General features: G+C 67.7%; 33 protein-coding genes and 1 pseudogene. 26 read left to right on the forward strand and 8 right to left on the reverse strand.

Going from position 1 to position 51,738, the window contains the following annotated elements; genetic code table 11:
• On the forward strand, positions 1-670 hold a 670-nt coding region (locus ABD352_RS21150; protein ID WP_344614156.1), incomplete at its 5' end, for an IS701 family transposase.
• Positions 671-1,613: 943 nt separating this feature from the next.
• On the opposite strand, the gene ABD352_RS21155 is transcribed toward ABD352_RS21150, so the two are convergent.
• Positions 1,614-8,204: an RHS repeat-associated core domain-containing protein gene (locus ABD352_RS21155; RefSeq protein WP_344614157.1), complete on the reverse strand. Its 6,591-nt coding sequence runs from the start codon at positions 8,202-8,204 to the stop codon at positions 1,614-1,616.
• 501 nt (positions 8,205-8,705) lie between these two features.
• On the opposite strand from ABD352_RS21155, the gene ABD352_RS21160 reads away from it, so the two are divergent.
• Positions 8,706-9,509 (forward strand): glycosyltransferase family protein, encoded by an 804-nt coding sequence (locus tag ABD352_RS21160; protein WP_344614158.1) that lies wholly within the window; start codon positions 8,706-8,708, stop codon positions 9,507-9,509.
• A gap of 64 nt (positions 9,510-9,573) precedes the next feature.
• Here ABD352_RS21160 and ABD352_RS21165 read toward each other — a convergent pair whose 3' ends face one another.
• The 3 genes from ABD352_RS21165 to ABD352_RS21175 form a co-directional block, all read right to left on the reverse strand.
• The gene (locus tag ABD352_RS21165; RefSeq protein ID WP_344614159.1) at positions 9,574-10,701 is read right to left on the reverse strand and encodes a hypothetical protein; all 1,128 of its coding nucleotides are present in this window, start codon (positions 10,699-10,701) and stop codon (positions 9,574-9,576) included.
• Positions 10,698-11,585, reverse strand: a complete 888-nt coding sequence (locus tag ABD352_RS21170) for a hypothetical protein (protein ID WP_344614160.1) — start codon at positions 11,583-11,585, stop codon at positions 10,698-10,700. Before ABD352_RS21170 ends, ABD352_RS21165 begins: the two co-directional genes overlap by 4 nt.
• A gap of 345 nt (positions 11,586-11,930) precedes the next feature.
• Positions 11,931-12,236 carry a hypothetical protein gene (locus tag ABD352_RS21175; protein WP_344614161.1) on the reverse strand — a complete coding sequence of 102 codons (306 nt, stop codon included), beginning with the start codon at positions 12,234-12,236 and terminating at the stop codon, positions 11,931-11,933.
• Between the two features lie 78 nt (positions 12,237-12,314).
• Here ABD352_RS21175 and ABD352_RS21180 point away from each other — a divergent pair, with 78 nt between their 5' ends.
• From ABD352_RS21180 to ABD352_RS21205, 6 genes are all read left to right on the forward strand, one after another.
• On the forward strand, positions 12,315-12,713 hold the full coding sequence (locus ABD352_RS21180; protein ID WP_344614162.1) for a hypothetical protein: 399 nt from the start codon (positions 12,315-12,317) through the stop codon (positions 12,711-12,713).
• Between the two features lie 14 nt (positions 12,714-12,727).
• On the forward strand, positions 12,728-14,407 hold the full coding sequence (locus ABD352_RS21185; protein WP_344614163.1) for an LA2681 family HEPN domain-containing protein: 1,680 nt from the start codon (positions 12,728-12,730) through the stop codon (positions 14,405-14,407).
• A 277-nt stretch (positions 14,408-14,684) separates the two neighbouring features.
• A complete protein-coding gene (locus ABD352_RS21190) occupies positions 14,685-17,303 on the forward strand; it encodes a TrlF family AAA-like ATPase (protein WP_344614192.1) in 2,619 nt (872 codons plus the stop codon).
• A gap of 123 nt (positions 17,304-17,426) precedes the next feature.
• Positions 17,427-18,098, forward strand: coding sequence for a hypothetical protein (locus tag ABD352_RS21195; protein WP_344614164.1), 672 nt, complete (start codon positions 17,427-17,429; stop codon positions 18,096-18,098).
• 411 nt (positions 18,099-18,509) lie between these two features.
• Positions 18,510-18,974 carry an AbrB/MazE/SpoVT family DNA-binding domain-containing protein gene (locus ABD352_RS21200; protein ID WP_344614165.1) on the forward strand — a complete coding sequence of 155 codons (465 nt, stop codon included), beginning with the start codon at positions 18,510-18,512 and terminating at the stop codon, positions 18,972-18,974.
• Positions 18,964-19,992: a tyrosine-type recombinase/integrase gene (locus ABD352_RS21205; RefSeq protein WP_344614166.1), complete on the forward strand. Its 1,029-nt coding sequence runs from the start codon at positions 18,964-18,966 to the stop codon at positions 19,990-19,992. Before ABD352_RS21200 ends, ABD352_RS21205 begins: the two co-directional genes overlap by 11 nt.
• 279 nt (positions 19,993-20,271) lie before the next feature.
• Here ABD352_RS21205 and ABD352_RS21210 read toward each other — a convergent pair whose 3' ends face one another.
• A complete protein-coding gene (locus tag ABD352_RS21210) occupies positions 20,272-21,213 on the reverse strand; it encodes a hypothetical protein (RefSeq protein ID WP_344614167.1) in 942 nt (313 codons plus the stop codon).
• A 152-nt stretch (positions 21,214-21,365) separates the two neighbouring features.
• Between ABD352_RS21210 and ABD352_RS21215 the strand changes: the two genes are divergently transcribed.
• From ABD352_RS21215 to ABD352_RS21250, 8 genes are all read left to right on the forward strand, one after another.
• A complete protein-coding gene (locus ABD352_RS21215) occupies positions 21,366-22,364 on the forward strand; it encodes an effector-associated domain EAD1-containing protein (RefSeq protein ID WP_344614168.1) in 999 nt (332 codons plus the stop codon).
• 11 nt (positions 22,365-22,375) lie between these two features.
• Positions 22,376-23,341, forward strand: a complete 966-nt coding sequence (locus ABD352_RS21220) for an effector-associated domain EAD1-containing protein (RefSeq protein WP_344614169.1) — start codon at positions 22,376-22,378, stop codon at positions 23,339-23,341.
• Between the two features lies 1 nt (position 23,342).
• Positions 23,343-24,302, forward strand: a complete 960-nt coding sequence (locus ABD352_RS21225) for an AAA family ATPase (protein ID WP_344614170.1) — start codon at positions 23,343-23,345, stop codon at positions 24,300-24,302.
• Positions 24,299-25,471, forward strand: coding sequence for a hypothetical protein (locus ABD352_RS21230; RefSeq protein ID WP_344614171.1), 1,173 nt, complete (start codon positions 24,299-24,301; stop codon positions 25,469-25,471). Before ABD352_RS21225 ends, ABD352_RS21230 begins: the two co-directional genes overlap by 4 nt.
• Positions 25,468-31,380: a NaeI family type II restriction endonuclease gene (locus ABD352_RS21235; protein WP_344614172.1), complete on the forward strand. Its 5,913-nt coding sequence runs from the start codon at positions 25,468-25,470 to the stop codon at positions 31,378-31,380. Before ABD352_RS21230 ends, ABD352_RS21235 begins: the two co-directional genes overlap by 4 nt.
• A gap of 741 nt (positions 31,381-32,121) precedes the next feature.
• Positions 32,122-35,394 (forward strand): AAA domain-containing protein, encoded by a 3,273-nt coding sequence (locus ABD352_RS21240; protein WP_344614173.1) that lies wholly within the window; start codon positions 32,122-32,124, stop codon positions 35,392-35,394.
• Positions 35,391-38,537, forward strand: coding sequence for a hypothetical protein (locus ABD352_RS21245; protein WP_344614174.1), 3,147 nt, complete (start codon positions 35,391-35,393; stop codon positions 38,535-38,537). The genes ABD352_RS21240 and ABD352_RS21245 overlap by 4 nt, the downstream gene beginning before the upstream one ends.
• Positions 38,534-40,876 carry a sensor histidine kinase gene (locus ABD352_RS21250; RefSeq protein WP_344614175.1) on the forward strand — a complete coding sequence of 781 codons (2,343 nt, stop codon included), beginning with the start codon at positions 38,534-38,536 and terminating at the stop codon, positions 40,874-40,876. The genes ABD352_RS21245 and ABD352_RS21250 overlap by 4 nt, the downstream gene beginning before the upstream one ends.
• Here the strand turns inward: ABD352_RS21250 and ABD352_RS21255 are convergent, their stop codons facing one another.
• The gene (locus tag ABD352_RS21255; RefSeq protein ID WP_344614176.1) at positions 40,877-42,079 is read right to left on the reverse strand and encodes an AfsR/SARP family transcriptional regulator; all 1,203 of its coding nucleotides are present in this window, start codon (positions 42,077-42,079) and stop codon (positions 40,877-40,879) included.
• Between the two features lie 170 nt (positions 42,080-42,249).
• On the opposite strand from ABD352_RS21255, the gene ABD352_RS21260 reads away from it, so the two are divergent.
• A complete protein-coding gene (locus tag ABD352_RS21260; protein WP_344614177.1) occupies positions 42,250-42,678 on the forward strand; it encodes a hypothetical protein in 429 nt (142 codons plus the stop codon).
• A 448-nt stretch (positions 42,679-43,126) separates the two neighbouring features.
• Positions 43,127-43,408: a hypothetical protein gene (locus tag ABD352_RS21265; protein ID WP_344614178.1), complete on the forward strand. Its 282-nt coding sequence runs from the start codon at positions 43,127-43,129 to the stop codon at positions 43,406-43,408.
• A 210-nt stretch (positions 43,409-43,618) separates the two neighbouring features.
• On the opposite strand, the pseudogene ABD352_RS57685 reads toward ABD352_RS21265, so the two are convergent.
• Positions 43,619-43,966 (reverse strand): annotated as a pseudogene (locus ABD352_RS57685) (protein kinase domain-containing protein); the annotation flags it as partial.
• A gap of 5 nt (positions 43,967-43,971) precedes the next feature.
• Positions 43,972-44,670 carry a protein kinase family protein gene (locus ABD352_RS21275; protein WP_344614180.1) on the reverse strand — a complete coding sequence of 233 codons (699 nt, stop codon included), beginning with the start codon at positions 44,668-44,670 and terminating at the stop codon, positions 43,972-43,974.
• Positions 44,671-45,306: 636 nt separating this feature from the next.
• Between ABD352_RS21275 and ABD352_RS21280 the strand changes: the two genes are divergently transcribed.
• From ABD352_RS21280 to ABD352_RS21315, 8 genes are all read left to right on the forward strand, one after another.
• A complete protein-coding gene (locus ABD352_RS21280; RefSeq protein WP_344614181.1) occupies positions 45,307-45,645 on the forward strand; it encodes an AbrB/MazE/SpoVT family DNA-binding domain-containing protein in 339 nt (112 codons plus the stop codon).
• Positions 45,642-46,505 carry a tyrosine-type recombinase/integrase gene (locus ABD352_RS21285; RefSeq protein WP_344614182.1) on the forward strand — a complete coding sequence of 288 codons (864 nt, stop codon included), beginning with the start codon at positions 45,642-45,644 and terminating at the stop codon, positions 46,503-46,505. The genes ABD352_RS21280 and ABD352_RS21285 overlap by 4 nt, the downstream gene beginning before the upstream one ends.
• Entirely contained in the window at positions 46,487-46,669 is a 183-nt protein-coding gene (locus ABD352_RS21290) for a hypothetical protein (protein WP_344614183.1), read from the forward strand. Before ABD352_RS21285 ends, ABD352_RS21290 begins: the two co-directional genes overlap by 19 nt.
• An 8-nt stretch (positions 46,670-46,677) precedes the next feature.
• On the forward strand, positions 46,678-47,361 hold the full coding sequence (locus ABD352_RS21295; RefSeq protein ID WP_344614184.1) for an AbrB/MazE/SpoVT family DNA-binding domain-containing protein: 684 nt from the start codon (positions 46,678-46,680) through the stop codon (positions 47,359-47,361).
• Positions 47,358-48,389, forward strand: coding sequence for a tyrosine-type recombinase/integrase (locus ABD352_RS21300; RefSeq protein ID WP_344614185.1), 1,032 nt, complete (start codon positions 47,358-47,360; stop codon positions 48,387-48,389). Before ABD352_RS21295 ends, ABD352_RS21300 begins: the two co-directional genes overlap by 4 nt.
• Positions 48,390-48,853: 464 nt before the next feature.
• Positions 48,854-49,609 (forward strand): hypothetical protein, encoded by a 756-nt coding sequence (locus tag ABD352_RS21305; protein ID WP_344614186.1) that lies wholly within the window; start codon positions 48,854-48,856, stop codon positions 49,607-49,609.
• A 448-nt stretch (positions 49,610-50,057) separates the two neighbouring features.
• On the forward strand, positions 50,058-50,516 hold the full coding sequence (locus ABD352_RS21310; RefSeq protein WP_344614187.1) for a MarR family winged helix-turn-helix transcriptional regulator: 459 nt from the start codon (positions 50,058-50,060) through the stop codon (positions 50,514-50,516).
• A gap of 146 nt (positions 50,517-50,662) precedes the next feature.
• Positions 50,663-51,676, forward strand: coding sequence for a pyridoxal-dependent decarboxylase (locus ABD352_RS21315; protein ID WP_344614188.1), 1,014 nt, complete (start codon positions 50,663-50,665; stop codon positions 51,674-51,676).
• Positions 51,677-51,738 lie beyond the last annotated feature (62 nt).

Here is a 51,738-nt window from a genome sequence, read left to right on the forward strand (position 1 = left end):
GCAGCGGTGTCGGGAGGCTGGAGTGCCGGACGCGGTGCGGTTCGCGACGAAACCGTTGCTGGCGCAGGAGATGGTGGAGCGGGCGATCGAGGCGGATGTGCCGTTCGGTTGGTTGACGGGTGATGAGGCTTACGGGCAGGACACCAAACTGCGGATGTGGTTGGAACTCAACGACATTGCGCACGTTCTCGCTGTGCCGTGCAACACGATGGTGGTGTCGCAGCGGTTGTTGAAGGAGCGGGTCGATCGCCTCGTTGCCGCCGTTGACGCTGCCGGGTGGGCGCGGTTGAGCTGTGGTGCGGGCGCGCACGGTGAGCGGGTCTATGACTGGACGGCGGTGGAGATCCGGCCGTTGCGTCGGCCGGGGTGGGGACATTGGCTGCTGGCCCGGCGCAGTGTCAGCGACCCGAGCAAGCTCGCCTACTACGTGTGTTTCGGGCCGGCCGACACCGACCTCGACGAGCTGATCCGGGTGGCGGGCTCGAGATGGGCGATCGAGGAGTGCTTCCAGACCGCGAAGAACGAGACCGGCCTCGATCACTACCAGGTTCGCGGGTATGAGGCGTGGTATCGACATGTCACGTTGTCCATGCTTGCGGCGGCGTTCCTCGTGATCACCCGAGACGCTGTCAAAAAAGGGGATCCGCTGCCGGCGGCCGCGGATCGCTGATTCCCTTGTCCGTCAACGAGATCCGGCGACTGTTCAATCGGATCACGGCCCCGTTGACGCGCGTCATCGAACACGTCGTGCACTGGTCGACCTGGCGACGAACAAGCCAAACCCGCGCCCGCATCAGCCATTACAAGAGACGCGGACATCATCACAACCTGTCGTTGCAGTACTAAGACGCAAGGCGTTGACCTGCGCTGATACTAAACACGCTGATCACGGCATGCAATGAGCTTCATCGGATGCCAGCTAGTGTCACATTCGACCACCGCCGTGATCCCACGGGATCACAGACGATCATGACAGAAGTGACCTAAGTCACGTTACTTTCGGTCACGCGAACGGGTGAAGACGAAGTCCGCCTCACGCGGGAGCTGTTCATGCGGAGGTGCGTCAGTATCGAAGGGGATGACTTCGGCCGGAGTATGCCCGCACCACAAAAGGCAGGTTGGGAAGTTCGCTACCAGCACGCCACCAATCACGATGCCGGGTTCCTCGAGGGCCGCAGACGCCACACTCCAACCCAACAGCTCAACATTATGATCACTGCGATGACTGCAGCAGGCCAGGGCGGTCCAGCGATTGTTTCGCGCACCTTCCCGCAGGGGTCCGAAGCAGAATACTGGAGGCGCGAGTGCCCACCGACGTGGATATCCCGCGGCAACGGTTTCGAGCCGGAATCCACATGGGACTCACAGATCCGTCCCGCCACAGCAAATCTGACGTCATACACTCGCCGACCTGGGTAGTTTGACGTGATGGCAACTACCTCAGCATCAACCACTCCCCCACGCGCTTCATCCAAGGTAAACCAGCTGAACAATGGTCCGAAGACCGTGAACAATGCGGCTACGACAAGCAGCAAGGCGCGCCTCTTACGCCTACTTCTAGGGCCCCGCATTCACCACCCCCGGGTATTGTCCCTTCGAAAGGGTCCCCTGATTTACCAATTATAGAAGCGCCAAACCCACCAAGTATTACTGTCGCCGCTTGCAACGCCAGCGAAGTTACCCTTAAGGCCCACGCCAGCGCTTTCGGTGTAGACGGTGACGCCGCCTGAAGTCGCCTCAGATTCGCTAACTGAGATAGGACCGATACCACCTTCGATCGTGTCAGCACGTCCCCGCTGATCGTCGATATTTCCACTCGATAGGACGCCGACGACGGACGCACCAGTTCCGAACTGTGGCCCCTGATTAGTTCCATACGAAGACCACATGCCCAATCCCTGGCCATCAGCACCAACACACAGTGCGAAGCTACCACCGAACAAGGCACCAGCCCCACCCGTGAAGCATACGCCAACCATATGCAAGCCGGGATATGCATTAGGGCAGGAGTACGCTCCAAGACCAGGAATTACGTCGCACCCCTGCATCTTGACAACGGTTAGGCCTCCCGGCCCGGTGGGCGTTCCCGGCGTAGGGCGACTGCCGGTGTCGGGAACGCCCGGCATGACCAGCGGACCGGTAGCCCACGGACGGCTGCCGGGATCGGTAACGCCCGGCATGACCAGCGGACCGGTAGCCCACGGACGGCTGCCGGGATCGGGAACGCCGTTCTCCACGTTGCGGCAGAGCGGCCCGCCCCAGCACCGCTGCTCCCACTCCTTCGGGGTCGGTTTGACCTTGAGCGGCTTGCCGCGGTAGCAGCTGCCGCCGCCGCGCGCGCCGCAGATCTTCTTGTTGATGGCGGAACTCTTACGGCTGCTTCCGCTGCCCCAAGCGCTGTTGCCGTGCGACTCATCACTCCCGCAGTCCGCTGGGCCGCTGCAGGTTCGAAGGCCATTGGGGTCACTGTTCGTCACCGGATTGGCTGCGGCGTAGACGTAGCCGTTGAGTTGTTGCGGATCGCTCGGGTCGGTGATCGGGTCATCGGAGATGAACCGGCCTGTGTTGGGGTCGTATTCGCGGGCGCCGAGATGCGTCAGTCCGGTGTTGTCGCGGATGCCGCCGACGAACCCGTGGGGGTTCGGCCAGGAGGGGTCAGCGCCGCGGGGATTGCCGAATGGGTCGGCCTTGCGGCGGGTAGTAGACAGGGTTGCCGCGTCGATAGCGAGCTGGCCGGTGCTGTGCGCGTCGCTGGCGACCCAGGTCGTTGCGGTGGCGGTGCGGGTAGCCTCGCCGACGTATCGGGTGCAGGTGGTGATGGCGCCGGTTTTGCGCAGTTCAAAGCCGGCCAGATAGACGGTGACGCCGGCGGTGTCCTTGACGACGAGGCGGTTGCCGTCGGCGTCGTAGACGTAGCTGGTGGTGCCTGAGGTGTCGGCGACGATAGCGAGGTGGCCTTCGTTGTCCCAGGTGAGGGTCTGACCGGGCTTGCCGCTGATATTGCGGGTCGTGGTGTTCCCGGCTGTGTCGTATTGGAAGGTGTCGGTTCCGGTGGTGGCGCCGCTGGTGGTGACGGTGCTGAGGGTGTGGCGCTGGCCGGTTGCCGGGTAGGTGTAGTCGCGGGTGGTGTCGGTGCCGGTCAGGGCGTGGCGGACTTCGCGGGTGCGGTTGCCGGTCGGGTTGTTGTAGCTGTAGCTGGTCCAGTAGGGGTCGGGACCACCGACCGCGGTGAGGGTCGGTGTCGTCTGGCAGGTGGTGGCGGTGGTGGTCCAAGCCTCGGTCAGCTGGCGCAGATTGTCGTAGCTGAAGCACTGGTTGGACACCGTGGCACCGGCGCTCGTCTCGTTGATGCCGGTGACGTTCCCGGCCGGGTCGTAGCCATAGTTCTCGGTGAGCTGTTCGACCCAGGTGTTCGGGGTGGTCTGGTTCTCGGTGTCCGTGGCCGCGGTGACGAGCCGGCCGGTGGCCTGATCGACGGTCGTGGTCTGCCGGACGCGCTTGCCGTTGGCGCCGATGATCTGCTGATAGAGGCCACCGAGGTTGTAGTAGCTGGTGCCGGCGACGTAGGTGTTGGCCGGGCTGGTCAGAGTCAGCGGCAAGCCAGTGTTGTCGTACGTGCTGGTAACGGTCTCGGCGGGCAGGTCCCCGGCGGCCGGGTAGCTGACCGTGGCGACGGACCCGTTGAGGTTGTAGGTGGTGTTCGTGGTGTAGCTGCCCGACGGCAGACCGGTGATGCTCAGGCTGGACGGGATGACGGTCGTGGTGCCGAGCGGCCGGTAGGCGTCGTCGTAGCCGGTGACCGTGGTGGTGAAGGCGTCCTGGCCGATGTAGCGGGTGGATGAGGTGGGCTGGCCCTTGGCGACGGTGTCGTAGATCCACTGGGTGCGCTTGAACCCGGTCGTGTTCGTGCCGTCGTAGGCGGCGGTGCGGCGGCCGAGGTCGTCGTAGGTGTAGGTGAGGCTGATGCCGCGGGCGTCGGTGGCCGTGGTGAGCCGGTCGGCGTTGTCGTAGACGGCGGTGGCGGAGCCCTTGTCGGGGTCGCTGCTCGAGTCGAGTCGGCCGCGCAGGTCGTAGTGGCTGGTCCAGCTGTTCCCGGCCGGGTCGGTGGCGGCGGTGAGCCGTCCGAGCCGGTCGTAGGTGTAGGTGGTCTTGGTGAACGAGCCGTTCAGGTTCGAGGTGGCGTACTGGCGCAGTTCGGTGGTCTTGCCCCGTACGTCGAACACCGTCTGGGTGGTGATGCCGCCAGCGGGTGGGGTGGTCGCGACCCGGTCACCCTGGTAGACGGTCGTGGTCTGCCACTTCAGCACGTTGGCCGACCACAGCGCGTCGACCGTCTTCCGGCCCACGTTGTCGTAGGTGAAGCGGTGCTGGGTGACCACGTCGGCGTCGGCGAACCCGGCGACGCTGTCGGTGGGTGCGGCGCTGTTCCAGAACGTTGACGTCTTGGTGACCAGGTTGCGGCTGTCGTAGGCGGTGTCGGTGATGATCCGTCCGCCGTTGGCCTGCGGGCCAGGGGCCTGGGTCTGGCGCAGCCGCATCAGCCCGTCGTAGAGCTGGTAGCTGACGATCTGATTGCCGTTGGGGCCGAGCGTCTTGGTGACCACGGTGTTCGGGCCGCCGGTGGAGCGCAGGGTGTAGGTGTACTCGATGTCGGGCAGGTTGGTGGTGGGGCCATTCGCCGCGGAGTGCTGGCGGACGACCTTCGTCAGCCGGCCCAGCGCGTCGTACTCCACCGTCGTGGTCTTGCTGTTGGGGTCCACCACCTTGACCGCCATGGCGCGCAGCGGGTTCAGCGTCGTCACGGTGACATGGCCGAGCGGGTTGGTGACCGTGGTCGACGTGACCGCGCTGCCCGACGCCGGGCTGTAGACGGTGGTCGAGTGCTTGTCCAGCTGGTCGTAGCCGTCGGTCAGCCGGCCGTAGCTGTCGTAGCCGGCGCGGCTGGCTTGGACCCAGGTCAGCGTCGAGCCGTTGACTGCGCTGAGCTTCTTGGTCATCGTCGTGAGGCCCTTGGTGGGCGTGGCCCCGACCGTGGTGGCCGAGTCGTAGAACGTCTGCGTGCCGGCCAGATAGTCAGCGGCGGCCGGCGCGGCGGCGCAGGTGGTGCTCACCGCCTGCACCGGGTAGTCGATCATCCACTTGGTTTTGTCGGGCGTGGCGTACGTGTTGGTGGTGCATACGTCGTCGGTCGTGACATTCGGGTCGCCGTCGTCCTTGACCGCGGTTTCCAGCGCGTACTTGGTGTCGTACGTGTGGGTGGTCCGGCTCCACCGCCAGGTGCTGCTCGCCGGCAGCCAGGTGCCGGTATCGGTCTGCGCTTCGCGGTTGTACCGGGCCGAAATGGTGCCAATGTTGCTGTTGGTGGCCCGGGAGGCGGTGGTGAACTGCCATGGCAGGTGGATGGTTCTGCTGAGCACGGTGGCGTTGAGGCCGGAGCCGTCGAGGGCTTGTTCCTCGACGAGGGTGCCGCGCAGGCCCTCGGCGTCAATCACCACGCGCGTGGACGGGGTCCCGTTCGGGCCCATTTCCGTGCCCAAGCTGGTGATGGTGACTTGGCGGGTGCCGACGCCGGCGGAGGTGAAGTCGCCGTTCAGGCCGCGGTAGTACAGCTTCTTCGACACCGACTGCAGGCCGCCGGCGGCGCCGACGGTGGTGGTCACGGTGCTGTACCCGGCGAAGTCGGTGAACGAGCGGTGCGTGGCAGTGGCCGCCTCATCGCCGCCGAAGTGCCACAGCGTGTTCGTGCTCGAACCTTCCGTGCTGTAGACGTAGCTGGTCTCCACGTTCGGCGAACCGGTCAACGCGTCGATGTCGGTGACCTTCGTGACAACGTACTTGTGGAAGTAGTTCCAGCCGACGCCGTTCCACTGTGGAAAACACCGCAGCGGGAACTGGTCCCACGGCACACCGTTGATGTTGCTGAACGTGCACTCCGGCGGCGAGTACGCCGCCGTGGTGATGTGCCCGGTGCCAGTGTCGACGACCGTCATCCGGTAGTGCTGATAGTACGGGCCAGCGGCGGCCACCAGATTCTGCAACCGGTCCCCACCGAAGTGCATCGGATTCGCCGGCAGGACAGTCCTGGTGTACACGCCGTTCTGGTACAGGTAGTCCACACCGTTGTGGTACAGGTAGTTGAACCACAGCGACGGCGACACACCGGCCTCACCAGAGTCCGGGAAAATGTGCTGCAGGCTCCACACATCCGCGTCCTGGTAGCCACCCTGCGACGGCAACGACACCTTGGTCGTCACCGTCGTCAGCCGGAACGGCGTCCAGTACGTCGGGCTCTGATGGGCCGCGCAGGCCGTCACCGTCGTGGCGCAGAACTGGTCCCACGGCGTGTCCGGCCAGTTCTCAGGATGATCAGCACACGGCTCGGTCGAACACCGCACCCCCGTGTCGAACACCACCTGCATCGGCGCGTTCGAGGCCCCCTCCGTACCCGCCCGGGTGCCGTACTCGATCCGGGTCAGGGTATCGGTGAGGTCGTAGACGTGGGTGTCGGTACCGTTCCAGTTGCCGTACTTCCCCCGATACTTCTCGTAGAAGTACGTCATCGTGTTGCCCCGCGGATCCACGACATAGTCGAGGTTCCACCGGTATGTCATGTCACAACCCGACCACCAGTCATGCACGTTGCTGTGGCACGGCTCCCACGAGTGGTTGCCGTACACCAGGACGTTCTGGGTGCTGTTCGTCGACTGGGGGTCGTCGGCGTAGCGTTTGTTCATGCCGAAGAAGTACTGCGTGCCGTCCTGGGTGGTCAGCTTCCAGTACCGGTTCCGGTAGTCACCGTTCGCTTTGCTTGCGTCGTCAACGACCAATTCGATCCGCGAGCCGTCGTCGGACTCCAAGTGCCAGTATCTGTCGTTCGGGTCTTCGGCGACGGCGTCCCACACCAGGCGACCGGAGTGCCCGCCGAACGACATCGTCATCGGCGGCTCGGACAGATAGCACAGGTCGTTATTGGTCCACCCGTCGTCCTTACACGGACGGTACGTCTGCTCGATGTACCCCGGGTTGTAGTCCCAGCCCTCGCCAGCCCAGGACGACTGGGCGTTCTTCGCCACGGTCCGCCCGTCCACACTCGCCGATGAGTACTGCAACGTCACATCCGGCACCGGACCACCCAGGCCGGGCGGCATCGTCAACGGCACCGAGTAGCCGAACTCGCCGCCCTGGCTGCCTGCGGCCCAGCTAGAGGTCTCGTTCAGCGAGGTGTGCGTATAGTCGCCGCCCGAACTCGACGGAGAGGCGCTGAGCGCATACACGGTCTGACCGCTGGGCGCCGCCGCCAGCGGCGTCGAACCCGCCGTCGACGTCGACGCCGACTGCCCCGTCGACGACAACGGCGTCGAACCCGCAGCACCACCAGCAGCCACCACCGCGTCCGCTCCCCCGCCAGCGGCAAAGACCATCCCGGCGCCGTCGGCGACACTGACCGCGTCGAACGACACCACCTGCGACGCAGCCGAGTTGACCGCCCCATCGACCGGCGTCTGCACCTGACACTCAGCCCGCTCCGGCGTCGTCAACACACACTCAGGCAACCGCACCAGCCGAAGCCGGCCACCGTAGTTCCCGCCATACGCACCCGCGAACGACGAATAGTCCACATCGAGCGCGACCTTGCCGGCACCGGCCTCGCCGTCGTCACGGACCAGCGTGAACAGCACACCCTGCACCTGCGCCTTGTCCGCAACCGTCCGATCCGCCACCGACAACCGCACCACCGACGGACCCGAAGCCGTCAGCAGCCGCGTCTCCGCCTTCGGATCCGACTGCGCATCCGCCGGATCAAGACCCTGCTTCCGCACCCGCACCGCAAGACCACCAGCACGACCAGCACCACCACCAGCGGTCTTCGCCGACACCGCGGAACCGGCCGCACCGAGACTGGCCGTATCCACCGCAATCGACGCCGTACCACCAGCCGGCCACACCGGCGCACCAGCCGACGCCTGCCCCACCCGATCCGACTCCGCCAACGGCACCGTCTTGCCCGCCACGCTCGTCACCGGCACCGACGCCTCCGTCGGCCGATCCGGCTGCAATGCGCCCGGCACCGGCACAGCCGCGGCGTACGGCGGAGCTGTCAACACCCCCGCCGACACCGCCAGCACCAGCCCGACGGCCAGCCCAACCCGGCCACGACCCTGCCGAACCAGACGAACACCGAACCAGCCGCGCCGATGCAGCATGCAAGCCTCCCCGTGCTGATCATGTGGGGAGGCACGCTATCGATCACCGCCGTTGCTGGGAAGAAGCTGACAGCGACATCACGCTCAGCAACATCGCGTCACGGGCCAACTACAGCGTGAAACAGGCAGCTTCAGTGGCAATTATCACATCCAAGATCACCTAGCGTAGGGTCTGGATTCGGTTGACGCTTTCGGCCGCTAGATCCCCGCCTCTATGCCGATGGGCGAAATGACCGGATGGCGTTGAGCATCCGCCCGTGGGCGCCTGCTGTGCTATCGCCCGTTAGCCGGACAACTGCGTCGGCAACACTCCCATGTTTGAACGCGCCGGAATGCCTCACACAAAACGCTGAGGCGCGCCCATGGCGTCCCAGCGAGAATGAGCGTCGTGCGCGTGCTGTTCACCGCGGTACCGATCTACGGCCATCTGCTGCCACTGCTGCCCTCGCCGAAGCCGTAGCCGCGGCCGGTGACGAGGCCGCCGTCGCCGTCCCGCCATCGATGGCGCACCTGGTCGGCGAGCTGCCGGTGTGGCCGGGCGGGCCCGAGCCGGCCGAACTGCTGGCCGAGAACGACCAGCGCACCGGCGGCGCCGACATGGCCGACCTACGCGACATCTCCCCCGTCGCATCGTTCTTCGCCGGTACCCGAGTGGGCCTGTCCTTCGACGCAATCCTTCGCACGGCACGGGCGTTCGAAGCCGACGTGATCGTCGCAGACGAGTACGACGCGGCCGGACCGATGGTCGCCGCCGCGCTGGGACTGCCCCTGGTCCAGCACGCGATCGGGCTCCCGATCGCGCCGCCGCCGCTGGCGCCAGCCATGGGCACCCTCCTCGCCACCCGCTACACGCAGCGGGGCCTGACCCGGCCCGGGCGGGCGGCGCTCATCGACCCATGGCCCGCGCCTCTGCACAGCCCGGCATGGTCGCCGCCGGCCGACCGGCTGGCCATCCGGGCCTACCCCTACGCCGGACGAGCCCCGAGCCAGGCACCCAACCTGCCGCCGCCCACGCCGGGGCGGCCACGGGTGCTGGTCACCCTGGGCACCGTCCTGCTCGACCTTGGGATGCCCGACGCCCTCGTGGACGCCGTCGCCGCCCCCGGCGACATCGACGTCCTGGCACTCATCCCGCCCGGCTGCACCCGCCCACTCGACGACCCCCGCAACAACGTCCGCTTCGCGGGCTTCGTACCGATGGCTGATGTTCATCATGTCCTCAACGAGGACGCTGGCCGGGAAGGCGCAACAGCGGTCGCGGTGGTGGGGAAACGAGCGGCAGTGGGCGGAATTGTAGCCAAGTGACGTCTGGCCACGATGCAGGTCTCGGCCGGTGTCGACCGGGACCTGCGGGCACAAGGAAAAGCCGCTACACGACGATGCGGCTGCGCGAGCTGACTTCGTCGCGGATCGCTTCCAGGGCCTCGACGGCGTGCGCCTGCACAGTCCGCCACGCCGCCGAGAAGTCGGTGACCGGGTACGTCAGACCGAACGCGGGCAGGGCTTTGGCAGCGCTCGTCGCCGCGCCCGCATGTTGGGCGGCATTGCGGATGCGGGTGACGAGCTGGAGCTTCTTGAGCCCCACACGGACTCGGGCTATCCCCTCCGAGGACAGGTGCCCGGTGAGAAAGGCGTCGAGCCGCACCAGCACGCCGTCGTCCGGGTTGCCGGGTACGCGGAGCCCTTTGAGCATCTCGCCGAGCCCGCTGAGGCGGCTGTCGAACTCCTCGGCGGTATTCGCGTCGAACGCGAGCTTCGTGAGGCGCTCTGCGCTGGGCAGGGTGACCAGCCGCTCCTTGAACTCGAGCCGCCATACGACGTCGAGGAAGTCGAAGGCGGCCGCCAGGCTCAACGGCGAGGCGACGAAGGGCTCCATGGCAGGCAGGTCCGGCATGACGAATGCGCGGATCCTCGCCAGGTAGTCGTCGACCCCGGCGACGTTGGCGAACCGCCGCAACCAGGTGCTCGGCTGATGCTCCCAGCTGTTGCCGTCGCTGTGGCCGGCGCCGTGCCAGGTCGAGGGTTCCCCTTGCAGGATGCTGGGGAGCAGGCTGGCGTGCGGATGATCGGCCAAGCCGAGCTCTGACACGAGCTGCGGGCCTGACACGACGACCTCGATTACCCGCAGAGGGTCGTAGCCAGCAGTAACTCTGCGGCTCCGGAGTTCGGCGAGGACTGCGAGGAACATTTCGACGGTCGGGCCGAGCATCGGCGCGTGGGCCATGCCTGCGACGGTCAGCTCGATCCTCGTGTCGGGCGACAACATGCTCGTCCGGCGGATCAAGGAGTACGCGAGCTGCCCACGGGAGATCACGGGCATGGAGCTCATGACCGCGTTCGCGTCAAACCCGGCGTCGTCCATCTTCGCCTCGACATACTGGAAGACCGGCCAGGCGCGGGTCGCGATGACGGCGTCGGCGACGATGTCGATGAGGTACTGCTGCGGCTCGGGCAGGGGCGCGAGGAGCGGGTCGGATACGGTGGCTGCGGTGGTCATGCGGCGATCTCCTCGGTCGTGGCAGCTGTGGGCGCAATCGGCTCCGTGAGGCGCCGGAGGATGTTGGCGAGCAGGATGACGGCGTCGGCGGCGACGCCTGCGTCGCGTCGGTTCCCGGTCGGAGTGTGTTTGACCTGCTGCGCGAACTCGATCGACGCACGGGCGAGTTTGCGCAGGTGAGCGTTGGACGCTCCGGGTAGCGCGTCCTCGATCACGCGGTCGAGTCGGAGCTTGGTCTGCGCCACCGGTGGTTCGATCTCGCCAGCACGGAGGTGTACGGCAGGGTCGTATGCGGTGGCGCTGAGGGTCTCCAGCACGGTGACGGCGTCGTTGCCGATGTTGCGGTAGTCCTGCACTGTCTGCGCGTTCTGGAAGTGCCGGCGAAGTTCGCCGATCTCGGCGTCCACCCGCGCCCAGCCCGTCACCCGGCGCGGACTGACCGCGTCCGCCAGCGTCGAGGTCTCGCCCTGCGCCTGCAACTCGACCAGTTGGTCGAGCAGCGGGTTGAACAGCTCGTTGAGGATGTCGCGGCGGGCCTGATACTTGCCCCCGGCACCGTTTCGCTTCCAGTACGCCCGAAAGGTCGCGAAGTCGCGGAACGGCATGTCGAAGCTGACCGTGAGGCGTTTGAGGACCGCGTGCAGCGTCAGGATCGCCATCCGGATCTGCAGCTCGGTCAGTTCCGGGTCCACACCGGTGCCGACCCGCTCAAGGTCATCGTGGACGAGCCGAACGAGACCAACCGCGACATCGACATCGACGCGGTCTGCGACCGGCGCTCGCCGGAGTTCCTCAACCAGATCGACGTTGAATGTTCGGGTCGGACCGCTGGGCCAGATGCCGCCGGTGTTCGGCTGGTCATCGAAGAAGTCGTCGGGGCGCATCATCAGCTCCTCAGCCAGGACGGCACCGCACCGGACTCGCGATGTACCGCCGCTGCGAAAGCTGGGCGCTGCGCAGCCTTGTAGGCTATCCGCCGCGGCCGGGCACCGCAGACAATTTACGGGCGCCGCATCGAGGACGCCCCACTCGAGTGACAGCCTCACCGACCGACTCAGTGGCGCTGCAGGTGCTGCAGAACCTCCGAGTTGGCCATCCAGCCATCGACCCGGAGTTTCGGCGCCCGATGATCACCAGAGCTGTGTCGACGCCGTCGAACATGAACTGCCCTTGAAGCCTTGAACACGGCTTCGTCGCAGAAACTGCGAGTGCTGTGGGCGTGGTGCGGTTCACCGATGTGCGGGCTCCGGCGTCTGAAGGTAGAAGGCGGTGCGGGAATCGCCGTCGATGGTGAGTTCGAACCATCGGTCGTCGATCCAGGCCAGCTCGGCAGCCAGCGCCGGCGGCTCCTTGCCCTGCTGGCGGGTGCTCGATCGGATGAGCCGGAGCTGGGCGAGTGCCTGGCGCCATCGCACCAGCAGCTCGCGGGGCCAGTCGGCGTAGCTGCCGGGCACGCCGTGCTCGGCCTCGGACTCGCGGCGCTCGCTGTCGACGGCCAGGAAGTCGTGCAGCGAGTTCTCGTGCAGGTCGGGCATCGGTCTCCCTCTTCTGTTGCCGCCGCACTCGGCGGCGCTCAGCAGGCTCCAGTGTTCTCGCGACGAGAAACATTCCCGATGACCGCGAATATCATCAATTCGAGTGAAGGGCGGTCCGGGTCCGCGGGTGTGGCCGCGGCCGTCGATCCGGGCGTACGATCGCGGGCGCGTCACCTGGCCAACGTTGCCTGCGCGCCGGTGGACCCAGTGCTGCGTGGACCGGGCGAGGCCGAGGATCGGGCGCGGGCGTTCGCCAATGACGGGTTACAGGCGCCGCTGGGCGGGTTGGTCGGCAAGCCCGTGGCGTGGCCCACGTCGGCGAGGACGGCGGTGTCGTTGTCGTTGTCGCCGGTGCGCAGGATCGAGGTGAAGCCGAGCCGCCGCAGTTCGGCGACCGCCCGGCGGCTGATGGCGCTGTTCCTTCGTCCGAGGGGTCGTGCGCAAATCCGGTCGCGTCGGCAAGCCGGGCCGTTCTAGCTTGGCTTGTGGAAATGTCGGCGGACTATCATCGTCTGTACCAGGCGATCCTGCATCACGGTGGCCGTCGTGCGAGCGCTGCCGCTGACGCCGCAGCCGAGGTGCTGTTGATCGCGGCAGAGGTGGACGCTGCGCGGCTCACCTCAACCGAGACCACGGCACTTCGTTTCATGTGCTCGTCCGCAGTCTTGAACTGCGCGTTCGATCTGCGGGACACAGCATTGCTCGGACAGGGACGGGACCTCGCGGAGCAGGCACTGGCCGAGACCGCCCCGGACGAGCCGCTGCGCTTCCAGTGCCTGTACAACGTGGCAAACGCCCTTGCGTCCGAGTGTGACTTCGGGCTGCCGGGCGAGGGTCGCCGCGCCACCTGGGTGCCCCAGCTGGTCGCCAATCGCCTGGCGCATCGCGTGCAGCTGCGCAAGGCCCGGAAGCTGTTCTTCGAGATCGGCACCGCCCAGGGAGCGGACCCGCACACTCGGTCGGCGGCGTACTGCAACCTCGCGAACAGCCTCGACCACTCAGGCCGCTGGGCCGAGGCGTACGACTTCTACCTTCGGGCGCTGGATGAGAACCCGGACAACGGCAACGCCGCCGGCAATCTGGCCCAGCTACTGCAGGGGCGCATTGGCAACGGCACCGGGCAGTTGGGGCACCTGGCCGCCGTGTACGACAAGTACGTCACCATGGCCCAGTCGCTTCGTGCGGGCACCGTGTCGTTCGCCGGCGAGGCAACCGCCGACAGGTGGGACGCACTCGAACTCACCGAGAGCGAGGGTCATCTCTCTCATGGGCTCGACGACGACACCGACGAGTACCGGATCTGGGTCGCGGCGCATCGGCTGGCCCTGTCACCTGCCGTCGAAGGCCTCGGCACGGAGGAGCCGCACTGGGACGGTGCGGTCATCGAACAGCTCTACGGCACCACCGCAGCCGACGTCACACCGCCCATCCTGGCCGAGATGAACGTCTTGAAGTCCGACTTCCTGGTGTCGCGGCGCCTGGCGTTCGACGGGGTCGTCCAGATCGCCGAAGGTCTCGAGCAGAAGGCGGACGACTCGGGGTACTACGTCGAGACCCTGGACCATTCCCTCTACGGCACGCAGTACTCGAGGCTGTTGCTGTCGCAGCGATCGGCGCTCGACGTCCTGGACAAGACCGCCGTGGTCGTCAACGAGTACCTCAACGTCGGCGACCGCCCGGACCGCGTGTCGTTCCGCAAGTTCTGGTCGGAGTCCGACGGATCGGTCCGCGCGAACCTCGTGCAGAGCCCGGCCAGGGCGATCCCCGCCTTCGCCCTGTCGGAGCTGGGGTCTCTACGCGCCCTCGCAGGCGCTCCGAAACGCCGGGACCCACCGGATCGTGCATGCGGCACTGCTGGACGCCACGGGTGTCACCGTCGACTCCCGCAGCAGGATCAACCTGTTCGACCTCGTCGACTCCACCGTCCTCGCACTCCAGGTAACCCGTTCCGCGTTCCTGTACGTCATCGACCTGGTGGCCACCTGGAACCACCCGGACGATCATGTCGGCGAGTACGTGCCGATCCCGTCGTACGAATACATGCAGTTCCCGGGTCCCGACACGCACGCCGCCGAGCAGTGACCTCCCGACGCCTCCAGACACGTCGTCGGGCAGTGCACTGGCGGCCCTGGCCCACCGACGGCTCGGGCACTTGGCACCGTACAACCTGAGGCCCACCGACGAGGGCCACCGGCCCCACGGCGTCGCGATGCTGGACAGCCGATGTGGCACCAGGTACGGCGTGACCAGAGCACCATACAAGAGAAGACCGGCGACGAGCACGCAGGACTCTCATCCCCTGCAAGCATCCGACCGCGCCCGCGCGTAACTCTAAGGAGTGATCATCGCGACGCGATGTACGGTTTGTCATATTTCGTGCTGGCAATCGTGGCGACAGGCCGGGAACCTGATCGCTCGAACCGGCTCGCGCACCTATCGTCGCTCCGCGTGGGCTACTCGCGTTGGACACTGGCGGACCTTCAGGTCCACACGCCGGCGGACTTCAATCACAAGTACGGCGCCGTCGGTGGACCGGTGCCGAACGCCGGCTTCGCCAACATCCTGATCAAGGCACACGCCGACGCCGGCGTGCGGGTCATCGCCGTGACGGACCACAACACGCTGGCGTGGTACCCGGAGCTCGCCGCGGCCGGGGCGCGCCATGGCGTCACCGTGTTCCCCGGCATCGAGTTCAATGTCAACAAGTGCCACCTCATGGCGATCTGGGACTGCACCGACGACGGATATCGGCGCGGCGAGCAGTTCCTGGCGCGACTGTTCCCTCCGGACGGGCCACCGGGGCTGACCGACAAGCGCTTCCCGAACCCGACCTTGTCCGGCTCGCCGCTGGAACTGGCGAAGAAGGCCACCGAGCGCTACGGCGCGCTGGTGCTGGCGCCGCACGCCACCGCGAAAGACATCGGACTGTTCGGCAAGAACGTGTGCAACACCAGCGCGCAGGTCGCCCAGAGCGGCTACGTGCTCGGCTTCGACGTATACGGCAACGACCACGCCGACGTGCTCACGAACCCCAAATCGCAGTTCGACGGCCACCGACCGGCCTGGTTCATCTCCGGCGACGTCCGCAGCCTCGACACCGTCGGCGAACGCGCCGTGTACTTGAAGCTGGGCGAGCCACCGACGCTGGAAAGCCTGCGGCAGGCGTTCCTCATGCCAGAGAACCGCATCCGCTTCCCGGAGAAGCTCCGGGACAAGTACGGGCACGTCACCGGCATCCGCTTCCTGCCCAGCGCCGACGCGACCTGGCCACACATCACCCGCATCGCCATCAGCGGCGGATTCCACGACGGTGTCACCGTCGACCTCGGCCCCGGACTCAACGCGATCATCGGCGGCAAGGGCACCGGCAAGTCCACCACGATCGAGATCGCGCGACACGTCTGCGGCGGCGCCGAATCAACCGTCAGTGACAACCGGGCCAACCGCCGTACCAACTTCCCGGCGAACGCCACCGCCACGTTCGGCGTCGTCGCCGAGGATTTGCAGCGGTACGACATCGTCCGCTCCGGCGACAGCACACCCGCCCGCCTGACCCGCAACGGCCGCGACATCGGCGTAGACCCGGGCCGCCGATTCGCCATCAACGTGTTCGGCCAGCGTGAACTCGCCCAACTGGCCGAACACCAGGACGCGCTGCGCGACTTCGTCGCCATCTCCGCCGGCCCGGAGATGGGCGACGCCAAGACCGACGCCAGCAACTGCCTCGCCGAACTGAACCGGATCGACGGTGACCTCCGATTCCTCGAAGCCGAGGTCAGCCGAGCCGAGGAGCACGAAGCGCAACTCGCCGACCTCAACGACCAGCTGAAGGTCGCCGGCCAGCGTGGCGCAGCGGAGCAGGTCACCGCCTCGCAACAGCTCACTACGGTCGAGGAGGAGGTCGCCGCCGTCCAAAACTGGCTGACGGACGCCGAAAGCCTCATCGCCCAGATCCGTCAACGATCCGTCCGTCCGGCAGTCCAGGAGCATGACTGCGTTCCGGAACAGCTCAATCGCACCGCCGACCGGGTTGCAGCCGCCCTGGTCGCCGCCGCCGACGGCATCGAGGCCGCGACCCGCGAAGCGAACGACGTGATCGAGACGCTCATCGCCGAGCATCGCTCCCGGGTCGACGCGCGGCGCCACGAGATCAACGTCGCGCTCGCCGACGCCGGTCTGAAAGACCCTGAAGAACTCGCCCACAAGCAGCGGACCGCCGCCGAGTTGGCCCGCGCCGTCGCCGCCGTGCCGGGCCAACGCGAGCAGATCGTGAGCCACCTGGCCTATCGAGCCAAGCTCCTCGACGACCTGCGCACCTTCCGCACTCTGGTGTCCCAGCAGTTCCAGGACGCCGCAGCGGAACTCAACACCAGGCTCGGCAACCGCGTCCGCGTCGTCGTGCAGCCACTGGCCGACACGACCGACCTCGACAACCTGCTGGAACGGCTCCTCGCCAGCCAGCACGTCCGAGCCGACCAACGGGCGAAACTCGCCGGGGCCGGACCGGCGACCCTCGTCGCGGCGCTGACCGCCACCGACGACAGTCTGCTGAAGCTCGGCGTCACGGACCTCACCGCCAACAAGGCTCGTCAGCTCGGACCCTCCGAGGTCCGGCAGATCGAGCAATGCGATATGCAGGACCTCGTGACGGTCGAGATCAACGTACTCGACACCGGCGACCCACGTTGGCTGGACGTGCGGAAGGTCAGCCCCGGGCAGAAGGCGACCGCGATGCTCGCCCTGGCGCTCGCGACCGGCACCGACCCGCTCATCATCGACCAGCCCGAAGACGACCTCGACAACCGGTTCATCTACGACCAGGTCGTCCGGCAACTCGCCGAGGTCGCAGACCGACGCCAGGTCATCGTCGCCACGCACAACCCGAACATCCCAATCCTCGGCGACGCCGAGATGATCCTCGCCCTCGACGCCACCGTCGACCAGAGCCGCGTGGTCGCCTGCGGCGCCATCGACGAACCGGACGTCGCAGACGCCGCACGACACATCCTTGAGGGAGGCGACGAGGCCTTCAAAGCACGGGCCCGGCGGTACCGAGCCGCTCGATAGCCCAACCTCCGGCACCGAGCCCGATCCGCCGACGCTCCGCAAACCCACGCGCAATGCCGCCGCCGGCCGTCCAAGTCGATCCTACGGATCGCCGGTCGGCGACCCCGACCACATGCTGAGGCGATGACGACGACCGAACACCCACTCGACGGCCCAGGCAGCGACGGGCAGTTAACCTTCAGCCTGGAAGTTGAGCCAGTGTCCTTGCAGGCGAAGAAGACCGCACGCGCGGCGTTCGACGCCGCACTCGCGGCGACCCTTGCCGCCTTCGACTTTGTGATCGACTCCCAGGTTGCGCTGAGCGTTCGACAGTGGGCGGTGCCACGGCGACGGTGGGAGTCCGACGTTGAGCCGGATCTCGACAACTGGCTCAAACCGTTAATCGACAGCTTCGTCGGAGCGGATCGACTGCTCGTGGACGACTCACTCATTCGTTCAGTGGAGGTTTCCTGGGGAGAAGGAAGCGTCAGCAAATCTGTTCTACGGGTGCGCCTGGACTACGACGCCGATCACCGCCTGATGAAAGACGGTCTGCGATACATTCAGTTTCCAGGCGGCCTCTGCTTTCCGCTACCTGGCGAACTGGCCGACGAGGCGGTTGCGAAATGGCTGAACGCCGCAGAATACACGCTCGAAACCGTCGGGAACCTGAATGCCGTGGACGGGTCCGGCTGGCTTCTGTTGACCAACGGTTGGATTCATCGGGCCAGACTGGGCACGTCGTTCACTGTGATGAGTGCGTCCGACTTGAAAGCCGAGCTTGGATTGCCAGCACATGCAGCAGAATCCCGGTAGCCAGCTCCCAGGACGGAGAGCATCGGACCGCTGGAGGTCGAAGCGCCCCGGAGACACGACCCTTGCATCCGTCGTCGATGGACGCGACCTACACCCTGCAACCATCCGCACGTACGAGCGCCCCATATCGACTCACACGCTCTCGTGCGCCAGATCACAACCGTGCGGGCGGTCAAAGCTCAACTTTGACAGTTGAAATACTGGCGCGTCGTCGATAGGTTAGTACGCATGCATACCCGTTTCGTGCGGGGATGCTATGGGTGGGGGTTAATCCCCCCTTCGACACTGGTCTTGGTGAATGTTTACCAAGATCGTGGATCTCGTAGCATCCGAGCAGCAGACCCGAGCGGGTGACTACCCGGTCGGGTTTCAGCATGTGCGGACTGCGTCCCGGCGGCGACGATGACCCGCGTGCCGCACAGCAACCCGGCCCCAGCCGAGCAGATGATCGCGGCGCTCATCCCCGCGCCACTCCCCCGAGCCCGCCCGCCACGGCCACCGCTGTCCCGGCTACCCGCACCTCGCACCGGGCCTGACCGGGCCGAGGCGCACCTGGACGTCGGGCGGCTCGACCCGTCCGGCCGGATCTCGGCCCGTCCGCTGCTGCACAAGCTTGGCTGGCCACCGGGGCACCGAATCCAGTTCGACATCGCGCATGGCGCCATTACAGCGACATCCAGCCCGGCCGCGCGCCACACAATCGGCGCCACCGGCCTCCTGGCCATTCCGGCGCCGGTCCGCCAGCTGTGCCACCTCGCCGCCGGCGACGTCGTCGTCCTGCTCGCCGACCCCGCCCACGACCTTCTGCTGGTCTATCCAGCCCGGACCGTCGCACGCCTGCTAGCCAGCCAGATCGCAGCGGGCGATGGCGGCTGACCGCGAGCGGCTTAACGCCGCCTGGACAGCCCTTGCCGAGCTCGGCGTCACCCTCGCCGACCTGCAACGCGACGCCCGACCCACGCTGCCGACCTTCGACGAGTACCTTCCGCAGGTGCTCGCCGCGGCCGGTCCGGGCGCGCTGCGCGCCTACCGCAGCTACTGGCAGCGCATGACCACAGCCTGGGGCGACTTCGCCATCGACGCCGTCACCGCGAGCGACATCCAGGCGCTCCAGCGGCGCGTCGTCGGCAGCGCTCGAGCCCGGCGCAACAGCCGAGGCGGCCGCCACGCCGGCGAACTGCTCATCGCCGCCGCCCGCGCCTTCTACAACGTGGCCATCGCCGACGGTCTCATCGACGCCGCGGACAGCCCGGCCCACCGAGTCCGTAAACCCCGGCGGCTCCCGACCACCCGACGGGCGCTCACCCCGGCCGAACTGACCGACATCAACGTCGTCGCCCGCACGACCGGCAACGACACCATCCTCGACGCACTGCTATTGCGACTGCACACCGAGACCGCATGCCGGCGTGCCGGTGCGCTCGGGTTGCGCCTACAGGACCTGGACGCTAAACGCGGCCTGCTGCAGTTGCGGGAGAAGGGCGGCACGGTGCGCTGGCAGCCGATCAGCCTCGACCTCGCCGCCAGCCTCGCTCAACACGCCGCCGTCCGCGGCGCAGTCCTGCCCACCGATCCGCTGCCGCGGTACCGCAACGGCAACGGTCTGACCGGCCGTCGCTACGACGAACTCTGGCGCCGCATCGGCCGGCACCTGCCGTGGGTCGCCGCCCAGGGCATCACCGCCCACTGGCTACGCCACACCACCCTCACCTGGGTCGAACGGCACTTCGGCTACGGCACCGCCCGCGCCTACGCCGGCCACACCGACACCACCGGACCAGCCACCACCACCTACATCCGCGCCGACCTCCAGGCCGTCGCCGCGGCTTTGGCCGCGATGACCGGCCAGCCGCACCCGCTCGCGCAGCCCATCGACGGTCATCATGTGGTCTAGTGAAGCCTTGAACACGTTTGCGTCGCAGCAGTGCGGCACAGTATGGGGGCCAAGCCAAGATCATCATGTGGCACAACGCAGAGAGCCCTGCAATTACCTAGGCTCCCTAAGCGCGGCCCCCTCGACGAGCTGACCGGGGCGCTGAGAACGCCGTGCCCGTCGCTGAGCGCGCCGCCGAAGTGAAGGTCCGGGCCGCCAGCGAGGCACGCACCACCGCCCGCCGGGCCTTGGCCGAGGGCATCGTACCAGCGTGCCAGGAGGGCGCCTCGCAGGCCTAGATCAGCACACCTTTACCGGTTTGAGACGGACAAGGTCGGACGGACGGAGGATCTCGATGTCGCCGCTGTCGGCACGACGGATCCGCAGCGTGTTGTCGGCCGTGGAAGGCAGCAGAACACCGCATACGGTGGCCCCGTCCGGACGGGTGACCTGGACCGGGGTCGACTCCGGCGAGGCGGTCGGAGCGAATGTCGTCACGCCCACCGCTGCAGCCAGGGTGGCAATAGTGACAGCCGCGGCGACGATCGCCCGGCGCAGGCGGTCGGCGGCGGTCGATGCGCGTGAGCGGTGGGCGATGTACCACTCGCGGAGCCCTTCGTCGTCTGCGACCGGACGGGTGACCGGCAGCCCGTGGGCGGCCGAGTACCCGTTGACGACGGCGACCGCAGCGGCGGCGAGGGCGGCCAGCAGCGACCCGCCGACGAGGATCCGGGCCCACGGCTCGAGCGAGCGGATGTCGTCGCGGCCCAGGGCCGGCACGACGATGCCGACCAGCCCGATGAGGGTGACGACGGCGGCTGTCCATCGGTCCGCGGCGGTGCGCACCGACTGCAGCCGGCCGGCGGTTTCCGCCCGCAGTGCCTCGGCCGCCTCGGTGAGGTGGGGGTCGTTCGCGGCGCCAACTTTGACCTGGGTGTCGGAAACGAACGTCGCGGTGATCGTCCACGTGCGACCGCAGCCTTCCGCGACGCCCTCCGGCCTGCCCGGGTGCTCGCCGTGGCAGGCGCACGGCACGGAGGCCGTCAGCGTCGTCGGGGCGGGCAGGCCGGGTGCGCTCTCTAGCGAGGTGCTGGTCAGCGGTAGGTTCATGAACGTCGGGTCATGGCAGGCGGGGCAGGCGCCGGACAACTGCAGCTCCGTACGTGACCTGGTGCCGGTCCAGCCGGCCAGCTGCTGATCGGTGACCGTGATCCGTTCCCGCGCGTGCCGCATCGATGTCATCGCGACATTATCGCCACGGTGTCACCCCGCCAACTTGGCCGTTCGACCGAACCTCCGGGTGGGCGGAGCGGAGGAGTTGCGGCACCGTGCGTTGTCGTACAGTGACAGACGTTGCGGTGCTCGATCGAAGGTGGTGTGGCATTTCTCGTGCGTTGAGCGGCCGGCAGCTGCGGCAGCTCGCCGAGGCGCTGCTGCACGCGTATCCCGCTCGGACTGGGTTGGAGCAGGTGCTGCGGTTCGACCTGGACCGGCGGCTGTCCGACCTGGTCGGCAACGTCGGCATGAGCGAGGTCGTCTTCGCCGTGATCACCGCTGGCGAGGCCGAGGGCTGGTTGCCGGACCTCATCGACGCGGTCCTGGCCGACCGCGCCGGCAATCCGCTCGTGCGGGCCTGGACCGTGGACACCGGGTGGCGGGAGGCCGCCCCGTTACCAGAGGCTGCCGACGTCTTCGAGCGGACCGTCCGCCCACGCGCGCCGGAGCTCGACCCTGACACCTGGCGCGCCCGGCTCACGGCAGCGCAGGGCCTGGTGTGCCGGGTCTCGGTCGCTACGTCCGCCGGTCTGCGACCGCTCGGCACCGGGTTCCTCATCGGCCCGGATCTGTGCCTGACTGCCCACCACGTGCTGGACGACGTCAAGCCGTCGGCGATTCGGTTGCAGTTCAACCATCGCCGCGACGACGCGGGCGCGACGTTCCCGCTGCACGACGACTGGCTCGCGGCCGCCGCACCGCCGAGCCCAGTGGACACGCTGGAGGATCCCGGCGACCGCCTGCCCGCCGCCGACGAACTGGACTTCGCCGTCCTGCGCACCGCCGGGACACCGGGCGGCTGGCTGCGGGCGGCGCGGCAGGACGCGCTCGCCGCCTACGACGACCTGGTGATGCTGCAGCACCTCGACGGCGAGCCGCTCAGCATGGCGTTCGGGCACACCATCGACTACAACGGCAACGGTACCCGGCTGCGGCACATGGTCAACACCGCGCACGGCTCGTCAGGTGCCCCCGTATTCGACATCTCCCTCGCGGTGGTCGCGATGCACCAGGGCGGCGACCCGGACAAGCGCCGCGGGCACCTGCCGACGCACAACCGCGCCGTCCCGATCACCGCGATCCGGCGAGCGCTGCCGCCGGACCTCGCGGTCTTCTAAGGGCGGACACCGTGGACGGCACCCGCATGCGCCTGCTGATCAACGCCCTCACGAGCGCCTACCCGAGCAACCAGAAGCTCGCCGTCTTCGTCCGCATCGACCTCGACCGGAACCTGGCCGACATCACCGGCGACGGACCGCTCCACCACACCGCGTTCCAGCTGGTCGAGCAGGCCGTGGCCGAGGGGTGGGACGACCTGCTGACCCGCCGGCTGATCGACTGCCGACCGGCGAACCGGCAGGTCGCCGCCTACGCTGAGGCGTACGGGCTCGGGCTTGCGGCGGCGCGGGCCGTGCCGGCGAAGGTCCGCCACCAGAACGACGCCTACTTCGACCTCGACCATGCCAAGAATGTGATCCACGACCTGCTCGACGACCAGCAGGCCGGGCTGCTCGGCATGTGGGTGACGGCCGAGGAGACCGCCGCGGCGAAGCGGCTATGCGCATGGCTGCCGCACTGCCTCGGCGATCTCGAGGAGAAGGACGACGTCAGCCTCGGCGCCGTCATCGCCGACCCGGACCACAAGGTGAAGCAGATCCTGCAGCACCTACCGGAGCTGGACGAGACCAGCATCGTCTGCCAGGTCCTCGTCAACGACGCGACGCCCGCCGCCGTCGACGGCTTCTGGCAGGGTGTCCGGGACGGCTGCGGACCGATCGAAGGCTGGTTCGTGCTGCTGTTCGTCACCGCGACCGATGCTCCCCCGCCGTGCGGGGTCCACGATCTGGGCCGGCCCGTGTTCACCCGGCTCGACGTGGCGAAGTGGGCCCGTGACGTGCTCGCCGGCCTCGGCTGGCCGGCCGATCTGGCCCGTCCCTGGAGCGGCTACGTGCAGAAGCGCGCCGAGCTGCGCGACGGGTTCAGTATCCCGCTCACGTATGGGGCGCTGCGCAGCAGCATCACCGCGGCCCGCAGATGTGAGGACCCGGCACAGTTCAGCGCATGGTTGCAGGGCGAATTGGTGAAGGAGGCCTGACGTGAACGTCAGCCGGGGCGTCGACACGTCGATGCGACTGGACCTGGACGGTGACGTGCCGGCGCAGCGGCCGATCGAGGACGTCGAGGCGGCGCTCGGCGCGCTGGGCAGGCCGCAGCTGCGGACCGTGCCGGCCGAGCCGTATCTGCTCACCGCCGACCTGTGCGACGCGGTCAATGTCGCGATCACCCTCGGCCGGCCGCTGCTCGTCCAGGGCGACCCCGGCGTCGGCAAGACCCGTCTCGCGCACGCCGTCGCGTACCGGCTCGGGCTGCCGCTGGAACAGGCGCACATCAAGTCCACCAGCCGCGGCCGGGATCTGCTGTACACGTTCGACGCGGTGCGCCGCCTGTCCGATGCCCAGCTGCACCGGCCGTGGACCAAGACGCTGCCCGACGACCGCAGCTACGTCCGGCTCGGCCCGCTCGGCAGGGCAATCGCCCGGGCCCGTCACGGCCGCCGGTCGGTGGTCCTCATCGACGAGATCGACAAGGCCGACCTCGACTTCCCCAACGACCTCCTGCGGGAGCTCGACGAGCTGCGCTTCGACATCGACGAGGTCCCCGGCCTGCGGTACGAGGTGCCGCAGGACCGCCCCGACCTGCGGCCGATCATCATCGTGACGAACAACGAGGAGAAGCAGCTACCGGGCGCGTTCCTGCGCCGCTGCGCGTTTCACTACGTCGAATTCCCGGAGCACCCCGACGACCTCGACGCGATCCTCAACATGCACGGCATCGCCGACGCCGCCCTGCGCGGCGGCGCCATCGGCGTCCTGCAGCGCCTGCGCGGGGTCGAACTGGCCCGCAAACCGGGCCTCAGCGAGCTGCTGGACTGGGCCCGCTGCCTGCAGAGCGACGACGTCGATCCGCAGAGCCTCACCACGCTGCCGAAGATCGGCGCGCTGGTGAAGCAGCGCGCCGACCAGGACCGGGCCCGCAAACGGCTGAGCACACCATGAGCACGCCGGTCCCGGCGTTCATCCACGACCTCGTCGTCCGGTTGCGCCGCCGTGGGCTGCCGATCGGCGTGGACGACTGTGCGGCGCTGCGCACCGTGCTCAGCACCGGCCACGGTCTCGGCTCCCCCGACGAGCTGCGCGCGCTGTGCGTCACGCTGTGGGCAAAGTCCCGCCGCGACGCCGAACTCATCGTGTCGACCCTGCACCTCGTGGACGTGCCTGACTGGCCGGTGGCGAATGCCACCGCACCGCTACCGGACCGGACGCCCGGCGCCTCCCCGGCGCCCGACCCGGCAACCGGGATGCCCGCGCCCACCGCCGACGCCGAGGTGCCGGAAGCGCTGACCATCGCCGCCCCCGCCCGCCTCGGCGACGGACTCGGCCCGCCACGCTCCGGCCGGTCCGCGCCGTTCCTGATGCTGCAGCCGCAGTACCCGCTGTCGCAGCGGGAAGTCGCCCAGGTGTGGCGCCGGCTGCGCCTGCCGGTCCGGCAGGGCCCGCCGACGGAGCTCGACGTCGACGCCACCGTCGTGCGCTACGCGTCGACCGGCGTGGCCATGCCGCCGGTGCTCGCCCCGCGCCGCGTCAACGCCGCCCGGCTGCTGCTGCTCGTCGACCTCAACGGGTCCATGACCCCGTTCCACGGGCTCGTCGAGCACGTCCTGCAGGCGATCGTGCGCGCCGCCCGCCTCGACGAGATCACCGTCGCCTACTTCCACAACTCCCCCGGCCGCAGCCCCGACCGCAGCCCGCTGGCCGACCTGCCCGATCCGCTCGGCGCCGAGCTCGACCCGGTGCTGGACCGCATCGCGCCGCTGCCGGGCGGCCGCGTGTACCGCAACCCCGACCTCACCGGTCCGCGGCCGGTGCCGGCGCTCCTGGCCGACACGACCCCCGGATCGGCCGTCGTCGTCATCAGCGACGCCGGTGCGATGCGCGGCTCGTTCGCCATCACCCGCCTGTACGACGCGGTCGCCTTCGCGCTCGCCGTCGCCGCACGCCGGGCCCACCTCGCGTGGCTGAACCCGCTCGCCCGCGGACGGTGGGCCGGCACGACGGCCGGTCAGCTGGCCCGGCACGTGCCCATGTTCCCGCTCGACCGGGAGGGCATGTACGCCGCCGTCGACGTCCTCCGCGGCCGGCCGGCGACATTGGAACGCCCGCTGTGACCGCGCTCGCCGCCGCGTCGGCCGCGGCCGCCCGCCTGGCCGAGGCCCGCTCGGCCCTGCCGCCCGGCGCGCTCGACCTCGCCTGCCACGCCGCGGTGCCGGTCGCCGTCGACCCGACGCTGCTCAACCTCCTGCGCACCAACTTCTTCCTCGACCCGCCGGACGAGCTGCCGTGGACGGTCGAGGCGGACCTTCTGAGCTCACCGCTGTTCCGTGAGCTCGGCGGCGACCTGTACGAGATCGAGCCGGACTTGCGCCGCCACCTGCTGGTGAGCCTGAGCACCCGGTACGGGGTGGACCGCGCCGTCCAGGTGGCGCTGCTGCTGGAGCGGTACTGCGACCGCCCCGGCGTGTGGGGTGGGCAGCCGCTGCTCCTGCACGCCCAGCAGCTGACCGCGCTGAGCATCATCGACCCGCCCGCGGCGTCCCGGTGGCTCGACGAAGCCGGCGACGGGGCGTCGGCCCCCGTGCAACTGTCGCCGGACTGGTTCGTGGCGATGCGCGGCCGCCTGGCCGCACAGCCGGACCCCGCGCTGCGGGTCGCCGACGAGATCGAGGCCGCCCTCACCCGCCTGCGCGCCGGCGACACCGACGTGCTGCCGCTGCTCGGCGAGCTGGCACTGCTGCCCGGCGCGGACGTCGCACCGATCCGGACGACGCTGCTCGGCCTCACGGACGACGCCGCGGCACCGCTACTGCGGTTGCTGGCCCGGGTCGATCCGGTGGCCGCTTCGACGGCAGAGACGGACCGGCCGGTTCCGCTGCACCTCTTGCTGGACCAGACCCTTGCGCAACCCGACCGGATGAGCGCGCCGGCCGGCACCTTCGCAGGCGAGCCCGTGTACCTACCGCTGGACACGGACCTGCTCGTGGTGACGGCCGTGTTCACCGCCAAGGGCGACCGGGCAGACGTACTCCGCAGCATCGCGCTCGCGTTCGCCTGCACATACCGCCCCAGCGAGGTCAACCTGGTCCTGCTCGACACCACAGGTGACCGGGTATTCGACGATCTCCATGTGCTGCCCCACGTCGTCGCGGCCGTCACGGACCTGAGCCGGCAGGAGGACCGGCGCCGCCTACACCGGGCCATCCGGAGTCGCGCAGGCGGGCCTACACCGAAGCCCAGATGCATCATGCTCACTGTCGGCAGCGACGCCGAAAAGGCGGCGGGCCTGCATGCCCAAGCCAGCGACGTTCGGAACGGAGCAGTCTCCACGCTCACGGTGGTGGTCGACAAGCCGCACGCACCGTTGGTCTTGGTTCTCATCCAGACGCACGACAGCCCAGTCCTAACGCAGATGCTGCCCGCGACGACGTCGGTGGCGTACGACGAACGCCGGACGGTCGCCGAGATGCTGATCGATCGGGTGGTCGCACGCGATCCGGACCGGCAGGCGCCGATCTGGGTGCCGGCAGGTGCCAATCGACCGACCCTGGACGAGCTCCTCGCCCGGCTGCCGGCCGACGGCCGGGCACTCGGCGTCGCCGGCGGCATCGACGAGGCGAGCCACAGAGACCACGAGCCGTTCGCGGTCGACCTCGACGCCGGCAATGTCGCGGTCGTCGGCCGGACCTACTCGGGCAAGAGCACCATCCTGTTGTCGCTGGTCCTGTCGCTCGCCCAACGCCGGAGCCCCGACCAGCTCGAGTTCTTCGTCGTCGGCCCGGCCAACCCGCTGGCCGACCTCGCCGGGCTGCCGCACGTCGCGCAGTACGCTCCCCGGCCCGACGCCGACCTGATTGCCCGGGTGCGGCGGGCCATGCAGGCCCGGCGGCTGGCGAGCGGGCCGAGCACGGTGCTGGTCGTGAACGATGTCCCGGATCTCCTCCCGCTCGTGGAGGAGATCCGCCGGTCAGGACCGACGTCGAGCATCCGGGTGCTGGTGTCGGGGACATCCTGGGACTCGCTCGGCCGGTTCGAGATCGAGCTCGAAACGACCTTCGACGATCCTCCCAATTCACGCATCGACCCCGAACAGTACGTCGACCCGGTGCGCTCCATGAGCCACGGCCTGGCCCCGGGCGGGGTGCCGTTCGTCATCCCGCTCATCGACCACGTCGAACAGCTGGTGTCGCGGATCGCCGCCTCCTGGACCGGGCCGACCGCCCGTGACCGGTGGGCCGGCGTCGGCGCCGGACAGGAACCCCCGCCGCGGCCGGTCTCCACCGGCCGCCGGGTCGCCGTCGTCATCGGCACGTCCACGTACGCGGACTCGGAGCTGCCGCCACTGCCCGGCGCGGCCGCCGATGTCGCCGCGATCGCCGAGGTGCTGCGAAGCCCGTCCATCGGCAACTACGACGTCACCGTCCTCCTCGACCGCGACGAACGGACGATCAGGCAGACCCTCGACGACGTCCTCACCGGCAGCGGGCCCGACGACCAGGTCCTGGTGTATGTCACCGGTCACGGGATGCTGGAGCCGCGGGGGCACCTGTACCTAGCAACGACCGACACCCGTCGCAGTAGGTTGCTGGCGACCGCCATCGACTCGCAATGGATCATGGACCTGCTCGACCACTCCCGGGCACGGCAGCAGGTGGTGCTCATCGACACCTGCTTCAGCGGCGCGATGGTCGACAGGCGCAACCCCGTCCCGGACGTCCGCGACCCCCTTGCGCCGGATGTCAGACGAGCCGTCCTCACCGCGACGCAGGGCACGCAGTACGCGTGGCAGACGACCGGCGAGGACGGCAGACCAGGGATGTCAGCCTTCACCGCAGCGGTCGTCAAGGGCCTCTCCACGGGCGATGCGGACGCCGACGGCGACGGCGTCATCACCATCAACGACGTCTACGACTACGTCTACCACGAGATGGCCCGGGCCGGCGTCCAGTCGACACCGGCGCTGCGGTCGTCCGGAACCGGATCGATGACCATCGTACGGTCGCGAACGCCGCATGCCGCCTCCACACCTGGCGACGAACGGCCCGGCCCGGACGAGCTCGACGCCGGTGCCGCCCGCCTCGTGGTGATGGACCTGCAAATCGCGCAGGCTGGCGATCGGCGTAAGCAGCTGGAAGCACGCCTTCAACGCGTCTTCGTCGAGCGGATCATGAATGAATACGACGTCGAACGGATCGGCGGCGACCCCCGGCGCGACCTGACGCTTCGCACGTCTGCTGACGGCGCCGCAGAGCTGCTCGCCGCGCTCGCCAATGGAATCGTCACCGCCAACCAGGACATCGAACTGCAGGATCGGCTGCAGGTTCGCGCAGCGATGTATCTGGCGAACGAAGCCGCCTTCAATTCGGAAGTGCTCAACGCACCCGAGCTGCGCCTCCCAACCGACGCCAACCTCGCAGTCGTTTTCTCAGATTCCTTGCGTACGGCAGTCGCCCATACGGTTACTGGCGCATCATGGACCGCCTTGCGGCCACTGACGCTACATGTTGGCGCGGACCGCTCACCGGTGCACGCCTGGATTGCAGCGGTGCGCACCGAACCGGCTGTGGCTGGCGAGATCCTTGGCAAAAGGCACGAGATCCTTAACAACAGGTACCGGCTTATCGCCCCCATCGGCACCGGCGGCATGGCCGTAGTGTGGCGGGCCCAGGATCTTGCGCTGGACCGCAATGTCGCGGTCAAGTTACTCGCCGACAAGCCCGGCAACTCGGAGCCCTTCCGGGCCGTGGCGCAGGTCCTCGCCCGCCTCCATCATCCCAACATCACCGCCGTGCACGACTACGGCGAGGCCGGTGACCCCACCGCGAACAGGTACGGCCGGCGCCCGTACATCGTGATGGAGCTCCTCGAGGGCGAGCTGCTGTCCAATAGGCTGCGCAGCGGCCCTATGTCGTGGCGCCGCGCCACCCAGATCTGCGCCCAGGTCGCCGCCGGGCTCGCCGCAGCGCACGAGCGCAACCTGGTGCACCGCGACATTAAGCCCGGCAACATCATGCTCACCGCCGCCGGAGCGAAGATCCTCGACTTCGGCGTGGCCGGGCTCACCGGCTCGTTCGCCCCCGACGACGAGGACGGCACCATCTTCGGTACCCCCGCCTACCTGGCCCCCGAGCGGCTCCTTGGCGGCGGGGTCATCCCGGCGACCGACGTGTACACCGTCGGCCTGCTCTTGTACCGCTGCCTCACCGACCGACTCCCGTGGCACGCGGACACGCCAACGCAGATGATCACCAACCACGTCTATGAGCCCCCGCACCCGCTGCCGGAGATCCCCGGCCTGCCCGGCGACATCAGCCAGCTCATCGCCCGCTGCCTCGCCAAGGATCCCGCGGGCCGACCAACCGCCTCGGAGGTCGCACGGGTCCTCGCCGCCGCCACCGGCCTCCACGTCGAACTTCCCCGCCCGAACGAACCTGTCGACGGAACGGTGATGGAGCCTGCACGTCCCGACGGCCAGGACATTCCGGGATATCTTGGCCGGGTCCATGACCGCGCCGGAAATATCGTCGGCACCTGTTTCCAAGCTCGACCTGGCGTCCTGGTGACTGCCCTGCACATCGTCAGCGACTTACAACCTGACATAGTCGTCACTGCGCTCAACCATCACAGCCAGCCGATCCTCGCACAGATAGCCGTGGTCGACGAGCGGACCGACCTTGCGGTGATGAGGTGCACTCAGGCGTTCGACGCATCGGTCGCGGGCTTCGCCGCGACCGACCCAATCCCGGCCGGCACTCGGGTGATCATCGACCGTGCCCTGCTGGGCACCGAACCTCACGCCTCCCCGTACACCGATGACGTTTGGGCTACCGGCGATGGAAGAACTGCCGCCATCCCTTCAATCATCGCAGGCGCACCTGTTCGGCGCCCTGGCGACGATTTGGTCGTCGGGGTCGTCGTGGCCCGCCGATTCGCGCCACGAGGAACAGCACGAACAGAGGACCTGATACCGCTCCTCGACCGTGTGGAAGCCGCGAGCGAGACACCCGAAACGATTGGGCCAGAAGGAACGGCGACCGCAGCCGCCGTGAGAGTACCCTCCGGCGAGTCGCAGATCGACCTCCCGGTGCATCAACCGCGGGCTGGCAACACCGCCGAGGCGCAGGACGACTTCGAACAGCCGATCGTTGCACCGCTATCGCCAGACACCGACGCGGATTTGTGGCGGGCTGTCGCTCTGCTGCGGCGCCTCGATCACAATGGCCAGCGGACGGCGACAGCCGTGCGCGAGGCGCTGGACGGGGTGATCGACGGTCCGCGGACCGGTCGGTACAGCCTGAAACAACTCCTCAAGTCGGAAAAAACTACCGTCGGCGCCCGGGTCGAACTGGCCTTTCAACGCACCTTCGGACTCGCCGATGGACATCGCCTCGACCTATCGATCGACGGTGTCGAGGCGGACTTCAAGTTCACCCAGACCCGGGGTGCGTGGCAACTCGGACCGGAGAACACCGGCCAACTCGTCATACTGGTGTATGCCAACGAAGAACTCGGAGAGTGGGGCCTCGCCCTCGGTCGTGTGACCGACGACCTCGCGGCTCCGACAAAGAATAGAGACGGAAGGTTTCCCCTGCGCCGAGACCGTCTCGACTCGGGACTCATATGGCTGTTCAGAGACGAACCGCTCCAACGGAACGTGCTGGCCGAACTGGACGAGGAAGACCGGCAGGAAATCTTCGCCCAAGCCAGCAGCATCGACAGGGTCATGGAGCTCGCCCGGCGATCGCGGGGACGCCCCATCTCCCGTACGGCTCTGGCGACGGTCGTCATGCAGGCCGATCCGGCGAGACGGCTGCGCGATGCGCAACCGAAGCTGGCCCAAGAAGGCTTGTTCCTGTTCCGTGGCGGCCGAGTAGAGGATCGCCGACGCATCGAGCACCTTGGTCTACCGGAGCTGGCCTCCGACGAGATCGTGTTCCTCCAGCTCGTCAGCGTGGATCCCGAGACCACAACCAAACCGTTCGTCGAGCTCGCCGAGGGCTTCTGGTCGCTGGCGTCGGACTAGGCACAGCCAACAAAGTAGGTGATCCCATCTCGAGAACTGCGGACCCGCCCGCAGTAGGCGAACCGCACGGTTCCCACGGCATTCGCCGAAGAGTTCGACGGGCCGATGCGTTTGAGGGTTTTACGCAGTCCTGCAAAGCTCACAAGAGCTAAAGCGAACGACTATCTTATGTAGGGAAGTCCCTGATGCAGGTCAACGGTCGCTACCGGTCTTAGCGAGGCCTTGAACACGTTTATGTCGCAGGACTGCGGCACAAAGTGCGAGCCGGAGCAGGTGCGTCGACGCCGCTGCGACCAGCGATCATCAGTAACAGGCCGAGCACGTGCGCGATTTCGCACCCGGGAGCCCTGCAGGGTGCCAACCAGTGCCAAGGAGTGCCGAACCGGTCAGCTGTGGCGCCCCAGCCCGGCACCGCCGCGCCGTGGTCGGGTACGACGCGCAGGGCTGTTGGACTTCGATGGGGAATGATCGGCCCGGCCGATCAACCAGGTCATCTACAACACCATCGCCGTACAGGCAATGCCAGCGTCCCACCGGATCCCTTACATTGGGGAGTCGATTTCCCGCGATCATCCTCGGGAGGTACATGTGCCCGGCACCTCGAGCGATGTAGACGATCTAGTCAGGTCCTTCTGCTGCGACGGTGCGAGGAGCCGTTTCGGGCCGTACGAGGCCACCCAGGGACCGTGGGGAAATCTGCGCCGGAAAGAGATCATCCCGGGTGCGATGTGGCGTTACCGGGTGGTCGACTCGATGCAGCAGCCGGTCGATCTGCATGTGTGCGTTGGTTTGAGCGATGATGCCGGCCTGCTGTGGGGGCTGGAGGCCCGCGACCTGCGGCAGCTCGGCGCCCGGGAGGTGGTCGGCCTAGCGCGGGTCCTCGACGCGGGATACGTCGCCGAGAACGACACCGGCCGACTGGCACCGGGGCTCCGGGGGATGGCGGTGGTCGCCACCCGCGCCGCCGACTATCACCTGGGCGATCCCGAAGTCACGGCGCACATCACCGAGGAACCCGTGCGATCGGTGCAGGTGCTAACCCAGCTGGCGGAGGGTCTCGCCGCCCTGCATTCCCGCGGCCGGGCCCACGGCGGCCTGTGGCCGGGCGCAGTATACGTGCGGCCGTCCTCCGCTCCCGAACGCGACGAGATCCGTTGCTCGCTGGCACACTTCGAGATGTCGACGATGCTGGCGAACCACGCCCGCGTGGGATTGTCGATCAACGCCGGCTCCGCGGAGGTCATGCGTTACGCCGCACCGGAACTGGCCGAAGGCCCCGGGGCGGCGTCGCCACGCCGGATCGCCCGCGGCGACGTCTACAGCCTGGCCGCGATCGCCGCGGAGTGGTTCACCGACATCTCGCGGTCGCCGACTGAACGCGACGGCACCGTGACGGTGACGCCCGCCGTGCTGTCTCGGCTACTGGCGCGAATGCTGGGGCCCGCGGAGGACCGTCCGCTGATTGCCGAGGTGGTCCGACAGCTTCATGATGTCGGCAGAGTGCTGACAGACACGGTTGTGCCAACTGCTGCGGTCATGCCGCACCTGCTGTTCTTCATGCCACAGGAGACGCACGAGTCCCTGCGGCGCAGAGGCTGGATCGACGAATTAGCCGACCCGGCCGAACTGATCCGCCAGATTAGCTCGTTGATGGCTGCGGATCTTCGCCACGGTCGGCTTCTGTTCTCCGACGCGGGTGCGTCGCCGTTTCTCACCGGGCGGACGGAGGCCCTCCGGGAGGCGAAATATGTCCTGCTCGGAGAACAGGTCGCTTGGTTCTGCTCCCCGTATCGTCCGAGAGACCCCTTCGGCCGCCGCGAACCTGCCACCGACGACGTCCTGATACTGAAGTACTCCGTTCCGGTGACGGCTCCGTCCGTCCGGGAACTGCTCGACAGCCCGCTGCATTCGCCGCTGCCTGAGATCGAGATCCTTCCCGTCAGCGGGGATTTCTCCACGCCGCAGTCCGTGCTCGAAGGCCGGCCGAGTTGGGCCTCGGTAACGCCCCGCTCCGATTACCGAGGGTCCGAGCTCGATCGCGGCCTGGGGTGGCTTCTGCATTACCAGGCGGCCGCGATCAAGATGCGTCGGTACGCCTGCACGACGTCGGTCGTGGGCAACCGGCTCTCGATCGATATCGACGACGCTCGTGAGGACGCGGCGCTCTTCCGAGACCCGCCGTTGGCGGTCTACGCCGCTCAGAGGCGCCGCCGGCCGCCGATTGGCCAGTTCCTGCGAGAGATCGCCGCGTCCGACGAGCCTTACGTTGAGTTGCTGGGCGATGCCGAGGGAAGGCCCGCGCCTGAGGTCCACAGGTCGCTCTGGGCCATCGTCGAAACCGGCGAGAAAACGGGCTCGCTGGCTCCGGTGAGTGGGGCAAATCGACGGCCCCCGGAACGCTGTTGGATCCGGCCCGCGTCCGACAACGGCGCAACGGTCCAGCTCACGCGTCAGTTCGAGGCCGTCCGCGAATTCCGATCGGCGGAGGGCTTGAAGGCGCAACTGCTGAATCCGCTGTCAGTGCAAATCGATACGGAAAGGTGGGCTCCACAGCCGCAACTCGGCGACGAGGGTGCGGTGGCCGTGAAGGAGATGTTGACCTACACGCCCCTCTATGCGCTTCAGGGCCCGCCCGGCACTGGAAAGACGACCATCACCGGTGCGGCAATCGTGGCGTGGCTTCGAGCCAATCCTCATGGTCGTTTGCTAGTGGCCGCGGCCACCCACGTGGCCCTCGACACCCTCGCCGGGTACGTGCTGCGCGAACTGGGGGACGACAGCCCGGTGATTGTCCTGCGATCGGTCCGAGGCAACCCCGAACTGGTCAGCCCCGCGGTGCAACCGTGGACGGACGACAGGCTCACCGTCAGAACCATCAGCCGAGCCCGGTCAGTGGTGTCGTCCAGACTCGCGAGCCAGGGCGATACCGCCCGTCATGAACTGCTCGAACGATGGCTCGGCATGCTCGATGACCCCCGGGTGGTGGCCGAGGTGAGAATCATGCTCGCACGTTGCGCGAACGTGGTCCTGACCACCGCGGCCACCGCGGTTCCCGGGGCGGTGAGCCCAGGGCAGGAACGAGATCTCTTCGACTGGGCCGTCGTCGAGGAGGCCGCTCGTATGTGGCCTACGGAGCTAGTCATGCCGCTGTTGAGGGCCCGGCGCTGGACGCTGGTCGGTGATCATCAGCAACTGCCGGCTCATGGTCGCCTCCAGGTGGAGCAGTTTCTGGGCGGCCTTGAACGAGAACCGGCGCTGGTGGACGATCGGCCCGATGACCATCCGATCTACCTTCGGACGTTCGATCTTTTCCAGGGTCTCTTCGGCGACACAACCACGGCGGGCATGCGACAACGACCGGTCCGACGTCTGGCCCTGCAATACCGCATGGCCGAACCGATCTCCGACATGATCGGGAGAGTGTTCTATCCCGCTGCCGGCTCAATGGACAGCGGCCGATCCTTCAGCGGTCTTCACTACGGTGGCGCACCCCAGGAAGCTCCGCGCATCGGCCCATCGGTACTCCAGGGCCGAGCCTTGACATGGATAAACACCCGTGACCGCCCGGATTGCGCGGACCAGCCACAGTGGCGCAATCAAGGCGAGGCGGATCTCATCGGAGAACTCACCCGCTCGTTCGCCGACACCGAGGACCTCGCGGTGCTGACCCCGTACCGCGATCAGGTCCGAGTCCTCAATTTCCGGCTTGAACTGCGGCAGCGTGCCGCGACCGCACACGCTTTTCAGGGCCGAGAGGCCGAAATCGTGATCGTCTCGCTTGTCCGCGACACCATGCGGGGCGGTCGCCCCACCACCGACCTAGGCCATCTTTCGCAGCCTCAACTGGTCAATGTGCTGCTGTCCCGGGCGCGTCGCATGCTGATCCTGGTCGGCAATTTCGAGCACTTCGCCAGCTTTGAGGACACCGTTTGGGGAACGATCTGCCGCATCTTCCGGGAACGGGACGCCGTCCTGCCGGCCTCGGCTGTAGTGACTCGGCCCGACGCCGGATGACCTACGACGCAATTACCCTGTACCTCCCATGCGAGGTACGGCGGTTCTACGCCACGCTGGCCGATCCGGCCGGGACAGGGCCGATCGAGAAGATCCTACTTGAGGCGCTGGCCACCGGGCCGCTGACCATCGGCGATCTCACCAAGCTGTTTGCCCTTCCGCGCGCCCTCGTCGCTACCATACTCCACGGCCTGTGGCGGGCTGGCGACGTGTCGGTAGATCCGGCCAGCGGCTCGGCATTGATTTCCGAGGACGCTCTCGCCGCCGTCCGGTCCGGTGACCCCCTTCCGGAGCCGACGAACCTCGTGGAACGTCACGTCGATCTAATGGTGGATCGGATTCTGGGCGAGGTGCTCCCGGCGTCGTCTGCGGTCCGTTCCACCGAACGTCACCGCGTCGATCCGCCCGGCCGGTCCACCGGATCGCCCGAGATCTCACAGTCCGAGTTCCGGCGCATCGCCGAACGAGAGTTGATGTCGCTCGACGCCGGTGACGAGGTGATGGCCGGTCGACGGGTCGTCGATCTCGTGCCGACGCCCGGGCCGTTCGACCGGCGGTGGCGAGCGGTGCTAGTCCGGGTGTGGATGGACGCTCGTACCGGGCTGCCGGCGGTGACGATAGTCGACCCGAGGATCACGCCCCCTGCGAGAGAGATAGGGTCGATCCGGTTATCACAGCTGGTCGTGGATCACCCGAACGCTCCGTTCGTGAGTTGGCTTCGCCGGCACGCGCACCATGACATGCCGGAGGTTCTCACCGCCCCGGCCATGGCAGAGACATTGCAGGAGCGGGCCAGTCGCTTGTCGTCCCTGGAAGAGGGGCAGCGCGCAGGGCATCACAGCCAGCTCCTTACCTTGGCGCGACAGTTGGAGTCGATGCGTCTCGACGGTCTCGCCCACGAGGCAGCTGTCGAGGTAGTGACCGGCGCCCGGGTGCGCTGGGCCGCGGCGGAACTGATCGACCTGTCGCACACCCAGGTCGTTGTCCTCTTGCCAGACACGGACGCCGGGACTCGCCGCATCCTCGAGACCCGGCTCCGGCAGGCCGTGCAGCGCGGTGTTCAGACCGTGGTGCTGTTCGGCGGCTTACCCGCATCCGGTCAGATGCCAGCCTGTCTGATCGCCCGCGATGACGAGACGGCTCTGGTCGTCGCGGGGCCGAGTCTCGGTGCGGAAGGAACGCTCGGCGTGCTGGTGAGCGCGGCCGACGGCGGCGCCTGCCAGGTGGTCCAGCACGTACTGAGCTGGATGGAGACCGCGGCATCGGCCACCGGTGCTGGAGCCGTCCTGTGCCGACCTTCCGGCCGCGAAGTCGCGGCGCAACCGGAGACGGCGCTGGAGACGTTGCCAGAAGAACCGCCGGCGAAGGACCCGGCGGCGGCGGCCGCGTGGGCGACGGCGTGGCGGACCTATGCCGATGCCGTCCGGGCGGCCGTCGATCATCCCAGCCTTCCCCGCGTGCGCTGGATCACCGACGCCAACCCCTACGGGTTGCCGGCGCGCGCGCTACACAACGCCCGCCGCCGCTTGGTGTTCGCGTCGGTCGTGCTTTCCGACCAGGTGGTCGACGAGCGCTTTCTGTCGATGTTGCGAGCCCGGCTCTCCGAGGGCGTCATGGTGACGCTCGCCTACGAATCGGCCCGAGGCGCCGTCGGCTCGTTAATCTCCGTGCTGGCCGACGAGTTCAACGGCAACCTCGTTCTGATTTCCACCCGCCCCGCGGCCCGCGTGCTGGTGTGGGACGACGAGGCAATCGTGTTCTCGATGGATCCCCTCGGTGAGGCCGTCCTTGCTGGCGGGTCCGTACCAGGCTTGCATGTCGCCGGGGCGGCGTTCGCCGATCTGCTGGCGGCCACCGCCGGCGAACCGGCGGTGGTGACCGGCCAGGTGACCGGCCAGGTGACCGGAACGACTGACGAGTCCGGACCCCAGTGGGACCTGCTCGCTCGAAGCAGGGCTCACAATATCGCCCAACGCATGCGTAACCGCTGGCATGAGACTGGTTCGGTGGAACGTGCTCTCGAGCCGCTCGCGGACGCCGCCGATCCCTGGGAAGTGTTGGAGGGCCTTGTCGCCCCGGCCAACTTCACCCTTCTCGTCGACCGGCGGCCGGGCAGCGAGATCGAGACTGACGACCTAGCCGAGGCCGCGGTCGCCTGGTGCCTCTCGGCCCGGAGCGACGACGACGCGTCACGGCGGTGGCTGCAGTGGCTCATCGCATATCACTGGGAAGCCGGTAGATTCGCCGAGGCGGGTCTGCTGCGGCTCTCGTATCGCGTGCACGCCCGGCCGCGGCCGTCGCTTGCTGTCGTGGCGGCGGCCTTCGGCACCGACGTGTCGACCATCGCGTTGCTGGCCGCCACCGACGTTCGCGACCGGACCCCCGAAGAGACGGCGGCTCTGTTCACGGTGGCGTTGGCGGAATCGCTGCGCACCACCGACGACGACTTCCGAGACGTCGTGCAGAAACTGCTGCCGGCCGTTGGGAGTCCGTGGTCGGACTTGGGCCGGGCCATTCTCGGGTATCACGGTGCGGCACCGGGAATTCCGCCCGAACTGGTGCTGCATCCGCTGGCTAAGCAGGCAGCCCGGGACAACCGGCTTTCGATCGCGTGGGGCCGACTCGGCGAGGAGCTCCGACGTGCCCAAGGCATCAAGCCCAGTTTTACGACTCTGCATCGGCTCGTGGAGGCTCTATTCCGGGATCCCGGGCCGTTCCACGCCCTGGACCGAGCGATCGAGCGCCGGGACACCACGGCCGTGCGGGAGATGCTGCTGACCTGCCAGGCCGTCCACGGGCCGGTCGAGAAGGCAGCCGGGCGCGTCATCGACGGCCTGTGGGCGCAGGTGCGCCGGGAATCGGGCGATCTCGTCGGCAGATTTCGCCAGGCCCCAGTCAGCCGGGTCGCCGGAGTTCTGACCGCGGCTCGGGAGGTCGTTGCCGCCGCCGAGTCGTCCTCGGCCGGCAGCGACCTAAACAGTTGGGCGCGCAACCACGATGCGGCCCGGACTCTGGCCGGACAGATCAGCGCGTTGCTGCCGTCGCTCGACGAGGCGCTCGCCACTCTCGAACGCCCGGAGAGTGTCCTAGTCGCACACGCTGTTCGCCGGATCAGGCGGATGACCGTGCCGGAGGAATCATGACCACCGATCTACAGGCGGAGATCCTAAGTTCCGCGTTGCTCCAGTGGCCAGGGCGTTGGTCTCGCCCGGAGCTCGCCGTCGCGCTGGCCGCCGATGGCGTGGCACCGTCCCTCCCCATGCTGGCGCGATTACTGCTTGAAGACCTGAGTCACCCGCGTTCATCGATCGATGCCGCCCGGCATCTGATCAGCATCGGAGAGTTCGATTTGGTCGCCCGACTGCTGTCGGCGGGGACGCTGGAGGCCGATGAGCACGACACCATCGGCTCGGAATACGAGCAGGCCGTCCTGCGATGCCTCGCAGAAACCCGTTACCGTCTAGCGACCCTGCAACGCCGCGCGCACGCCGTCGAGGTTTCACTCGATCTCGAGCCCGCCGGGCTCCTGCTCGACGTCGAACGATCCTTCCGACCGGTGGCGGCCGTGCTCGACCGGTGCGAGAAACGCGTGGCCGACGCCGAGCAGCGCGTGGGGGCCGAACTGTGGGCTCAGGCCTCGACGGTGGCGGCGTCGAGCGCGCTGGATGTCAAGCCATGGCTCGACGAGGTGCGGGCCGGGCTGGCCATCAACGATCTGGCGAAGGCCCGGCGTATGGTGACCGAAGGCCCCGGTGACTCGAAGCGGGAACAGATAGCACGCGATTCCACGTTCGTGCTGGCCCACGACAGCGACGTCCTCGCGGCCGAGCTGTCCAAGCTGACCTGGGAAATTACGGAACACAACGTTTTGGATTTCGCCAAGGTCTTCAGTGACATGACCGGCGCGGTCACGCCGCGGTTCGAGGTCCGAACCGCGAAGGGCGGCGTCCTTCTGATCATCCGCTCCCGCTGGCCCGATCTGCCCGGCTGGCTCGTCGTACCTCGCGGCGATCTCGCGTTGTGGGTTTCCGCGGAGGGCGGCGTGACGATCAGTGTGCTATCCGGACCGGCCGGTGAGGCCATCCCGTCCCGGGCGGGGTCCGTCCGGCTTACTGCCGAACAATTGCTCCGCCTCATGGTCGCCGAGACCAGTGCAATTGGTCGCCTCCGTGCGTTCCTCCGGGCCGTCTGCAGGCAACGCGAGGTGGTCGACGTGCTTGCGGACGCTGGTGCCCGGCTGTCGCGCGATGACATCGCCGACCTGCTGGATCTTCTCGGTGCGCCGTCCGCCACCGATCTGGTCGAAACGGTTCTCTACGAGACCGGTGGCTGGCCGCGCTTGATAAACGAAGTGCTCGGCCGGGCCTTCACGCACTGCGACAGCAGGGCCGCGCTCGGCGTCCAGGCTGTTCTACGGGTCCGCGCCGACTGGTGGCCGTTCGCGTTCGGCATGCTGCTGGAGCCGTATCGCGACGACGACGCCGAGCTCCTTCTCCTGATTGCGATTGTCTTCGATGGCCGGCAGCAATCCTCCTTCACTCTTGCGGATCTCTGCGACGGCATCGACGAGGTCGCCGAGGATCCCGAGTCGGCCGAGCGGCTGCGCGTGAATCCGGGCCTGGGATACGCGCTCGAACGGCTGGTGCGGGACGGCCTCTTCGAGACCGTCGACGGGACCGCGTACCACCTTCCCGAGGATGGTGTCCGCAATCTGCTCCTGCTCGGCCCGAGAGGCGGCAACATCCTGCATCTCGCTCGGGATGCCGTGGGGTCGGCACATCGTCGGTACCTGGCCGCCACGGCCGAACAACGGGCCGAGATCGGCGCCTTGGTGATTCGCATGATCAGCCACCGGCAGGCCGGAACAATGGCCTCGATCATCACCGAGATGACCGTCATCGAGCAGACCGAAGGGCAGAGGCTGCTCGACGCGGTGGCGCGCGTGCGCCGCTATGCCGATACGGGCCTGACCCTAGATCAGGAGTTTCAGCGGGCCATGCGGCCGCCTGGGCCCTGTGAGCTGGGACCCCTGCTGGACGCTCTCGGACGAGATCAAAACTGGCGGAGCCAAGGGGTGGTCCGCGTCGATCTCCAGTGTCCGGCGGACCTGTACGTCGCTGCCAACAGGTGGCTGCTTCAACAGGCGTTCGCCAACATCGTCGACAATGCCCGCCTGGCCATCCAGGACACCGGCGCGGACATCGGCAAGATCAGAATTTCCGCATTGGAGGACGGAGATCAATGCGTTGTCGAGATCGCCGACTCCGGCCCCGGGCTGACCACCGAGCGGTTCCGGGAACTCGAGCAACGTGTCCAGGTGAGTAGCCGACGCGGTCATGGTGTCGGCCTGCTCCACTCGCGATTGTGGTTCCAGAGATACGGTGGCACGCTCGAGATTTCACCGGAGCGCAGTGATCTGGGCGGTGCCCGGCTCACCGTGACCCTGCCACGGGCGAAGCCATTGCCGGAACGACTCAGATAGTCACCTGCTGCTGGAGCCGCGCGGTCGCCATTTCTGGTAATACGCCTGAACCAGGTTTTCAGCATGGTCGACTCGTTCGTACCGTAGCGCAATCTCGGCCTCTCGAAACTCCTCCTCGGCCGCCGCGAATTCATCCGCGGAGATCCGCCCCTCGAAGTGCGCCCACTGCAATCGGCGCCTAGCGTGGAGTAACCACGTCTCGAGTCGTGCCTGGCGGCAGTCGTCGTCGTTGCTAAGCAGCAGCCGGACGACCTCCGGGATTTCGTTAAGGTAGCGATTCTTGCGCCCCTTGTCGACGATCGCGACGAGGCGGTGCTCGGCGCGTTGCCGGGCCCGTTCCCGGTCCAGGCCGGTACCCGGATCTGAGCTGACCACCGCGACCGGAATCTCGGTGTGCGCGCCCAGCCAGTCGACGATCTTCAGCCCGAGCTTGTCGTCGAAGGCCGAGTCACGATCGAGGTGAAGGTCGATCAGGGCAGCCTGGTAGTACGAACCGACGTCGACGATGTCCCGGAGATCCATCCACTCCTCGATGGACTCGATCTGGTCGCAGTCGCACTCGATGCGGGGATCAGCCATCGCTTGATTGGCCACGGTCGCGGCGTGAATATCGTCGACCACGAGAATGCGGGGCCTGCGAGCGGCCGGACCTGGCTGCATCGAGCTGTCGACCAGGTGAGGAGCCAGACGCCACAGGACCGGGTCGGCGGGCCGGTCGGTTCCGGGCAGACCCTCGATGAGCCGGACCAGCATGTCCCGGGCTCGATGGACCTTCGCCCAGCGCCAGGAGCTGATCTCATGCGACTCCTGCGGATCGCCTCGCCAGAGGCGGGCGAGCCGGTCAACGGCCTCGGGACTTGCGGCATCTCGGATTTCCTGCTGAAGAGTCCACGCGTCCACGGTCACTTGATCGGGGTCGAGTGAGTACTGCTCGGGCCGGCTGGCCGCCTGCCGGATCCGAATTCCCGCATCCTTCAGTTGCTTCAGGAACTTGTGGATCGCCGACGGATCCAGCGGCCGGTCGGCGCGGAGGTGACTCGACATAGCCTTGGCCGTCATCGACTTCGGCCAGGCCGTGACCAGGAGGCAGAGGACCTTGCGGGCCTGGCCGTTGAGCGCCGCGAGTTCGGGCGTGACCGGGTCGAACTCGAGAGGGCCCAGCACCTTCACCGACAGTCGTGGCATCGCGTTGTCACTGGCCATGCCGCCAGACTAGAAGCTGATCGCCGGTTGGTACACCCATCGTGAATCAGTTCGTGAATCGGACACCGCGGATGAATGCAAATTCACGATCCGGACAGTCTCGCGATTCACTTTCAGCGGACCAGCATGGTTCTCGCACGGGCAGCCATTACTGGTGAAGGAGAGAAATCATGGCACCGCGTAACCGCATCACACCATCCACCACCGTCGCCATCGCGGGCAGCGCGTCCGCGGTGACCGCGCTGGGTGGAGTCGCCACGCAGCTACCGCCGCACGCCGCAATGTGGCCTACAGTGGTCCTGCTCGGGATCAGCGGGGTCCTGGCGTTGCTCGCAGGCATGACCAAGCTCTACGAGGTCCACGTGCGCAGAACTCCGAAGTACATCGCGGCGACCACGCTGGCCCAGATCGCGCGACGGCATCCGGACCCGGAGCGATCCATGCGGCTGGCTCTCGCGAGCAGCGTTCTCGGTGAGGGCCATCAGCTGCCTGAGGAACAGTGGACCGTTCTCCTGGGCAACGGCCTCGCGTGCGGGGTCACGGTGGACGCTTCGACCGGACGCAGCGCCCGCCGAAAGCACCGCAAATCAGGTAAATAACTTCGAGCGTGGACAGTTTCGGCGTCGACGGCCCTTACCATTCGTGGTAAGGGCCGTTTTGGCACGCCGCCTTTAAAGGGTCGATTCGTGCGCTTTCCGTATTTCGTCATCGCGCCATATCGTAACGTTCGACGCGCATCGAGGACGCCGCGCAGGTCCCGCTCGTAGTCCAGCATCGGACCGCCGCCCGACTCCGGCGACGCGATAGCCACCTCGATCCGCAGCGCGCCCGGGGCTGGTGCCGACCGTCGCCACCTGGCGATACAGCGACACCAGCTCATACGGACCAGCGGACGGCCGGTCACCGGCTCAGGAACGGCCTCCCAGGGCGGCGCCCGCCAGCCGGGCGCGTCGGTCCGGCCGGGCCCGGGTGTTCGGCGCCCCGGCGGGGCGAGTACCCCCACCGGCCCGACGAACGACCGAAGCACAGCAGGCCCAGCCCGGTCGGGTGCGTCGACTCGACGGCCGGTTCCCTGGCGAACGCCCGTGCGGACTGCGGGCCACCCCGCGGATGCTCGGCACCCTTCTCACCGACGGCACGGTCAGCGCGGACGAGATGCGGGCGGTGCTCGCCGCCGGCGCGACGCCCCAACAGATCGAAGACGCCCTCGCGGTGTGCGCCGCGTTCGACAAGACCGTCCGCCTCGCCGACGCCTTCGGGTTCGACGTGCTGAGCCCGGAAGTCTTCGACGCCGGCGCGAAATACCTGCTCAAGCGCGGCTACAAGTAGCTCTGGTCGAGTCGACAGTACCGAAGCCGCTGCTCGGCCGCGGTTCGAGGTAAGCTCCAGCGCCCTGGTCGAGAGCGCGCAGCATCGTCGTCTATGACCGCCGCGCAGGCAACTGCGGAGCTGACGCATGACCGTAACCGCGCGGGCGTCGGCTGGTCGCCCAGCTGGGTTGGGACGCAGCAGGTCGCGGATGAGAGCCGCCAGCGCGGGATCACAGTCGTCGGGAAGTGGCGGAATGCGCTGTTCGTGCTGCTCCCGGAAGTCAGGGCCCGGAAATGCTTTGTCCCCGGTGAGCAACTCGTAGGCCACACATCCGAGCGCGTACAGGTCGCTGGCCGGCCGCGTACGCTCACCGTCGAACAGTTCTGGCGCCTTGTACTCCGCGGTGCCCGTTCCTCTCCAGCTCAACGTCGTGGTACTGCCCTCTGCCAGCCGCGCGACGCCGAAGTCGCTGTGGCACCAACGACCGTTGAGCAGGAGAATGTTCGCTGGCTTGACGTCGCGGTGCACAATGCCCAGCGCGGCGAGTTGCTGTAGGCCGAGCGCCAACTGCCGCACGATGTCTATCGTGGTCTGACTGTCGGCGGCCCACGTTTGATACGATCCGCCAGGCTTTCGACGGCGACCGGCATCACGAGCAGCAGCGCGTTGTCCCTACGTCCGACATCGAGCAGCGGGACAAAATACTCGGCCGTGCCGCCGCTCAATCGCTGGCCGATATCGACTTCACGTTCAGCCTGCAGGGCGTCCTCTCGGCTCCGGAGCAGCACTTCCTTGATCGCGACGTCGCCTGTGCTGCCAGTGCCCCGGTACACGGACCCGAACGCGCCAGGCTGGCCAAGTCGATCGCTCCGGCTGAATCGATACTCCCGTCCTGCCTCGGCCACGAATCGCACTTCGTCAGGGTCTACCGCCGACGTGTGAGCAAGAGCCTTCTCCAGCTCCTTGCCGAACTCGGCGAGGACGCTGAGCGCTGTGCGCACCTCGGCAGCGACTTCCCGGTACACCTGGTTGCCGACAACCCGGTCGGATACAAGATCGCGGTGGCGTGGGCTTTGCAGCTGGTGCAGATCCACCCGCACCTGGTGCGACGAATCCGTCAGGAGACGCTCGACCTCGTCCCGGAAGTTGAGATACCGAAGACGCAACGCCTCGGGCGGGCCCCCGCCGCTGATCAGGTTGCCGCCGTCGATCTCCAGGCCGCGCAACTGACTCCTGAGGTGTTCACCGAGGACCTTGTCCATGCGCTCTTCGTCCTTCACGCCAATTCGTCGCGCGACCGCTGGTCCGCCCATCATTGCAAGCTTGGGGCGGTCGCGGCTTCAGCGGGGTCGGCTGCAGTCCGCCGGACTTGACGGACGGCTTTGGCAGGCAATGACTACGACCGGTGCGTCGTGATCCGCAAGCCTGGGGCACGGTGCCGTGCAAGGCGGGACGGTGTCTGTGCAGGTCGACGTTTGGCGACGAAGGCGTCACGCTGCCGGCTGAAGTGCTGCCAGTCGTCGAACATGTCGAGGGCAACCAAACGAATGCGAGGGCTTCCGATCCCGCTTGAAGGAATACCTCGGTGTCGATAGGATAAAACGCATGAATCCCTGTTTCGGGCAGGGATGCTATGGGTGGGGGTTAATGTCCCCCCTTCGACACCATTGTGTTGCACACCTGCACCACTTAAGTGGTCCGTGGTCAAACACGTTTGACCACGCTTCCGCAGCATCCTTACCACCCCTCATCACCGAATCGTGCGGTCGGGCGGTGGCAGCATGGCCGAGCTGACCATCACACCGGTCGTCCCACCCAGCGCACCGGCAGACTCAGGACCGGAAACCGCTAGGACACGAGGCCTCTCTCGTCGCGCACTCCCGCTGGCACCGCTCGCGGCGCAGCACACCAGTCCGATGCGATACGGACTGGCCACGCTCGACAACCGTGGTCGCGTCGCGGATGGCGCCCTGGTCCGCGCCATGGGCTGGACGCCGGGCACACGCCTCAACATCCGGGAGCAGTCCGGGTTGGTCCTCGTCATCGCCGACGTGCAGGGCGTGTTCAGCATCACCCGCCAGGGTTACGTCCAATTGCCGGCCGCGGTGCGGCACTGGTGCCGGCTGAGCATCGGCGAGCGAGTGCTCTTGAGCGCCGACCCCGCGAGGAATCTGCTGGTCGTACACCCGCCCGAGGCACTCGACGCGATGGTGGCCCACCTGCACGCCGTCCGGATCGGGGAGGACGAGTCATGACGGCTGGTCCGGATGCTCCGGCGGGGCAGGCAGAACTGGAGGCCGCACGGTTGCTGCTGGCCCGGCTCGGGGTCTCCCCCAGCGATCTGCTGCAGTTGGGTCCGGCGCGGCCGCCGGCGCCAACGTTCGCAGAGTACGTCCCGGTGGTGTCGGCGGCGGTGACCGACGGCAGCCGGCGGGCCTACGGCAGTTACTGGAAGCGGGTCTTGGAGCACTGGCCGGACCGGCGGTTGGACGAGGTGAAGCCGTCGGACATCGAGCGGCTGGTCGAGCACGTCAAGGCGCATGTGGTGGTGCGCAGCAACGCTCGAGGTGGGCGTAGCGCCGCGGAAAATCTGGTCACGGCATTGCGCTGTCTGTACCGGCGGGCGGTGGCAGACGGCCATCTGACCGAAGCGGAGAACCCGGCGTCGAAGGTGGCCAAACCGCAGCGGCTGCCGAGCACACGCCGGGCGCTGCCGGACACGCGGCTGACGGAGATCAATCGGGTCGCGGCCAGTACCGGCGACGACCCGGTGCTGGACAGTCTTCTGCTGCGGCTGCATACGGAGACCGCCTGCCGTCGTGGTGGCGCGCTGGCGTTGCGGCCGGCTGACCTCGACGAGGAGCAGTGCCTGATCATGCTTCGCGAGAAGGGTGACACGGTGCGGTGGCAACCGGTGTCACCGACGTTGATGCGTCACCTGCGCCAGCACGCCGAGGACCGCCATGCGCCGTCGAGTGGGCAACTGCTGCGGTACCGCGACGGCCAACCGATCACGCGTCGCCGTTACGACCACTTGTGGGAGCGGATCGGCAGGCATTTGCCGTGGGTGGCGAAGCAGGAGATCACCACACACTGGTGCGGTACACAACGGTGACGTGGGTGGAGCGGAACTTCGGCTATGCCGTGGCTCGCGCGTACGCCGGGCACGCCGAGGGTGGCGGCGCCGTCGGCACCACGGCGACGTACGTGCGGGCCAGTCTGCAGGAGATTGCAGGTGCCCTGGCCGCACTGACCGGCGAACCGCATCCGTTGGCATAGCAGAGCAAATGGAACTGCGCGGGCGGCGAGTTGCGCCAGTCGCCGCCCGCGTGGCACACCCGCGGCTGATGTGTGCGGCGGCGCGGATGGCACCGCGTGACACCTTCCGAGATGTCGCGCGGCCGCGACAGCATCAGATGGTCATCGCCCGCGATCAGGTGGGTACCGATCTCTGCACCACGGGGCCGATCATGCCAACTCGCGCGCGTCCGACAGCCAGCATTGAGACCCGTCCAGGTACAGACATGTTGGGTGTATTCGCGCCGGCGCCTTCGGCGGAGGCGTCCAGACCGGTGGTCATCGCGGGGTTGCCGATGGCAACGCTCACGTCGAAGGCGGAGACGGCCCGGTCGATCTTCTGCGTGGTGACGTCGGTCGACGTACGGGGGCGACTCGCGGACCGGTCACCGCTCGGTGTACTCGGTTGGTCCCCCGGACAGGCCATCGCAATCCGGCCAGGCGTCGGCAGCGTCGTTGTGAGAGCCGATGCTGCGGGGCCGCATGCGATCACCAGCCAAGGTCATCTGCGCCTGCCCGCGTCGGCTCGGCGGGTACTGCGGCTCGCAGCCGGCGACCGGCTGCTGGTTGTGGCCAGCCCTGAGGATGGAGGATTGGTCGCATACACCATGTCCATCCTGCAGTTCATGCTCGCTACGCACCTCGGGCAGATCGATGGCGAGCTGCGGTCGTGACGGCTGCATCCAGCGGTGCGCCTGGCGCTGATATCCAGGCGCTTCGCCTCTTGATGACCCGGATGGGGCTCTCACCGCAGGACCTGCTCAGCGACGCAAGGCCGCGTACGGTCCCAACGTTTGCCGAGTACATCGAGCGTGTCGGGGACGCGATCAGCCCAGGAACCCGGCGGGCGTACGACCCGTACTGGCGGCGTGTCTTGGCAGTGTGGGGCGACCGTCGCCTCGATCAACCAACCGCACTGGAGATCAAGCAACTCGCCGAACGCACCAAGAACGCAGCGCTGGTCAGGGGAAACTCCCGTGGTGGCCGATCCGCCGCGGAAAACATGATCACGGCACTGCGGTGCGTCTACCGACATGCGGTCGCGGACGGGTTGATCACCGACGCCGCCAACCCGGCGGCCAGGGTCATGAAACCTCGCCGGCTCGCCAGCACGCGCCGGGCGCTCTCCGATGTGCAGCTCGGTGAGGTTGTCGCGGTGGCCTCCACAACCGGCAACGACCCGGCACTGGATGCTCTGTTGCTGCGCCTGCATACCGAGACCGCCTGCCGCCGCGGCGGTGCGCTCGCGCTCCGCCCGGTTGACCTTGACAGGCAGCAGTGCCTGATCCAGCTCCGGGAAAAGGGCGAAACGGTCCGGTGGCAGCCGGTCTCCCCCACCCTGATGCGCTACTTGCGCGAGCATGCCGACGAACGCGGCGCAACCGAGGATCGCGCCCCACTGCTGCGTTACCGAAACGGCACCCCACTCACCCGACGCCGGTACGACTACTTGTGGACCAGGCTCGGCAAGCACCTTGCCTGGGTCGCTACCCAGCAGGTGAGCATGCACTGGATCCGGCACACCACGCTCACCTGGGTCGAACGAAACTTCGGCTACGCCGTTGCCAAAGCGTTCGCAGGACACACCGGCCGCGGCGATGCCGGTACCACCGCAACCTACGTCCGCGCCGACCTGCACGAGGTCGCCCGACCCGTCGCGGCCCTCACGAGCGAACCGCATCCGCTTGTAGGCTCAGCCTGACGTAGGCGTGGACCGGGGGAACAGTATGCCGCCGGCTTCGGTGGACGTCTCGAGGCGGCGTCCTGCCCACCGAGGCCGCCCCCACCCGAGTGAAGGCGGCCCACGCGGCCCTACGAGCGGTCGGCCTGATGCGGCGGTCGGCAGCGTGATATTGATGCTGGTCGCCGGCGCCGTCGGCGCGGCAGTGCTGGCGGTGTGGCTGTGGCGCGCGCGACGGGCGCGACTGTCGGAGTTCGAGGCAGCGCGGCGACAGTGGGCCCAGCTGTTCTACTGCGTAGGGTGCGCTCATTCGTTCCTGCCTCCACGGGCCGACGCCGCACAGGGTCGGCGGTAGAGCTGCCCCAGGGGCCTGGCCGTTCCGGTAGCGGTCTGCTGTCGGTCCGCGTCCGCCGTAAGCGATCGGGCGAAGGCAGCAGGCCGGCCACCGCCGGAAAGAGGGCGACTACGACATATCTTGCTACTCGTTGTATGAGATGCCGGACGAGTATGGGGTGCGGGTGGTGGACCGTCTTGCAGGAGACTGGGTCGTAGTCGATCGAGAGCACCTGGTGGGCGAGTCGTTCGCCGGCCGGCGGATGATCAAGTTCGCGGCGATCGGCTCGACGTTCGAGCGGTGCAGTTTCGCCGGTGTCGTCTGCGCCGACGCCAGTCTGGGTTCCGGCCTGGTGCAGTCCGAGTACCGCGAGTGCGTCTTCGACGGTGCGAAGTTGCGGTTGCCGCACGGCGGCATCGCGCGGTTCGTCGACTGCTCGTTTCGCAACGTGGACCTGCGCTCGTGGGAGTGTGGCGCTGTCGAGCTCATCGGCTGTGTCTTCACGGGCACGTTGCGCAGTGGCTGGTTCTGGTATCCGGTGCCGCAGCGGTACATCGAGGCTATCGGCCGCGAGTACAACACCATCGTGGACAACGACTTCCGCGGCCTGCGGATGACCGGGTTCTACTTCCGGGGCGGTGTCGACCTGTCCCGTCAACAGCTGCCCGACAGCCCCGACTACCTCTACATGCCCGACGGTCCGGCCGCGGTCGCGGCCGTGGAAGCCGAACTGCCGGACTGCCCTGAACCGCTGCGGCGGCCGGCCGCACGGCTGCTCTCCAATGTCCAGGACATGATCGATGAAGGGCAGCAGCAGATCTGGCTGCGGCGCAAGGAGTTCATCGGACCGGATCTGGAACCGGGGCGTTGGGTGCTGAACATCCTCGATCGGTTTCAGGCCCGCTGAACGTTGTGATCGACTTGGAGACGCACAACGGTTCAGGTGGCACGTAGTTGCCTCCGAGCCGGGCGAGGATCGCGACACCCGCCAGAGCGTTCAGTCGCGGCTGTGGGAGGAGCAACGGTACTCAAGGCCGGAATTCGTCAGCGCCTCCACCCGGTACGCGCCACGGCGACACTGCTTGACACGTCCTGGCACCTCCCCTGACAGCCCGCCCGCAGGCAGGGTCGAACTCGAACCGATCGGCATCGATCACGTTGCCGGCTTCGGCAATCCGACTCGTGTCCGCGGGGGAACACATGGACAGTCGTGAGCCACGACACGGTATTGAGCAGACAGAAGCGCGGGAGCAGACAGCACCTCGTCGTCGAGCCGGGCGAGGCGGCAAGCACCGTCGACCCTTGCGACGCCGTTGGTGGCGGTGGATCGTGCAGGCCGTCGGGAGGCGGCGCCGATGACAGACCGCCCGGCCACGCGCGGCACTGTCGGCACCGATGTGGACGTGTCGTTGGTCGTCGCGGTCTGGCGGCTTGCGCGGCGGTTGCGTGTGGACGCCGAACGCGCGGCTCTCACCGGGACGGGGCTGGCGCTGCCAGATTACGTTGTACTACACCTCGTTCACGTGCAGCCGGACGTTCGCGTCATGGAGGTGAGCCGTCAGACCGGCATCGCCAAGGCCACGTTGAGTGATGTCCTTGCGAAGTTACGCCGGAAGGGATTGATCAGCGGGCGCCGGGGTGAGGGTGATCGGCGTACCGTCGCGCTCACTTGTACGCCGGCCGGGTCGGCGGTGGTTGATCGAATCGAGGCGGTATTGCGCGCATCGGATGTCGCCTGCATCCGAGCGCACCACGAACTTCGAGCCCTGTGCAGGGCTGTGGAGCGCCGCTTGGATGACCTGACGCTGCGATGATCGTTCGTCGGCAGCTGCCAGCACCCATCGCCGCGTTGATCGCCGATTGCGACGCTCGCCGGGCGACTGCGCTCGGCGAGCCGTACGCCACGGATTTGCCCACGACAGTGGGTCTTGGGGCACTACTGCGCCACACCCTCCACCGCGTGGACGCCGAGCAGGTTGCGCCCGACGGGTCCGTGCGCTGGTTCGCACAGGAGGCCCTGATGCAGATGGCCGCGCTCTTGCACGCGCCGCGCGGTTGGTGGGGTGCCCTGTACGGTGGATTGGCAGATGCGACGGTGCAGGCACTGTTGCCGCTGCGGAATGCCGCCCAAGACCTGGTGCTGTATCGATCAGCGGCGGCGCACGGGCATGTCAGCGAGGCGGCCGCGGTGTTGGGGCTGGACGAGGTCGTGGTGCCAGCGGATCGCGGTGGATCGGTTGTCGTCGAGGAGCTCGCTGCGGAGGTGCAGCGTCGCCGGGCCAGGCCAACCGTGGTCGTGGCGACGATCGGCACTCCGTGGACGGGCGCCCACGACGATCTCGGCGCGATCCGTTCCGTGGTGAGGTCCGTGTCGAGGCACTACCTGCATGTTGACGCGCCGCTGGAGGGCCTGCCCGTGGAGTTGCGCTCCGATGCCGGAACGCTCTTTGCGAGTGGCGCCGACAGCGTGGTCGTGGCCGGTGACCAGTTTCTCGGCGTGCCACTGCCGTGTGCCTTTGCCGTCGGCCGGATCCGGCGTGACTGGTTGTCGTCCCTTCCCAAGACCGGCCGACCCATCGGTGGGGAGGTCGGCCATGCGGCCGTGTTGGCTTGGTACGCATTACACGAGTTCGGCGTTGCCGGGCTGGCACGGCGGGCGCGACGTTCCAACGCGCTTGCCGGATACACGGTCCGTCGCCTGCGCGAGGTGGGATGGCCGGCATGGCGGAACGGCGGCTCGATGGTGGTCGCCCTCCGCCCGCCCTCTCTGCCGATGCAGAAGCGCTGGTCACTGCCCGTCCACGATGGACGGTCGCGTATCGTCTGCGTTCCCGGCCTGACCGAGGCCCACGTCGATCGGTTCATCGCGGAGCTACGGCTTGGACCACCGCCAGACGCGACTGGATCCGCAGTCGCGGAGAGCGGCCCGCCGATCCACTCGGGGCGGGCCGCGAGGTCCGAAGCACCGGGCTAAGGGTTCCTAACAAAGATGGTCTATGGGCTGGCGTCCTTTGTGGACGTTGATCTAGCATGTTG

This window comes from Dactylosporangium salmoneum (assembly GCF_039532525.1).
In the GTDB taxonomy this organism is placed as follows: Bacteria; Actinomycetota; Actinomycetes; order Mycobacteriales; family Micromonosporaceae; genus Dactylosporangium; species Dactylosporangium salmoneum.

Bases quoted from the DNA above. Each gene is read 5' to 3' on its own strand.
- ABD352_RS21155 (WP_344614157.1), bottom strand. From the start codon at position 8,204: ATGCTGCATCGGCGCGGCTGGTTCGGTGTTCGTCTGGTTCGGCAGGGT.
- ABD352_RS21160 (WP_344614158.1), top strand. From the start codon at position 8,706: ATGGCGCACCTGGTCGGCGAGCTGCCGGTGTGGCCGGGCGGGCCCGAG.
- ABD352_RS21165 (WP_344614159.1), bottom strand. From the start codon at position 10,701: ATGACCACCGCAGCCACCGTATCCGACCCGCTCCTCGCGCCCCTGCCC.
- ABD352_RS21170 (WP_344614160.1), bottom strand. From the start codon at position 11,585: ATGCGCCCCGACGACTTCTTCGATGACCAGCCGAACACCGGCGGCATC.
- ABD352_RS21175 (WP_344614161.1), bottom strand. From the start codon at position 12,236: ATGCCCGACCTGCACGAGAACTCGCTGCACGACTTCCTGGCCGTCGAC.
- ABD352_RS21180 (WP_344614162.1), top strand. From the start codon at position 12,315: ATGACCGCGAATATCATCAATTCGAGTGAAGGGCGGTCCGGGTCCGCG.
- ABD352_RS21185 (WP_344614163.1), top strand. From the start codon at position 12,728: ATGTCGGCGGACTATCATCGTCTGTACCAGGCGATCCTGCATCACGGT.
- ABD352_RS21195 (WP_344614164.1), top strand. From the start codon at position 17,427: ATGACGACGACCGAACACCCACTCGACGGCCCAGGCAGCGACGGGCAG.
- ABD352_RS21205 (WP_344614166.1), top strand. From the start codon at position 18,964: ATGGCGGCTGACCGCGAGCGGCTTAACGCCGCCTGGACAGCCCTTGCC.
- ABD352_RS21210 (WP_344614167.1), bottom strand. From the start codon at position 21,213: ATGACATCGATGCGGCACGCGCGGGAACGGATCACGGTCACCGATCAG.
- ABD352_RS21230 (WP_344614171.1), top strand. From the start codon at position 24,299: ATGAGCACGCCGGTCCCGGCGTTCATCCACGACCTCGTCGTCCGGTTG.
- ABD352_RS21245 (WP_344614174.1), top strand. From the start codon at position 35,391: ATGACCTACGACGCAATTACCCTGTACCTCCCATGCGAGGTACGGCGG.
- ABD352_RS21250 (WP_344614175.1), top strand. From the start codon at position 38,534: ATGACCACCGATCTACAGGCGGAGATCCTAAGTTCCGCGTTGCTCCAG.
- ABD352_RS21255 (WP_344614176.1), bottom strand. From the start codon at position 42,079: ATGGCCAGTGACAACGCGATGCCACGACTGTCGGTGAAGGTGCTGGGC.
- ABD352_RS21260 (WP_344614177.1), top strand. From the start codon at position 42,250: ATGGCACCGCGTAACCGCATCACACCATCCACCACCGTCGCCATCGCG.
- ABD352_RS21280 (WP_344614181.1), top strand. From the start codon at position 45,307: ATGCGATACGGACTGGCCACGCTCGACAACCGTGGTCGCGTCGCGGAT.
- ABD352_RS21285 (WP_344614182.1), top strand. From the start codon at position 45,642: ATGACGGCTGGTCCGGATGCTCCGGCGGGGCAGGCAGAACTGGAGGCC.
- ABD352_RS21295 (WP_344614184.1), top strand. From the start codon at position 46,678: ATGGAACTGCGCGGGCGGCGAGTTGCGCCAGTCGCCGCCCGCGTGGCA.
- ABD352_RS21310 (WP_344614187.1), top strand. From the start codon at position 50,058: ATGACAGACCGCCCGGCCACGCGCGGCACTGTCGGCACCGATGTGGAC.